This window comes from Streptomyces sp. NPDC058877, assembly GCF_042742855.1.
Lineage (GTDB): Bacteria > Actinomycetota > Actinomycetes > Streptomycetales > Streptomycetaceae > Streptomyces.
Genome location: NZ_JBHYMF010000018.1, coordinates 1 through 56,678, shown reverse-complemented (window position 1 = coordinate 56,678; position 56,678 = coordinate 1). Strand labels below are relative to the sequence as shown.

Sequence of the window (56,678 nt, the reverse complement as noted above, 5' to 3'; positions counted from 1 at the left end):
CGGAGGCGACCTGGGCGAGCTTCTCGGCACCGCGCCGCCCGGACCGTACGGCCTCGGCGGCACGGAAGGCGGAGACGCGGGCGAGACCGGCCTCGGCGCAGGCGGCGAGCCAGGCGACGACGACCAGCGCGACCGCGCCGAAGATCAGCGAAACGTCCATCGGGGTCAGGAGACGGTCGGCGCCGGGGACGGGCCGGTGAGGCCCTTCTCGGCCCGCCAGCCGTCGACGATCGCCGCCTGGAGGCCGAACATCTCGGCCTTCTCGTCCGGCTCCTCGTGGTCGTAACCGAGCAGGTGCAGCACGCCGTGGACGGTGAGCAGCTGGAGCTCCTCGTCCATGGAGTGCTGCGTCGGGGCGTCCTTGCCCTGCTGGGTGGCGACCTCGGGGCAGAGCACGATGTCGCCGAGGAGCCCCTGCGGGGGCTCCTCGTCGTCCTTCGACGGCGGGCGCAGTTCGTCCATCGGGAAGGACATGACGTCCGTCGGCCCGGGCAGGTCCATCCACTGGATGTGGAGCTGCTCCATCGCCTCCGCGTCCACGACGATCACCGAGAGCTCGGAGAGCGGGTGGATGCGCATCCGGGCGAGCGCGTAGCGGGCGATGTCGAGGATCGCCTGCTCGTCGACCTCGGTTCCGGACTCGTTGTTGACGTCGATCGACATGGTGCTCGTTTACTACTTCCCGTTGCGGTTGTCGTACTGCTCGTACGCGTCGACGATACGGCCGACGAGCTTGTGCCGAACGACATCCTGCGACGTGAGCGTCGAGAAGTGCACGTCCGGGACACCGTCCAGGATGTCGCGGACCTGTCGCAGGCCGCTCTTCGTCCCGTTCGGCAGGTCGACCTGGGTGACGTCACCGGTGATGACGATCTTCGAGTCGAAGCCGAGGCGGGTGAGGAACATCTTCATCTGCTCGGGGTTCGTGTTCTGCGCCTCGTCGAGGATGATGAACGCGTCGTTCAGGGTCCGGCCCCGCATGTACGCCAGGGGGGCGACCTCGATCGTCCCGTTCGTCATCAGCTTGGGGATCGAGTCGGGGTCGAGCATGTCGTGCAGGGCGTCGTAGAGCGGCCGCAGATAGGGGTCGATCTTCTCGTAGAGCGTGCCCGGCAGGAAGCCGAGCCGCTCGCCCGCCTCGACGGCGGGCCGGGTCAGGATGATCCGGGTGACCTGCTTGGACTGCAGGGCCTGGACCGCCTTCGCCATGGCGAGATAGGTCTTGCCGGTACCGGCGGGACCGATGCCGAAGACGATCGTGTGCTTGTCGATCGCGTCGACGTACCTCTTCTGGTTGAGCGTCTTGGGACGGATGGTGCGTCCCCGGCTGGAGAGGATGTTCTGCGTGAGCACCTCGGCGGGAGTCTCCTCCCCGCCCTCCGCCGATCCGTTCTCGCTCGCCCTGAGCATGGCGATCGAGCGTTCCACTGCGTCCTCCGTCATCGGCTGACCGGTGCGGAGCACCAGCATCATCTCATCGAACAGGCGCTGGATCAGGGCGACTTCCGCCGCGTCTCCGACCGCGCTGACCTGGTTGCCCCGGACGTGGATGTCCGTCCGGGGGAACGACCGCTCGATCACGCGGAGCAGGGCGTCGCCTGAGCCGAGCAGGGTCACCATCGGGTGCTTCGCGGGAACGGTGAAGTGGGCGCGGGCCTGTCCGGGCGCCCCGTCCTGGGGCGCTCCGTCGTGGGCTGTGGGTGTCTGCGTCATGGGCCGGCACTGTGGCCTGCAGGTACCTCCCGTTGCGCGGTTCTCGCTGCTCGACAACCTCTCGGCTACCAGCCTACGACCAGGCGCCGCCGTGCCCGTAGCGGTTTACCGCGCCCGGTGGTCAGGAGGTGGCCGCGCGGAAGCCGATCGTCGGCACCGCCCTGCGCAGCGGCCAGGAGCGGGCGGGGGCGGGCAGGAGCCGCTCCAGGAAGGCGTACCGGCCGCGGAGCGCCTCCGGGTCCTGCTGGGCGTGCCCCTGGACGTGCTGCCACCAGGCGGCGATCTCGCCCCAGGTGGGGGCCGAGAGCGAGCCGCCGAATTCCTGGACGGACAGGGCCGCGGTCAGTCCCGCGAAGGCCAGCCGGTCGGCGAGTGGCCAGTCGGCGAGGGTGCCGGTGACGAATCCGGCGACGAAGACGTCCCCGGCACCGGTCGGATCGAGGGCGGCGACCCTGATCGCGGGGACCTCGGCGGTCTCGCCGGTGGCGGCGTCGACGGCATAGGCGCCCTCGGGGCCGAGGGTGACCACGGCGTAGCGGACCTTGTCGGCGAGGGCGCGGGCGGCGGCCCGGGGGCAGTCGGTGCGGGTGTAGCGCATCGCCTCGGCGGCATTGGGGAGGAAGGCCTCGCAGTGCTGGAGGTCGCCGAGGCCGGCCAGGTCCCAGCGGCCGGTGTCGTCCCAGCCGACGTCGGCGAAGACCTTGGCCCCGCCGCGGGCGGCCTGGGCGACCCACTCCTCGGGACGGCCGGGCACGAGGGAGGCGACGGCCGCACGCGCGTGCGGCGGATAGGCGGGCAGGGCGTCGTCGAGCGGCGGGGCTTCGTGGCCGTGGGAGACCATCGTGCGCTCGCCCTCGTAGGCCATGGAGACGGTGACCGGCGAGTGCCAGCCGGGGACCGTGCGGGAGAGCGACAGGTCGATCCCCTCCCCCTGTTCCAGGGCGTCCCAGCAGTACTCGCCGTAGTGGTCGTCGCCGAAGGCCGCGGCGAGGGAGGTCCGCAGGCCGAGCCGGGCGAGGGCGGTGGCCATGTTGGCGACCCCGCCGGGACTGGAGCCCATGCCCCTGGCCCAGGACTCGGTGCCGCGGACCGGGGCGCTGTCCAGGCCGGTGAAGATGATGTCGAGGAAGACCGTGCCGGTCAGGAAGACGTCGCAGGCGGGGTCGGTGGGCTCGCGCAGGCACACCAACGGGTCGACCCCGGCGTCGTGTTGCGACTGCTCTCCCTTTGCTGTGGTCACGGCAGGCTCCCCGGTCGTGGTGCGGATCAGATCAGTGTGCCCGATGGGGGGCCGGTGACGGATGGGATGCAGCAGGAAGCGCTTGAGATACCCCTCAATCGCCATCCCAAACAATAAGTGACCCAGATCACACCGTAAACCAGCGGGAACCATCTTCTCCGCCCGCTCGCCCGCTTGATACACATGGCCTCGCGACCCCGTGCTCCCTGCACACCACCGGGCGCTCCACCCCTCCCCCTTCTGTTCCCGGGAACGCCCATGTCCGCGCGGACGCGCGGCGCGGGGGCGCTCGTCGCCCTCGTCGCCCTCTTCACCGCTGGTTACCTCGCCCCGTACCTGCTGCCCACCGTCGTCGGCCGGCTCCCCGCCGGGCTCGGCGTCACCCCCGCCCAAGCGGGCCTGGTCGGCTCCGTCCTCCTCCTCGGCTCCTCGACCGCCGGCTTCGCGCTCGCCGCCCGCGGCGATCGGATCGGGCCCCGCCCGGCCGCCCGTGCGGGCCTCCTCGCGATGGCCGTCGGATACGGCGCCGCCACCACCACCGACTCCGTACCGCTGGTGGTCGCGGGCGTGGTCCTCGGCGGCCTCGGCTCCGGCACCGCAACCGCCGTGGCCGTGGCGGGCATCGCCGGTGAACACGATCCGCACCGGGCCTCCACCCTCGGCCTGCTCTCCGTCTCGGCGACCGCCGGCGCCCTCTACCTGACCCTCCCGCACCTGGGCGGCGGACATGCCGGACCGCTGCTCGCGATCGCCGGTGCAGCGGCCCTGGTGTGGCCGGTCACGCACCGGCTCCCGGGCGCCGCACGCACGGTGCGCGGGGCCGCCGCGACGTCCCGGGGCCCCCTGCCCTACCGGCGGACCGGTGCCGTGCTCGCCGGCAGCATCCTGTGCTGGTCCCTCGCGCAGAACGCGCTCTGGGGGGTGAGCGGGCGCATCGGGCTCACCCAGGCCGGCCTCTCCGAGGTCACCGTCGGCGCGGTCTTCGCGACGGCGCTCGGCGCAGGGCTCCTCGGAGTCACGGCCGCGGGGGCACTCGGCTCGCGGCTGGGCCGCGCGGTTCCGATCGGGGTGGGCACGGTGGTCATCGCGGGGTGCGTGCTGTTGAGCTCGGCCGCCGGGGGCCTCGCCGCCTTCGCGACCGGCGAGGTCCTCTGGAACGCCGTCTACCCGGTCGTCCTCTCCTACCTCCTGGGCATGGCGGCCTCCCTCGACCCGCACGGCCGCTGGGCCGTGACGGTCGGCTCGGTGTCCTCGCTGGGCACGGCCTGCGGCCCGGTCGCCGGCTCCCTGCTCTCCGCACGCTTCGGCTACCCGGGGATGGGGCTGGTCCTCTGCTCCCTGCTCCTGCTCGTCGCCGCCCCCATGGCCGCGGTCGCCCGCCGCGCCGCCGGCCGTCCGCTGGTCCCCGGCTCGATCCGCCGCCGCGGCGGCGCCCCCGCCGCGGTCCTCGCGGGCAAGGGGGCCGCGGCGTCCCTGGTCCCCCAGGTGGGCGCTCCGGAGCAGCCGGTGGCCGCGATCCCGGTGGGAGCGGGCCGCCGCCGGGCGTCGCGGTCGACGTTCGGACTGGCGAGGCCGTCGGACCGGGGGTGAGCCGGTCCTACTCCGTACCGAAGGCGTACGCCTCCACCTCGGCGAGGTACCGCGCCCGGCGGGGCTCGTCGTCCTCCAGGAACGCGGCCCGGAAGGAGTTGCGCGCCAGTCCGCGGAGCTGGTCCTCGGTCAGTCCCAGCGCCTGCTGCACGCCGTCGAAGTTGTCGCCCGCGTACCCCCCGAAGTAGGCCGGGTCGTCGGAGTTGACGGTGACCAGCAGTCCCGCGTCCATCATCAGCGGGAGCGGATGGTCAGCGAGGGCGTCGACGACGCGGAGCCGGACGTTCGACAGGGGACAGAGCGTGAGCGGCACCCGCTCGCGGGCCAGCCGCTCGACGAGCTCCGGGTCCTCCACGCAGCGCAGGCCGTGGTCGATCCGCTCGACGCCGAGGACGTCGAGGGCCTCCCGGACGTACGCGGCGGGGCCCTCCTCGCCGGCGTGGGCGACGCGGCGCAGACCGAGCCGGGCGGCCTCCTCGTACACGGCCCGGAACGCGGCCGGCGGGTGGTCGGCCTCCGCGGAGTCCAGGCCGATGCCCGTGATCCGGTCCAGATACGGCTTGGCCGCCTCCAGGGTGGCCATCGCCGACTCGACGGGCTCGTCGCGCAGGAAGCACATGATGAGCCGGGTGGAGACGCCGTACCGTTCCTCGGCCCGGTCCAGGGAGGCGGACAGGCCCTCGACCACGGTGCCGAGGGGGACGCCCCGCGCGGTGTGCGCCTGCGGGTCGAAGAAGACCTCGGCGTGCCGAACGCCCTGGGCGGCGGCCCGCTCCAGGTAGGCGTCGGCGAGCTCGGTGAAGTCCTCGGCGGTGCGCAGGACGGCCATCAGACGGTAGTACAGGTCCAGGAAGGACTGGAGGTCGCTGAAGCGGTAGGCCTCGCGGAGGGCGGCGGTGTCCGCGTGGGGCAGGGTCACGCCGTTGCGGGCGGCGAGCGCGAAGGCCAGCTCGGGTTCGAGGGTGCCCTCGATGTGGAGGTGCAGCTCGGCCTTGGGTACGGGCATGGTCACGTTCGTTTCGGTACGGGGACCCGCATGAGGTCCTGGGCGATGCTCAACTCGCCGTCGAAGCCGGCCTCCCGGGCCTGCCGCTCGAACACGGCGGGGTCGGAGTAACGCTGCGAGAAGTGGGTGAGGACGAGGTGCCGGACCCCTGCGTCCCGTGCGACGGAGGCGGCCTGTCCGGCCGTCAGATGGCCGTGGTCGGTGGCGAGCCGGACGTCCTCGTCCAGGAAGGTCGACTCGATGACGAGCATGTCGGCGCCCTCGGCGAGGGCGTGCACCCCGTCACAGAGTCGGGTGTCCATGACGAAGGCGAAGCGCTGCCCGCGCCGGATCTCGCTGACCTCGTCGAGGGTGACGCCGTTCAGGCTGCCCTCGCGCTGGATCCGACCGACGTCGGGGCCCTTGATGCCGTGCTCGGCGAGCTTCGCGGGCAGGATCCGACGCCCGTCGGGCTCGACGATCCGATAGCCGTAGGACTCGACGGGGTGGGAGAGCCGCCGGGCCTCCAGGGTGAAGTCCTCGGTGGTGGCGAGCGGCCCGTCGGCGGTGACGGGTGACTCGACCAGGCGCACGGTCTCCCGGTAGGCGGTGGCGTACCGCAGCCGTTCGAAGAAGTGGCGTCCGCTCGCGGGGTAGTGGGCGGTGACCGGGTGCGGGACCTGGTCGAGGTTGATCCGCTGGATCACCCCGGCCAGGCCGAGCGAATGGTCGCCGTGGAAGTGCGTGACGCAGATCCGGTCCAGGTCGTGGGCGGCGACCCCGGCCCGCAACATCTGCCGCTGGGTCCCCTCGCCCGGATCGAAGAGGACGCCCCGGCCGTCCCAGCGCAACAGGTAGCCGTTGTGGTTGCGGTGTCGGGTCGGGACCTGGCTGGCGGTTCCGAGGACGACCAGTTCGCGTACGGACACGGGCTATCCGGGCGGCCAGTTGAGCCCACGACCGCCCAGGACGTGCGCATGGGCGTGGAAGACGGTCTGTCCGGCACCGGCCCCGGTGTTGAAGACGACCCGGAAGCCGCTGCCGTCGACCTTCTCCTGCTCGGCGACCCGCCCCGCCTCCTGCAGCACGTCCGCGGCGACGGTCGGCGCGGCAGCGGCCAGCGAGGCGGCGTCGGGGTAGTGGGCGCGCGGGATCACGAGGACGTGCGTGGGCGCCTGCGGGTTGATGTCGCGGAACGCGACGGTGGTCTCCGTCTCGCGCACGATCGTCGCCGGCACCTCCCCTTGCGCGATCTTGCAGAACAGGCAGTCGCTCTGCGGCTCTCCGGCCATGGCCCGGGCCTCCTCGCCTCTGTCGATCAGTACAACACCGGTACGACGGGCATGCTATCCGCCGCCCCCACGGGACGGGTCCCGCTGAGGTTCCCGGCCGGTTCTCCGGTGCGCGCGGGTCCGGGGCCGGGCGGCTCCCCCGGTGTGCGGTGCCGGGGCCCCGCGGAGGCGCGTCCGAGGCCGCGGGCGGACCGCCCGCGGGCCGTGCTTCCCGCCCTCCCCGGACGGACCGCCTAGCTCCAGCGGCCGGTGCGTCCCAGAACCAGGGCGGTCGCCGCCGTACCGGCCGTCGAGGTGCGCAGCACGCTGCGGCCCAAGCGGTACGGCTTCGCCCCGGCGGCCTCGAAGGCGGCGAGCTCCTCCGGCGAGACCCCACCCTCGGGACCGACGACGAGCACGATCGACCCCTTCACCGGAAGTTCCGCGGTGGCGAGCGTCCCGCTGGGGTGCTCACGGTCCTCGTGCAGGACGGCCGCGAAGTCGGCGCCCGCGAGGAAGGCGGTGACCTGCTTGGTCGTCATGAGGTCGACGACCTCGGGGAAGCGGGTGCGGCGCGACTGCTTGCCGGCCTCCCGTGCGGTGGACCGCCACTTGGCGAGCGCCTTGAGACCCCGGTCGCCCTTCCACTGGGTGATGCAGCGGGACGCGGCCCAGGGGACGATCGCGTCCACCCCGGTCTCCGTCATGGTCTCGACGGCGAGTTCACCGCGGTCGCCCTTGGGGAGCGCCTGGACGACGGTGATCCGGGGCTCCTCCTCGGAGTCCTCGTGGACCTCGTCGATGCGGACGGTGAGCCGGTCCTTGCCCTCGGCGGCCAGCACCACGCCCTCGGCCCAACGGCCCCGGCCGTCGGCGAGGACCAGCCCCTCCCCGGCGCGTAGCCGCTTCACGGAAACGGCGTGCCGCCCCTCGGGCCCGTCCAGGAGGAAGCTCCCGGCACCGGGGACGGCGTCGACGACGAAGACGGGTGCGGTCATGGGGTGCTCCTGTGGGGCGGTCCGGAGAGGGCGGTGTCGAGTTCGGCGGCCAGCACCCCGACCAGTTCCCCGGCGGGGAGCTCGCGGGCGAGGCGGTACCCCTGGCCCGCCCACAGGGCCATGCCCTGGGCGTCGCCGGCATGGGCCGCGGCCTTGCGGAGCGGGGCCGTGAGGTGGTGGACCTCGGGGTAGGCGGCGGGGGCGTACGGTCCGTGCTCGCGCATGAAGCGGTTGACGAGACCGCGTGCCGAGCGTCCGGAGAAGGCCCGGGTGAGGGCGGTCCGGGTGAACAGCGGGTCGGTCAGTGCCTGTTTGTGCAACGGGTGGGCGCCCGACTCCGGACAGCGGAGGAAGGCGGTGCCGAGCTGCGCGGCGGCGGCCCCGGCGGTGAGGACGGCGGCGATCTGCGCACCGCACATGATCCCGCCGGCGGCGACGACGGGGAGCGCGACGGCCCGGCGGACCTCGGTGACGAGGGTGAGGAGCCCGGTGCCGGGTGCGTCGTCCTCGGCCGGTTCGTCGCGGTGCGTGCCCTGGTGTCCACCGGCCTCGACGCCCTGGACGCAGACGGCTCCGGCCCCGGCGCGTTCCGCGGCGAGGGCCTCCTCGACGGAGGTGACGGTGACGAGGGTGTACGTGCCGACCCGGTCGAAGGCCCGGAAGGTCTCGGGCGCGGGACAGCCGAAGGTGAAGGAGACGACGGGGACCGGGTCCTCCAGGAGGATCGCGAGCTTGGCGTCGTAGGCGTCGTCGCGGGAGTCGTCGGCCTCGCCGAGCGGGGTGCCGTACCAGGTGGCCTCGCCGGCGAGCTGGTGGCGGTAGACCTCGACGGCGGCGGGGTCGGCGTGCGGCCCCTCCTGGGGCAGGAAGAGGTTGACGCCGAAGGGGCGTGCGGTGAGCCCACGCACCTGCTTGATCTCCTGGTAGAGCCCCCCGGCCGTCTTGTACCCGCCGGCCAGGAAGCCGAGCGCCCCGGCCTCGCAGACGGCCCCGACGAGATCGGGACCAGCGGCGCCACCCGCCATGGGGGCCTGCACGATCGGGAAACGAGAGAGACCGTTCAGTGCGGTGGTGGACATGGGGGCATGGTGCCATGCCCCTGCTTCCGGGCCGAATCCGTCCGTCAGGTCACGGAAGGGCCTGCTCCGGACACGGGTGGGGGGACGGGTCCGCGCCTTCCGGCGCCCCGTCCCCCCGCCCGCACGAGCGCCTACCGCCCGTTGAACGCGTCCTTGAGCCGCGAGAACAACCCCTGCTGTCCCGGCTGGAACTGGCCGGTGGGCCGCTCCTCGCCGCGCAGCTTGGCCAGCTCGCGCAGGAGTCGCTCCTGCTCCGCGTCGAGCTTGTTCGGGGTGGTCACCTCGACGTGCACGATCAGGTCGCCCCGACCGTTGCCCCGCAGGTGCGTGATGCCCCGGCCGTGCAGCGGAATCGACTGGCCCGACTGCGTTCCCGGGCGGATGTCGATCTCCTCGACGCCGTCGAGGGTCTGCAGCGGCACCTTCGTGCCGAGCGCACCCGCCGTCATCGGGATGGTGACCGTGCAGTGCAGGTCGTCGCCGCGCCGCTGGAAGACCTCGTGCGGGGTCTCGTGGATCTCGACGTACAGGTCGCCGGCGGGACCGCCGCCGGGACCGACCTCGCCCTCGCCCGCGAGCTGGATGCGGGTGCCGTTGTCGACACCGGCCGGGATCTTGACCGTGAGGGTGCGGCGGGACCGGACCCTTCCGTCCCCCGCGCACTCGGGGCACGGCGTCGGGACGACGGTGCCGAAGCCCTGACACTGCGGGCAGGGCCGGGAGGTCATGACCTGACCGAGGAAGGACCGGGTGACCTGGGACACCTCACCGCGACCGCGGCACATGTCGCAGGTCTGCGGGGAGGTGCCGGGCGCGGCGCCCTCCCCCGAACAGGTGGTGCAGACGACCGCCGTGTCGACCTGGATGTCCTTGGTGGTGCCGAAGGCGGCCTCGTTGAGGTCGATCTCCAGACGGATCATGGCGTCCTGCCCGCGGCGGGTGCGCGAACGCGGACCGCGCTGCGAGGCCGTGCCGAAGAAGGCGTCCATGATGTCGGAGAAGTTGCCGAAGCCACCCGCCCCGAAGCCACCGCCCGCGCCGCCCCCGCCGGAGGCCGAGAGCGGGTCGCCGCCGAGGTCGTAGACCTGCTTCTTCTGCGGGTCCGAGAGGACCTCGTAGGCGGCGTTGATCTCCTTGAAGCGCTCCTGCGTCTTCGGATCGGGATTGACGTCCGGGTGCAGCTCGCGCGCGAGCCTCCGGAACGCCTTCTTGATCTCGTCCTGGGACGCGTCGCGGCGTACGCCGAGTACGGCGTAGTAGTCCGTGGCCACTTACGACTCCGCCAGGATCTGTCCGACGTAACGTGCCACTGCGCGTACCGCTCCCATCGTTCCGGGGTAGTCCATGCGGGTCGGTCCGACCACGCCGAGTTTGGCGACTGCCTCGCCGCCCGAACCGTAGCCGACCGAGACGACGGACGTGGAGCTCAGCCCCTCGTGGGCGTTCTCGTGCCCGATGCGTACGGTCATGCCGGATTCCTTGGCCTCGCCGAGCAGCTTGAGGAGCACGACCTGCTCCTCCAGTGCCTCCAGGACGGGCCTGATCATCAGGGGGAAGTCGTGTCCGAAGCGGGTGAGATTGGCGGTGCCGCCGATCATCAGCCGCTCCTCGTGCTCCTCGACGAGCGTTTCGAGGAGGGTCGCGAGCACGGTGGAGACCGTGGCGCGGTCCTCGGCCTCCTCGAAGGACTCGGGAAGGTCCTGCACCAGCTGCGGCACGTCGGCGAACCGACGGCCGACGACCCGGCTGTTGAGCCGGGCCCGCAGATCGGCGAGCGAGGTCTCGCCGAAGGGCACCGGGCAGTCGATGACGCGCTGCTCCACCCGACCGGTGTCCGTGATGAGGACGAGCATCAGGCGGGCCGGGGCCAGCGAGAGCAGCTCCACGTGCCGGACGGTCGAACGGGTCAGCGAGGGGTACTGGACGACGGCGACCTGCCGGGTCAGCTGCGCGAGCAGACGGACCGTACGGCCGACGACGTCGTCGAGGTCGACGGCACCGTCCAGGAAGTTGTGGATCGCCCGCCGCTCGGGCGTCGACAGCGGCTTGACGCCGGCGAGCCGGTCGACGAAGAGCCGGTAGCCCTTGTCGGTCGGGATGCGGCCGGCACTGGTGTGGGGTTGGGCGATGAAGCCCTCCTCCTCCAGGACGGCCATGTCGTTGCGCACGGTGGCGGGTGACACCCCGAGCTTGTGGCGCTCCGTGAGCGCCTTGGAGCCCACCGGCTCCTCCGTCCCGACGTAGTCCTGGACGATGGCGCGCAGGACCTCGAGCCTGCGTTCGCTGAGCATCGTGCGCACCTCCGCCTGTCGTCGTCGTTCCGGTTGCTCCGCTTTTGGCACTCCCCCTGTCCGAGTGCCAGCGATTCCCCGGCCAGTGTACGGCGGCGGGCATCGCTCCTGGCAAGGAGGCGGCGCCCGCACCGGCTAGCGTCGCCCCATGGACGTGGATTGGGAAGCGTACGGATGGGAGCGGCTCGCGGACGGGGTGGGCCGGCGACGACTGCCCGGCTGGGACGCCACGGTGGGCCTGGTGCTGGGCTCACGAGGGGTGCTGCTGTACGACACGGGCTCCTCGCTCGCGGAGGGCGCGGAGCTGCGGACGCAGATCAAGGGGCTCACCGGCGGCCGGAGAGTGACGCACATCGCACTGGGACACCCCCATTTCGACCACGTCTTCGGCACGGCCGCGTTCGCGGGCGCGGAGGTGTTCGGCGCGGTGGGCAGCGACCAGCTGCTGAGCCGGGCCCGGGACCGGGAAGCCCTGCGCACGGACGCGGTGCGACACGGCCTGGACCCGGTGGCGGCTGCGGAGGCGGCGGACGTCCTGGTGGCCCCGCGGCACGTGGTCTCGGGCGAGTGGACGCTCGACCTGGGGGACCGGCAGGTCCTCCTGGCGAACGTGGGCCCCGGGCACACGGGGCACGACCTGGCGCTCTGCGCACCGGGCTCGCGCGAGGTCGTCTTCTGCGGCGACCTGGTGGAGGAGTCGGGCGAGCCCCAGGCGGGCCCGGACGCCGTCCCGTCCCGTTGGCCGGACGCCCTGGACCGCCTCCTCTCCCTGGGCGGCGAACAGGCGGCGTACGTACCGGGCCACGGGGCGGTGGTGGACGCCGCGTTCGTGCGGGGCCAGCGCGATGAACTGGCACGCCGCTTCGGCGTGGCCTAACGTCACCCGAAGTGCGCGGCCCGCGCGTGGACCTGACGCCCTTTCGGCCGTCCCCGGAGGGCGGCAGCCGCCCCGGCCGCCCCCGTGCCCCGTGCCCCGTGCCCCGTGCCCCGTGCCCCGGACAGAATCGAGCCCATGCGCAGCTACGACCCGGACCTGACGCCCCCCTGGAAGAGGACGAAGCCCGTCCCGGAGGTCCCGGCGGACCGCGACCTCGTCGTCGAAGAGGTCACGACGGGCTTCTGCGGGGCGGTGATCCGCTGCGAGGCGGGCACGGTGACCCTGGAGGACCGCTTCGGCAAGCACCGGGTGTTCCCGCTGGAACCGCGCGGCTTCCTGTGGGAGGGCGAGGTCGTGACCCTGGTGCGCCCTTCCGCGGCCGGCCCGGCACGGCCCGCTCGCACGGCCTCCGGCTCGATCGCGGTCCCGGGGGCGCGGGCACGGGTGGCCCGGGCGGGCCGGATCTACGTGGAGGGCCGTCACGACGCGGAGCTGGTCGAGCGGGTCTGGGGCGATGACCTGCGGATCGAAGGCGTGGTCGTGGAGTACCTGGAGGGCGTCGACGACCTGCCGTCGATCGTCGCGGAGTTCGGTCCGGCGCCGGACGCCCGTCTGGGCGTGCTGGTGGACCACCTGGTCCCGGGCTCCAAGGAGTCCCGGATCGCGGCCCGGGTGAGTTCTCCGGACGTCCTGGTCGTCGGCCACCCGTACGTCGACGTCTGGGAGGCCGTGAAGCCGTCCTCCCTGGGCATCCCCGCCTGGCCGACGGTCCCCCGCGGCCAGGACTGGAAGACGGGCGTCTGCCGGGCCCTCGGGTGGCCGGCCCACACGGGTGCGGCCTGGCAGCACATCCTGTCGAGGGTCGCCTCGTACCGGGACCTGGAGCCGGAGCTGCTGGGTGCGGTGGAACGCCTGATCGACCACGTGACGGTGCCCTGACCCCGGCGCGGGGCCGCCGTCGGCCGGGCGCCCCCTCAGTCCACCAGGTCGCGCACCACCGCGTCGGCGAGCAGCCGCCCGCGCAGGGTCAGGACCGCGCGCCCCGCCCCGTACGGCCCCGGCTCCAGGAGCCCCTCGGCCAGCGAGCGCTCGGCCGCGATGCGGCCCTGCGGTCGCAGGAGGTCCAAGGGGCACCCGTCACGGAGCCTCAGCTCCAGCAGCACCCGCTCCACCCGCCGGTCCTCGTCCGAGAGGACCTCGCGCCCGGCGCCCGGCGACCTCCCGCCGGCCAGCGCCGCAGCGTACGCACCGGGATGCTTCACGTTCCACCACCGCACGCCGCCCACGTGCGAGTGGGCACCGGGGCCCGCGCCCCACCAGTCGGCGCCCCGCCAGTACAGCTCGTTGTGGAGGCAGCGCCCGGACTCGGAAGCGGCCCAGTTGGACACCTCGTACCACTTGAGTCCGGCCCCGGCCAGGACCGAGTCCGCGATCAGGTACCGGTCGGCGTGCACGTCGTCGTCGGTCATGGGCACCTCGCCGCGCCGGATGCGCCGCGCCAGCTGGGTGCCCTCCTCGACGATCAGGGCATAGGCGCTCACGTGGTCCGGCCCGGCCCCGATCGCCGCCTCCAGCGAGGCCCGCCAGTCGTCGTCGGACTCCCCCGGGGTGCCGTAGATCAGGTCCAGGTTGACGTGCTCGAAGCCCGCGGCCCGCGCCTCGGCGACGCACGCCTCGGGGCGCCCGGGGGTGTGGGTGCGGTCGAGGACCTGCAGGACGTGCTGGCGGGCGCTCTGCATCCCGAAGGAGATCCGGTTGAAGCCGCCGGCGCGCAGCTCCGCGAGGTAGGCCGGGTCGACGGACTCCGGATTGGCCTCCGTCGTCACCTCGGCGTCGTCCGCGAGCCCGAACTCGTCGCGGACGGCCGCCAGCATGCGGACCAGGTCCCCGGCGGCGAGCAGGGTCGGCGTGCCGCCGCCGACGAAGACGGTCCGGACCGGCCTCGGATCGTCTCCCAGGACCTTCCGGGCGAGCCGGATCTCCTCGACGACCTGCTCGGCGTAGTTGTCGCGGGAGGCGAGCACACCGCCCGTACCGCGCAGTTCGCTCGCCGTGTACGTGTTGAAGTCGCAGTAGCCGCAGCGCGTCGCGCAGTACGGCACGTGCAGGTAGAACCCGAGCGGCCGGTCCGCGGCACCCGCGAGGGCCTGTGGGGGCAGCGCCCCGTCTTCGGGAACGGGCTCACCATCGGGCAGTACGGAAGGCATGGGACCCATTGTCCCGTACTGCCCGGGGTGCCGGTCCCGCTCGCCGGTCAGGCCTCGCGCGAGCCCTCGTACATCTCCTCGATGAGGTCCTTGTACGCCCGCTCGACGACCGGCCGCTTCAGCTTGAGGGACGGCGTGAGCTCACCGTGCTCGATGTCGAGGTCGCGCGGCAGCAGACGGAACTTCTTGATCGTCTGCCAGCGCTGGAGCCCCTCGTTGAGACGGTCGACGTATCCCTGGACCAGCTTCTGGGTCCGCGCGTCGGCGACGACCTCGGCGTACGACGCGCCGCCGAGCCCGTGCTCGGCGGCCCAGCCGAGGATGGCCGGCTCGTCGAGGGCGATCAGGGCGGTGCAGAAGTTCCGGTCGGCACCGTGGACGAGGATGTTCGAGACGAACGGGCAGACGGCCTTGAAGTGGCCCTCGACCTCCGCCGGGGCGATGTACTTTCCGCCGGACGTCTTGATCAGGTCCTTCTTGCGGTCGGTGATCCGGAGGTAGCCGTCCGCGGACAGCTCGCCGATGTCACCGGTGTGGAACCAGCCGTCGGACTCCAGTACCTCGGCCGTCTTCTCCGGCAGGCCGTGGTAGCCCTCCATGATGCCGGGGCCGCGCAGCAGGATCTCGCCGTCGTCGGCGATCCGGACCTCGGTGCCGGGGAGCGGCTTGCCGACGGTGCCGGTGCGGTAGGCCTCGCCGGGATTGACGAAGGAGGCCGCGGAGGACTCGGTGAGGCCGTAGCCCTCCAGGATGTGGATGCCGGCGCCGGCGAAGAAGTACCCGATCTCGGGGGCGAGGGCGGCGGAACCGGAGATGCAGGCGCGCAGGTTGCCGCCGAAGGCCTCGCGGATCTTGCCGTAGACGAGCGCGTCGGCGACCTTGTGCTTGGCCGAGAGGCCGAAGGGCGCGGAGGCCGTGCCGGTGCGGCGGAAGTTGTCCTGGGTGGTCTTGGCGTACTCGCGGGCGACGCCGGCCGCCCACTGGAAGATCTTGTACTTGGCGCCGCCGCCGGCACGGGCCTTGCTGGCGACCCCGTTGTAGACCTTCTCGAAGATGCGGGGCACGGCGGCCATGTAGGTCGGCCGGACCACCGGAAGGTTCTCGATGATCTTGTCGACGCGGCCGTCGACGGCGGTGACGTGCCCGACCTCGATGTGGCCCGAGGTGAGGACCTTGCCGAAGACGTGGGCGAGCGGCAGCCACAGGTACTGCACGTCCTCCTGGGTGACGAGACCGGTGGCGGCGATGGCCTTGGCCATGTACGACCAGTTGTCGTGCGGGAGGCGCACGCCCTTGGGGCGGCCGGTGGTGCCCGAGGTGTAGATCAGGGTGGCCAGCTGCGTGGGGGTGATCGCGGCGACGCGCTCCTTGATCGCGTCGGGGTGCTCCTCCAGGTAGGCCCTGCCGCGCGCCTCCAGGTCCGCGAGGGTCACGACCCATTCGTCCCCGGTGTCGACGCCGGCCGGGTCGATGACCACGACGTGGTGGAGGTCGGGCAGGTCGGCGCGGCACTCGACGGCCTTGGCCACCTGGGCCGCGTCCTCGGCGATGAGGACCTTCGACTCGGAGTCGGAGAGGATGAACGCCGACTCCTCCGCATTGGTCTGCGGGTAGACGGTGGTGGTCGCGGCACCGGCGCACATCACGCCGAGGTCGGCGAGGATCCACTCGACCCGGGTGGAGGAGGCGAGGGCGACCCGCTCCTCGGGCTGGACGCCGAGGTCGATGAGGCCGGCGGCGATCGCGTAGACCCGCTCGGCGGCCTGCCCCCAGCTGAGCGACTTCCAGTCGTCCGGTCCGGTGCCGGAGGCCGCGGGAACCGGGTGGCGGTAGGCCTCCGCATCCGGGGTCCGCTCGACGCGCTCAAGGAAGAGGGTCGCCACGGAGGGCGGCCGGTTCTCGATCTGGGTCTGTGTGTCGCTCACGACGTCCTCCGGGCGGCGGCGGTGCCTTCTGGTGGTTCGTAACTAACTGGCGAGTAACCTTCGAGCCGGGTTCAGACTAAAGGGCGGGGGACCGGCGCGTAAGGGGCTGCAGGGCGTCGCTTCATAACGAACGGGCCCACGCGCACACGGCACGTGGACCCGCTGGTTGCACGGAACGGCGCTTCCCGACGGTCCGGCTACTTCTTCTTGCCGGAGGACTCGTCGCTGGAGAGGACGGCGATGAAGGCCTCCTGGGGCACCTCCACCGAGCCGACCATCTTCATGCGCTTCTTTCCTTCCTTCTGCTTCTCCAGCAGCTTCCGCTTCCGGGAGATGTCACCGCCGTAGCACTTGGCGAGGACGTCCTTCCGGATGGCGCGAATGGTCTCGCGGGCGATGACCCGGGAGCCGATGGCGGCCTGGATCGGCACCTCGAACGCCTGCCGCGGGATGAGCTCGCGCAGCTTGGCGACGAGCCGGACGCCGTAGGCGTACGCGGCGTCCTTGTGGGTGACGGCGGAGAAGGCGTCGACCTTGTCGCCGTGCAGCAGGATGTCCACCTTGACCAGGCTGGACGCCTGCTCACCGGTGGGCTCGTAGTCGAGCGAGGCGTACCCGCGCGTCTTGGACTTCAGCTGGTCGAAGAAGTCGAAGACGATCTCGGCGAGGGGCAGGGTGTAGCGGATCTCGACCCGGTCCTCGGAGAGGTAGTCCATGCCGATCAGGGTGCCGCGCCGGGTCTGGCAGAGCTCCATGATCGCGCCGATGAACTCGCTCGGGGCGAGGATGGTGGCGCGCACGACGGGCTCGAAGACGTCGCTGATCTTCCCCTCGGGGAACTCGCTGGGGTTCGTCACCGTGTGCTCGCTGCCGTCCTCCATGACCACGCGGTAGACCACGTTGGGAGCGGTGGCGATGAGGTCGAGCCCGAACTCCCGCTCCAGCCGCTCACGGATGACGTCGAGGTGGAGCAGGCCCAGGAAGCCGACGCGGAAGCCGAAGCCGAGCGCGGCGGAGGTCTCCGGCTCGTAGACCAGCGCGGCATCGTTGAGCTGCAGCTTGTCGAGCGCCTCGCGCAGGTCCGGGTACTCGGAGCCGTCCAACGGGTAGAGCCCCGAGAAGACCATCGGCTTCGGGTCCTTGTACCCGCCGAGCGGCTCGCTGGCGCCCTGGTTCTGGGAGGTGATCGTGTCACCGACCTTGGACTGGCGGACGTCCTTCACACCGGTGATGATGTAGCCCACCTCGCCGACGCCGAGGCCGTCGGAGGAGGTCATCTCCGGGGACGAGACGCCGATCTCCAGCAGCTCGTGGGTGGCACCGGTCGACATCATCCGGATGCGCTCGCGCTTGTTGAGCTGCCCGTCGACGACACGCACGTAGGTGACGACACCGCGGTACGAGTCGTAGACCGAGTCGAAGATCATTGCGCGGGCGGGGGCGTCCGCGACGCCCACCGGAGCCGGGATGTCCTGGACGACCCGGTCCAGCAGCGCCTCGACGCCCATGCCGGTCTTGGCGGAGACCTTGAGGACGTCCTCGGGCTGGCAGCCGATGAGGTTCGCGAGCTCGTCGGCGAACTTCTCGGGCTGCGCGGCCGGCAGGTCGATCTTGTTGAGGACCGGAACGATCGTGAGGTCGTTCTCCATCGCCAGGTAGAGGTTGGCGAGGGTCTGGGCCTCGATCCCCTGTGCCGCGTCGACCAGCAGGATCGTGCCCTCACAGGCCGCGAGGGAGCGCGAGACCTCGTACGTGAAGTCGACGTGACCGGGGGTGTCGATCATGTTCAGGATGTGCGTACTGCCCTGGGCCGGCCCCTCGGTCGGCGCCCAGGGCAACCGCACCGCCTGGGACTTGATCGTGATGCCGCGCTCCCGCTCGATGTCCATCCGGTCGAGGTACTGGGCGCGCATCTGCCGCTGGTCGACCACACCGGTCAGCTGGAGCATCCGGTCGGCGAGCGTGGACTTGCCGTGGTCGATGTGCGCGATGATGCAGAAGTTGCGGATCAGAGCCGGGTCGGTACGGCTCGGCTCGGGCACGTTGGTAGGAGTCGCGGGCACGCAGGGATCTCGTCTCGGGCGATGTTCAGAACGGACACGTAGACACCATGGTCCCATGCCCGCCGTCCGGCGCCCGGTTTGGGCCGCCCTGAGGGTGGCTGATACCGTGGACAGCTGTGCCTCGCACGCCCTCTCAGCTGCGTGGCGCATCCAGAAGGAACACCGAACCTGTAAAGGCTCTTTTCGTGGCGAACATCAAGTCCCAGATCAAGCGGAACAAGACGAACGAGAAGGCGCGCCTGCGCAACAAGGCCGTCAAGTCCTCGCTCAAGACCGCGATCCGCAAGGCCCGTGAGGCTGTCGCCGCCGGCGACCTCGAGAAGGCCACCGTTGCCACTCGCGCCGCCTCGCGTCAGCTCGACAAGGCTGTCTCGAAGGGTGTCATCCACAAGAACGCCGCCGCCAACAAGAAGTCGGCGCTGGCGGTCAAGGTCGCCTCCCTCCAGGGCTGAGCTCTGATCTCACGCTCCACCGGCCGTACGGGACCCAGCGGGCCCTCTCTCCCGCTCCCGCCCGGCCAACCAGGACTCGCGCGCGGACGCGTTCGCCACGCGGGTGCGAGCCCATCTGCTTGAACGGCGAAGGCCCCGGCATCTCCTTCCCCAGGAGACCGGGGCCTTCGCCGTACCCGCTCCGCGAGGCGGGCGGGGAAGGCCCGGCACCGAGCCGCAGGACCGGCGCCGGAGCAGCCGCGCCCGGCAACCCCGCGCGGCCCACCGTCCCGACCCGGCTCCCCGCAGCGGGCCTCAGCCCCGCCGCATCCTTGCCGCCCGTGCGACCGCGACCACCGCCTTCTCCAGGGCGTACTCGGGATCGTCCCCCCCGCCCTTCACCCCCGCGTCCGCCTCCGCGACCGCACGTAGCGCCAGCGACACCCCGTCCGGGGTCCAGCCCCTCATCTGCTGCCGGACACGGTCGATCTTCCAGGGCGGCATGCCCAGCTCCCGCGCCAGGTCGGCGGGGCGCCCGCCCCGCGCCGAGGAGAGCTTGCCGATCGCCCGCACGCCCTGCGCCAGTGCGCTGGTGATGAGGACGGGCGCGACTCCGGTCGAGAGCGACCAGCGCAGCGCTTCCAGGGCCTCGGCCGCCCGGCCTTCGACGGCACGGTCGGCGACGTTGAAGGAGGACGCCTCGGCACGGCCCGTGTAGTAGCGCCCGACGACGGCCTCGTCGATCGTGCCGTCCACGTCGGACACGAGCTGCGCGACCGCGGACGCGAGCTCCCGCAGGTCACTGCCGATCGCGTCGACGAGCACCTGACAGGCCTCCGCCGTCGCCGAGCGCCCGAGCGCCCGGAACTCCTGCCGCACGAACGTCAGCCGCTCCGCCGGCTTCGTCGTCTTCGGGCAGGCGACCTCCCGGGCCCCCGCCTTCCGCGCCGCATCGAGCAGGCCCTTGCCCTTGGCCCCGCCCGCGTGGAGCAGCACGAGCGAGATGTCCTCGACCGGGTCGGCCAGGTACGCCTTGACGTCCTTGACCGTGTCGGCGGAGAGGTCCTGCGCGCTCCGCACGATCAGCACCTTGCGCTCGGCGAAGAGCGAGGGGCTGGTGAGCTCCGCCAGCGCCCCGGGCTGGAGCTGGTCCGGGGTGAGGTCGCGCACGTCCGTGTCGGCGTCGGCGGCCCGGGCGGCCGACACCACCTCCTGGACCGCACGGTCGAGGAGCAGGTCCTCCTGCCCCACGGCGAGCGTCACGGGGCCGAGGAGGTCGTCGGGGGAAGTCTTTCTGGTGGCCATCGCGATCCAGCATCCCACGGGCCGCTGACACCGGAGTTCGCGATGGCCGACACGAGGACGACAATGGCGGGGTGAGCGAACGACACGTACTGGTGCTTCCCGACCGCGACGCGGCCGAGGAGGTCGCCGAGGAACTCCCCGACCGCTTCGGCGTGGCCGAGGAGCCGCAACTGGTGCGGGACGCCCTGGCCGGCGAGGACGACGCCGAGGACGCCCAGTGGCTGGTGGTCGTCGAGGACCCGGAAGCCCGCCTGGACCCGACCGCACTGGACGCGCTGGCCGCCGAGTACGAGGGCTGGCTCGAAGCACCCTAGGAGCCTGAGGCCCCCGCCTTCGGAACGACCTGGACGTCCAGGTCGATGCTGATGCTGGACCCGACGGCCGCGATGCCCCGCGCGAGCATCGTCTGCCAGGTGAGGGTGAAGTCCTCCCGGTGGAGCTCGGTGGTGGCGCGACAGGCGCCCCGGGGCTCGCCCTGCAGACCGTTCCCGAGGCCCAGGTACTGCGTGTCGAGGGTCACCGTGCGGCTCACTCCGCGCAGGGTGAGCGCCCCGGTGACGGCCCAGCGGCTGCCGCCGCGATGGACGAAGCGCTCACTGGAGAACTCCGGCACGGGATGGGCGCCGACGTCGAGGAAGTCACCGGAGCACAGGTGGTCGTCGCGCATCCGCACGCCGGTGTCGATGGAGGCCGCATCGATGACGACGTGCATCGAGGAACGCTCCATGCGGTCGGCGATCCGGACCGTGCCCGCGAAGCCGTTGAACCGCCCGTGGACCCGGGCCAGGCCGATGTGACGCGCCGTGAAGCCGATCCGGGAGTGCAGGGGGTCGATCTCCCAGTCGCCCGGCGCCGGGAGCGGGGGCTGGGGAGCGAACTGGAGCAAGACGTCACCGAGGCCCTGGTGTTCACCTGCGGTGACGACCGCACCACCGCGATAGGGCGTGTACCCCTCGGAGGTGACGGCGAGTCGGTACTCCCCCGCCGGCACGGCCGCGAGGACCGTGCCGTAGGGGTCGGTCTCGCCGCCCATGACCTTGCGCCCCTCGGCGTCGCTGACGACGAACGCAGCCCTTCGGACCGGCTCGTGAACGGGATCGAGCACCCGACAGCTGAGCAGGCCCGCCGTCGCCGGTACGGCGAGATCGCCGAGTGGTCCGCCGCGCACGGCACCCGCCGCACGCTTCCCGAAGAGACGACCGAGCATTCTTCACGCACCCCCGTGCAATTGATTCACAGTGCAACGAAATTACGTTTGATCACCCTTGAGGCGTTCGAGGCAAACGGGGCGAGTGCCACCAAGTATCACCGGGCGTCCGAATTGGGGATCCCTCCGCGGACGACCGGCAACACGTCGAGCTCGATGTCGAACAGCTCCCGGTACGCGCTCCGCACCGCCTCCTCTCCGTCGAGGATCCGCTCCTCGCGACCGCTGCCGGTGCGGACGATCAGCTTCGGCGCGCTGAGCGTGACGCGGCCCTCCTCGGTGAGCCGGGAGCAGATGAGGGAGCGGGGGAAGTGCGAGTCCGGCGAGGTCTGGTGGTACCAGGCACCGGCCGCGAAGTCGGCGAGCGCCCGGGGGCGCGGCTCCAGCCGGTACTGCGGCTTCCCGTCCCGCAGCACGTCCAGGTCGCCGTCGGTCGTCTCCACGATCCGGAAGACCCCTCCCGGGTCCTCCTGGTCGTCGCGTGCTCCGTACTCCAGCGGAAAGTGACTGTGGTCGCCGAAACCCACGTCGGCCAACCACCGTTTCCCGTCCGCCGACTCCACGCGCAGGGCCATGTGGTCATACGGGATGCCCAGTTTCCCTTCCGGCCCGATGACCCGCGCCTGAAGCAGTTCGACCTCGTACCCCAGCCCGCGCAGCAGCACCGCGAACGCCGTGTTGAGTTCGTAGCAGAATCCGCCCCTGCGGGCAGCGACCACCTTGTCGACCAGCGCTTCCTCGTCCAGGACGACGGGATCGCCGAGATGGATCGACAGGTTCTCGAAGGGCACGGTCCGCAGGTGCCGCAGGTGCAGTTCACGCAGCGCGGCGATGTCCGCGCGCAACGGCCGCTCGGCACCGATGCGACGCAGATAGGCCTCGATGGGGGCATGCTCACATGTCGTCATGCAGGCAGTCTCCCGCCCGCTCCCCTTCCCCGTCCGGCCGGTACCGGGGCGACGCCTCCCCGAGGGTGCGTCCTTGGTCCCCAGCAGGCGTGCGGGCTTTGCGGGGAAGCTTCTTCCACCGTGCTTTCCCCTTTACCCGGGCATCGGCTCACCCTCCTCTCGGTACGGCGACGAGCCCACCTTCCGCTCCCAGGACGGCGATCGCCCCGTCCCGGTCGGTCCGCAGCACCCGTGCGCCGCCTGCCCGCAGCGTCGCCAACGTCCCGGGCGAAGGATGGCCGTAGGGGTTGCCCCTCCCCGCCGACACGAGTGCCAACCGAGGCCGCACCCTCCTCATCAGGCCCGGGTCCTGGTGCGCGGAACCGTGATGGGCGACCTTGAGCACGTCGACCGGCCCGAGGTCCGGATGGACCCGCCACAAGGCCCGCTGAGCTGGTGGTTCGAGGTCGCCGAGGAGCAACAGGCGCAGCCCTCCGGCGGCACGCACGAGGAGCGTGACGCTGGCGTCGTTGGGCCCGCCGCGGGACACCGCGGCCCCCTCGGCGCTGTTCCACGGCCAGAGCACCCGCCACTCCAACTCCCCCGCCCGCCGCCGCTCACCCGGTCTCGCAGGGATCATCGGCACCCCGGCGACGGCCGCGGTCCTTCGCACGAAAGCGGCCTGGTCCGGAGGCTCTTCGAGCCCCGTGGTCTGGATCGCGCCCACTGACCTCCCCCGCAGCACCCCGGGAAGTCCGGCCACGTGATCCGCGTGGAAGTGGGTGAGCACCAGCAACGGCACCCGTCGCACACCGAGTTCGCGCAGACAGCGGTCCACCGGCTCGGGATCCGGTCCGGCATCCACCACGACGGCGGAGTCCCCGCCCGCCGCGAGCACCGTCGCGTCCCCCTGCCCCACCTGGCACATCGCGAGCACCCAGCCCGGTGGCGGCCACCCTGTGACCCATCGCACCAACGGCACCGGCCGCACCACCGCAAGGAGAAGCAGAGCCGCCGCGCAGGCACCGACCACTCCCCGGTACCGCAGCCTGCGCGCTCCGAGGACCACCAGCACCGTGAACAGGGCCAGGGCGAGACCGCCCCACCAGCCGCCGGGCCAGGCCAACGTGGCCCCCGGCAGTGCGGCCCCCGCGCGGGCGACCCGGGCGATCCAGCCGACCGGCCATCCCGCCAGCCAGGCCGCGCACTCGGCAGCCGGCATCCAGACCGCTGCCAGACCGAGCGCGGCGAATCCGCACAACGTCGCCGGAGCCACCGCCAGTTCGGCGACGAGGTTCGCCGGTACGGCAACCAGGCTCAGCCGGGCGGCGAACACCGCCACGACCGGAGCGCACACCGCCTGCGCCGCCAGTGCCGCACCCAACGGCTCCGCCAACCGGCCGGGCACCCCGTGCCGTTGCAGTCCCTCGCTCCAGCGCGGGGCAATCGTCAGCAGCGCCCCGGTGGCCAGGACCGAAAGGAGGAATCCGTAACTGCGGGCAAGCCAGGGGTCATAGAGCACGAGGGCCAGGACGGCGGCGGCCAGCGCGGGGACCAACGATCTGCGACGCCCTGTTCCGATCGCCAGCAGCACGACGAGCCCGCAGGCCGCGGCGCGCAGCACGCTCGGGTCGGGGCGGCAGACGATCACGAAGGCGAGCGTCAGCCCTCCCCCGGCCAGTGCCGTGGCCCGCAGCGACAATCCGATCCTCGGCGCGAGCCCGCCCCGCTCTGCCCGGTGTGCCCGTCCGGGACTCCCGACGAGCAGCAACAACACGATCGAGAGGTTGCTTCCGGAAACCGCCAAGAGGTGGGTGAGATCGGTGGCCTCGAAGGCGTCCCGCAGTTCGGGGCCGACCCGCGAGGTGTCTCCGACGACCAGCCCCGGCAACAGGGCCGCTGCGTCCTGGTCGAGTCCCGCGGTCGCCGTCCGGAGCCCGGCGCGCAATCTTCCCGCGGTCCTCTGCAGCGTGCTCGGCGGACCGATGGTGTGCGGTGGCCCGGCCCCACCGGCCCTGAGGACCGCGGCGAAAGGCGCTCCGGAACGCAGCGGCAGGGCGAGTCGACCGTCGATCCGCAGCCGGGTGGTGGGAAGGAGCCCCAGCCAGTCCTCCCGCCCCTCCCCCGGGGGCACGACCAGCAGGACCGGTGCCCTGGTCCGGTGGACCGTGCCGTCCGACTGCTCGACCCGGGTCACCTCGCCGTCCAGGAGGACCGAGACCGGCGCCACCGCGTCGCCGCGCACCGTGGGTCGGGTGAGCCGCGGATCGGAGGTGACCACCACCTCCAGCCGCACCCGCGCGTACTCCCGTGCCAGCTCCGGGACGGGCCCCCGCCGGAGGTCCGCCGCGTGCAGCCCCGCCGAAGCCGCTCCGGCCGCCGCGCAGAGCAGGGCCCCGGACCACGCGGTCCACCGCAACCGCCTCCCGGACGTGGTCACGGGGGCCGAAATTCCAGGGCCGTCGACCGTGGCACGGCGCCGGCCCGCACCCCGCACGAGGAGGAACAGGCCCGTCAGCAGGCAGGCCGTGACGCAGGCGAACGTCCGCCACCCGGTGGCGCCCACGGCCCAGGCCGCTGCCGCCCAGGCCGCCGCCGCGAGGGGAACGAGCCGGAGGTCAGTCGGCCCCTCACGCCGCGTCGGCCCTCCCCCGGCCCGCTCCGTGTCGGCCGGCCGGTCGCGCTTCACGGCCGTACCAGTGGTTCGAGGTCGGCGAACCGGCGCTCTCCGATGCCGCTGACCTCCCGCAGTTCCTCAACCGACCGGAAGCCGCCGTGCTCCGTCCGGTGGTCGACGATGTGCTGGGCGAGTACGGGACCCACACCGGGCAGGGAATCGAGCTGCTGCACGGTGGCCGCGTTGAGGCTCAGGGGCACCCCGAGCCCGCCTCCCCCGATGGCGCCGCCCGCCCCCGGGGCACCGGTCGGGGCCCCGGGCAGACCGACCAGGATCTGCTCGCCGTCCAACAGCACCCGGGCCCGATTGACCCCGGTGAGATCGACACCGGGCTGCGTGCCGCCGGCCGCGCGCAGGGCGTCCGCCACCCGGGAACCCGCGGGCAGGCTCAGCACCCCGGGCCTTCGCACCTTGCCACCGATGTCGACCACGACCCGTGCCCCGGGAGCAGACCCCGGCGCTGCGTCGGCCTCCACGTCCGGTGCGCCCGGATCCGGCACCGGGACCGCCCCGCGACCCGGTGCCGGGCTTGCCCCGGCGCGCCATCCGGACGCGGCAACCGCGGGAGCGGCCCGGACGGTTTCGGGGACCCGCACCTGCTGTGGTCGGCCGCTCCAGAAGTAACCGCCTGCGAGGAGCACCGCCAGGAGCAGGACGATGGTCAACGCCGCCAGCGTCCTGGGCTCGAGCCCGCACCGGGTCTGCACCCAGGTCGGAGTCCGGTCGCGGAGCGCCGCAGCAAACCGTTCCCGCGCCCCTGGCGGGGAGCCCCGCTCCGGTGCCTCGGGGATCTGCGCCGGGCCGATCGGCGGCGGAGCCTCCACCGCTGCCTGCGGGGTCTGCGGGGCCTCGGGCGGGAACAGCGCCTCTCCACGCCGTCGTACGGCGTCCACGGGCGGGGGCGAGGTCCGCCCTCCCCCGGTGTGACGATGCCGGCCGGGAGGCGAGCCGGGGCCTCCGGGGCGGTTGCGCCCGCCCGGCCCGGGCACCCGGCCCGGCCCGCTCGTCGGAGCTCCCGCCGGGTGCGCGGCTCCCGGCGCGATCGATGCGATGCGTGTACGAAGCGTCATGGCCGTGACGGTAGGGATCACAGCCGCCCTCTGCGGGCCTCAACCGTCTTCCGTGGACGGGGGCTCCCCTGTGGAAAACTCCGCCACCCGTGCGGGGGACGGAGGAACCCCTCCCGCGCAGGGCGCGGGAAAACCCGGCCCCGGGCGCGGCCGGTCTCAGCGCGAGGAGACGACGACCGCGAGCAAACCGGGGCCCGTGTGCGCGCCGATGACCGCACCGACCTCGCTGACCTGGAGCTCCTCCAGTCCCGGCACGCGGTCCCGGAGGCGGTCCGCAAGGGCGGCGGCCCGCTCCGGTGCGGAGAGGTGGTGCACGGCGATGTCGACGGAACCGACCCCGGCCCGCTCCACGGCGATCTCCTCCAGGCGGGCGATGGCCTTCGAGGCCGTCCGCACCTTCTCCCTCAGTTCGATCCGGCCGCCGTCGAGTTCGAGGAGCGGCTTCACCGCGAACGCGGAGCCGAGCAGCGCCTGCGCGGTCCCGATGCGCCCGCCCCTGCGCAGATAGTCCAGGGTGTCGACGTAGAAGTAGGCAGAGGTTCCGGCAGCACGCTTCTCGGCCGCCGCAACCACCTCGTCGAGGGAGCCACCGGCCTCGGCGACCCGGGCCGCCGCAAGCGCGCAGAAGCCCAGCGCCATGCCGACCATGCGGGTGTCCACCACCCGTACCGGCAAGGGCGCGTCCTTCGCCGCGAGAACCGCGGCGTCGTGGGTTCCGGAGACCTCCGCGGACAGGTGGAGCGAGACGACGCCCTGCGCACCCGCTGCCGCGGCCTCTCGGTAGGCCTCGGCGAAGACTTCGGGGCTGGGCCGCGAGGTCGTGACGGGCCGACGCTTCTGCAGGGCCTCGGCAAGGGCCGCTGCCGAGATCTCCGTGCCTTCCTCAAGGGCACGGTCGCCGATGACGACGGTCAGCGGAACCGTGACGATCGCGTGCCGCTCCCTCGTCTGGCGCGGCAGGTAGGCCGTGGAATCGGTGAGGATCGCGACATGCCGGGACATGAGCGGGAGGTTACCCTTCCGGACGGCGACACGGCAGACCGGCCCCCGCCTGATGCACACGGGCGCCGGACCGGGCCCGTGGACGTCCACCGTGACGGGACGCGTCGGGAGCGGTGTGGTCAGGAGGGGGCCGTCGGTTCCGGTGCACGCCCCCGCCCGAGCCCTCCCGTCAGGCGGTGGTCTCCGGACGGGTCGACTTCTCCCAGGGGTAGGCGGTGCGACGCGGATCGGGTGCCGTGATCGCAGGCGGCTCCTGCTCGCCCACGGGGCCGGTCCGAGCGGCGGCCCCCGCGGGCCGTCCCCACGCGTCCGCCGTCGTCGCGCCGGGTGCTCCGGGCGCCGGTGTCGTTCCCGGCGCGCTCTCCGGCTCGGTCCAGTGGCGCAGGGCACCCGCCTCGACGTCGATCTGTGCACTGAGCATCGACAGGTCGTCCTCGGCGAACTTCAGGGCCCTCTCACGGGCCGCTCGGCGCAGCGCGTCGGCCGAGCCCGTGATGCGCTCGGTCCGCGCGGTGAGTTCGGGGAGCTGCTCGGCCACCCACGCCCGGTCGGGTTCCCGCTCGAGCCGCTTGAGGTCCGCGTCCAGTTCGAGCCCGTGACCGCTGAGCCTCCGGAAGAGGTCGAGCGATTCCTTGAGCGAGGCGTCCTCTGCGACACCTTCCCGCAGTGCCTCCTGCGTGGCGCGCATCGAGGTGCGCAGCGAGAGCCGCAGCCGGGCCAGTTCCCCGGCCGCACCGACCTGACCGAAGCTCTTGGCCCGCAGCGCGGTGTCCTCCACCGTGCGCCGGGCCTGGTCGATGGTGCGGTCGACGCCCCGCCTCGCGGCCTTCGCGACCTTCACGGTGGCGTACATCCCGAGCACCACGAAGGAAAAGAAGAGCAGCGCCATGATCGTGATCATCGTGGCTCCCATGTGCGCCCCTCCGGCGTCCGTCGGTTTTCCACGGCTGTGGTTCTTCCACGGTAAACGGAACAGGCAGCTTGGGGGTTCCAACGGAACCCCCAAGCTGCCCGTAGGGGAAACCCCCCATGTGTCGTCAGCCGGCGACGATGTTGACCAGCTTCGGCGCACGCACGATGACCTTGCGGATCTCGGCACCGCCCAGTGCCTTGGCCACCTGCGGGTCGGCCAGTGCCAGCGTCTCCAGTTCGGCGTCCGTGATCGAGGGGGAGACCTCCAGGCGGGCCTTGACCTTGCCCTTGATCTGCACGACACAGGTCACGGTCTCATCGACGAGGTACGCCGGGTCGGCGACCGGGAAGTCCTGGTGGACGACGGAGTCGGCGTGGCCCAGCTTGTTCCACAGCTCCTCGGCGATGTGCGGGGCCAGCGGGGCGATCAGCAGGACCAGCTGCTCGGCGACCGTACGGGGGACCGCACCGCCCGACTTGGTCAGGTGGTTGTTCAGCTCCGTGATCTTGGCAATGGCGGTGTTGAAGCGCATCGCGGTCATGTCCTGGGCGGCACCGTCGATCGCCTTGTGCAGGGCGCGCAGGGTGTCCTCGTCGGGCGCGTCGTCGACGACGGTGACCTCGCCGGTCGTCTCGTCCACGATGTTGCGCCACAGCCGCTGCAGCAGCCGGTACTGGCCGACGACCGCACGGGTGTCCCAGGGGCGCGACACGTCCAGCGGGCCCATTGCCATCTCGTACAGGCGCAGGGTGTCGGCGCCGTACTCGGAGCAGATCTCGTCGGGCGTCACCGCGTTCTTCAGGGACTTGCCCATCTTGCCCAGGACGCGGCTGACCTTCTCGCCCTGGTACCAGAAGGCGCCGTCCCGCTCCTCGACCTCGGCCGCCGGCACGGCGATCCCCCGGGCGTCCCGGTAGACGAAGGCCTGGATCATGCCCTGGTTGTACAGCTTGTGGAAGGGCTCCGCCGAGGAGACGTGCCCCAGGTCGAACAGCATCTTGGACCAGAAGCGCGCGTACAGCAGGTGCAGCACCGCGTGCTCGGCGCCGCCGACGTACAGGTCGACCCCGCCGGTGGGCATCCCTTCGCGGGGGCCCATCCAGTACTGCTCGACGGCGGGGTCGACCAGCTTCTCGGAGTTGTGCGGGTCCAGGTAGCGCAGCTCGTACCAGCAGGAGCCGGCCCAGTTGGGCATGGTGTTGGTCTCGCGCCGGTAGCGACGCGGACCGGCGCCGTCGCCCAGGTCCAGGGTGACGTTGACCCAGTCCTCGTTGCGGGACAGCGGGGTCTCGGGCTGGGTGTCCGCGTCGTCCGGGTCGAAGGTGCGCGGCGAGTAGTCCTCGACCTCGGGGAGCTCCAGCGGCAGCATCGACTCGGGCAGCGAGTGGGCGACGCCGTCCTCGTCGTAGACGATCGGGAAGGGCTCGCCCCAGTACCGCTGGCGGCTGAACAGCCAGTCGCGCAGGCGGAAGTTGACGGTGCCTTCGCCGATGCCCCGGTCGGCCAGCCAGGCGGTGATCTTCGCCTTGGCCTCGACGACCCCCAGGCCGTCCAGGGAGATCGCGTCGTTGGCCGAGTTGACCAGCTTGGCCTCGTACGAGGAGAAGGCGTCGTCCCAGGTCGACGGATCGGTGCCGCGGTCGTCGCCCGGCTCCACCACGCAGCGCATCGGGAGCTCGAAGGCGCGGGCGAAGGCGAAGTCACGGCTGTCGTGGGCCGGGACGGCCATGATGGCGCCGGTGCCGTAGCCCATCAGGACGTAGTCGGCGATGAAGACCGGCACCTGCTGTCCGCTGACCGGGTTGGTCGCGTACGCGCCGGTGAAGACGCCGGTCTTGTCCTTGGCCTCGGCCTGGCGCTCGACGTCGGACTTCGAGGCGGCCTGCTTGCGGTAGGCGTCGACGGCCTCGGACGGGGTGGCGTGGCCGCCGGTCCACACGTCGTGGGTGCCCTCGGGCCAGGCGGCCGGGACGATCTTCTCGACCAGGTCGTGCTCGGGCGCCAGGACCATGTAGGTGGCACCGAACAGGGTGTCCTGGCGGGTGGTGAAGACGGTGATGGCTCCGGCGTCGCCGACCTGGAAGTCGACGCGGGCGCCCTCGGAACGGCCGATCCAGTTCCGCTGCTGCAGCTTGATGGCCTCGGGCCAGTCCAGCGCGTCCAGGTCGTCCAGCAGGCGGTCTGCGTAGGCGGTGATCCGCATGTTCCACTGGCGCAGCTTCGCCTTGAAGACGGGGAAGTTGCCGCGCTCGGAGCGGCCGTCGGCGGTGACCTCCTCGTTGGCCAGGACGGTGCCCAGGCCGGGGCACCAGTTCACGGGGGCGTCGGAGGCGTACGCCAGGCGGTACTCGCCCAAAACGTCGGAGCGCTCGACGGCGCTCAGCTCGCTCCAGGCACGCGCGCCGGGCACCTCACGCGTGCCGCTCTCGAACTGCTCGATCAGCTCGGCGATCGGACGGGCCTTCTTGGCCTCGTCGTCGTACCAGGCGTTGAAGATCTGCAGGAAGATCCACTGGGTCCACTTGTAGTAGTCCGGGTCGATCGTGGCGAACGACCGGCGCTTGTCGTGCCCCAGGCCCAGCCGGCGCAGCTGGAGCTTCATGTTCTCCATGTTGGCCTCGGTGGACACCCGGGGGTGCGTGCCCGTCTGCACGGCGTACTGCTCGGCCGGCAGGCCGAAGGCGTCGAAGCCCAGGGTGTGCAGCACGTTGTGGCCGGTCATGCGCGCGTGACGGGCGAAGACGTCCGTGGCGATGTAGCCCAGCGGGTGGCCGACGTGCAGACCCGCACCCGAGGGGTACGGGAACATGTCCATGATGAACTTCTTGGGCAGGGCGGCAACCGCCGGGTCGCCCGCCAGGTCACCGGTGGGGTTCGGCGCCTCATAGGTTCCTTCGGCGTCCCAGAAGTCCTGCCAGCGTGCCTCGATGTCGGCGGCCATGGCCGCCGTGTAGCGATGCGGGGCCGCCGTCTCGGCGGCCGTAGTGATCTCGGTCATGGTCCTTGATGCTCCATCGATCGTCTCTGCCCACTGCCACGAACTGCCCGAAATGAAAAATCCCCTCGCACAGGAGGGGATGCCGCGCCGACTTCGACGGGATGTCGGTGACCCGTCGACACTGATCAGCGCGGCTCGGTAAGCAGGAGGCGTACGGCACGCATGGCGTCAGGGTACCGCAGGGCTCGGCGGGGGCGCATCGGTGTCCACGGAACGGCGGTGGAGGCGTGGCGGGGAAGACGTACACGAAGAAGCGGGCCATCCTTTTCGGATGACCCGCTTCCTTCTTGTGGAGCTAAGGAGAATTGAACTCCTGACCTCCTGCATGCCATGCAGGCGCTCTACCAACTGAGCTATAGCCCCTTGCTTTTCTCCGTCTCCGTCTTGGTTTCCCTCGCGGCGACAGACAGAACATTAACCGGCTTCCCCGCAGATCTCCAAATCGGTTCTCGGGACCCCCCTGAACTGCCGGGTAGGGTCGCCGACTGTGTCCGTCTCCGTGCTCTCCCGAACCCGCGCCCGACCGTGGCCCCTGGCCACCGCCGCGGCGGTCTGCCTGCTCTCTTTCACGGCCTTCTGGGTGGCTCAACGCCTCGCCCACGTGAACATGCTCGACGTGATGGTCTACCGGGCCGAGGGCGAGACCGTCCTGGCGGGCGGGGACCTGTACGCGATGCGCGCGACCTCGGCGAACCTCGGCATGACCTACCCGCCCTTCGCGGCCCTGCTGTTCGTCCCCTTGACCCTGGTGGGCGTCCCGCTGATGCGGACGCTCACCACCGCGGGGAACCTGCTGCTGGTGGTCGCCCTGGTGCAGCTGTCCCTCCAACTGGTCCGCCCCTCCCTGTCCCGCGCCGACCTGTGGCGCACGACCCTGTGGGTCGCCGCGGTCGTGGTCTGGTGCGAGCCGGTGTGGACGACCTTGCGGTACGGCCAGATCAACCTGCTCATAGCCGTGGCGGTGCTCTGGGACCTGACCCGTCGCGAGGGCAGCCGCTGGGCGGGGCTGGGAACGGGCCTGGCAACCGCCGTGAAGCTCACCCCCGGGCTCTTCGTGGTACTGCTGTTCGCCGCCGGCCTGCTCCTGTGGCACCGGGACCGGAGGGGAAACCAGTGGCTGCGCACGGCCCTGACCGCGACCGGAGTGTTCCTCGGGACGACGCTCGCCGTGGCGGTCGCCCTGCCGGCGGACTCACGGCGGTTCTGGACCGAGACGCTGTTCGAGACGGGCCGCGTCGGCTTCGCCGAGGAGACCGCGAACCAGTCGATCCGCGGAGTGTTGGCCCGGCTCATGCACACCGATGACCCGGGCGCGTGGTGGGCAGTGACCGCGGCCGTCCTGGGCGGTGCGGCGATGGTGCTCGCGGTACGGGCCGCGATGCGCGGCGACAAGGCGGTCGCCGTGGTCGTCTGCGCGCTCACCGCACTGATGGTCAGCCCGATCTCCTGGTCCCACCACTGGGTCTGGTGCGTGCCCCTGCTGATCCTGCTCGCGGACCGGGCCACGCGGACGTGGCCGGTGACGGGGGCGACGGCCCTGGCCTTCGCCTCGTTCGCACTGTGGTGGGTCCCGCACGACCCGGGCCGCCCCGAACTGGACCAGAACGCGGGGCAGATGGTGCTGTCGGCGGTCTATCCGCTGACGGCGACGGCCTTGCTCGTGGGGTGCGCGCTGACCCTGCGGCGTCAGGCCGTGGCGAAGGAGTAGAAGCGCTTGAGGGTGCAGTGCTCGTCGAGGAGCCGACCGTAGATCGGCTCCCCCTCGAGCTCGCGGTAGGTCTCGATGGGGTCGCCTTTTATGATCAGCGCCCGCGCGCACTCCTCGCACCAGTACTGGAACCCCGGGTTGACGGGGTCCATGTCACGCACGATGGGCGTACCGCTGTCGCACCAATCGCATTTCCGCCGATGTGCACCCATGAATCAGCTCCAGCTGTGGCCGCAGGCCGTGCACCCATAGGACGCCCTGCCGTTGTCGCCGAGCACTTGGGCCACCCTCCCGTCCGGATCCTCGTCCCCCTCCGGCCGTCCGATTCTGCCATGCCCCCGCAAGGGGGTCAGCGTGACCGACGAGGCGGTCACGCCTCGTCAGCCGTGACGCGCACGGCCGTCGGGGCCGGGCCGATCGCCCGGAACGCTCTCACGGAGCCCTGGACTCCGGAACCAGCGACGCCCCCGCGGCTCCTCCCCGAGGCGGTGCCGGGTACGAGCGGCTTTGAGGCGGTGGAGACGTCGTGCCGCCGGACAGTCCGGCGAAGGCGTTCCGGTGGGAGCGGGGGTGAGGGCCGGCCGGCCCTCACCCTGGGGACGCCCCGGTACCGGATCGTGGCCCAAGCGCCGAAGGGGAAGGAGGGCCACCGCGGGATCGATGCCCCGCACCGGGCGAGAAAGTGACGAAACGACGAATCCCGTCCCCCATGGGGGACGGGATTCGGTGACTGTGGAGCTAAGGAGAATTGAACTCCTGACCTCCTGCATGCCATGCAGGCGCTCTACCAACTGAGCTATAGCCCCTCGTGTTCTTCGCGCTCCGCGCTGCGAACAAGAAGAACTTTAGCCTGTGACCTGCCAGAAAGTGAAATCCGGGTCCGGCAGGCCCCTCGTGGGACTCAGTCGTCGTCGCCGAGGACCGGCTCGGGCAGCGTTCCTGCGTTGTGTTCCAGCAGGCGCCAGCCACGGGCGCCCTCGCCGAGAACCGACCAACAGCAGTTGGAGAGCCCGCCCAGGCTCTCCCAGTGGCGGGGCTCCAGCCCCAGGAGCCGACCGATGGTGGTGCGGATGGTGCCGCCGTGGCTGACCACGACGAGCGTGCCGTCCTCGGGGAGCTTGTCGGCGTGTTCGAGGACCACCGGGGCGGCCCGGTCGGCCACCTCGGTCTCGAGTTCGCCGCCGCCCCGACGCACGGGCTCCCCGCGCTTCCACGCGGCGTACTGCTCCCCGTGGCGCGCCACGATCTCGTCGTGGGTCAGGCCCTGCCACTCCCCCGCGTACGTCTCGCGCAGCGCGGCGTCATGGGCGATGGTGTGCCCGGTGAGGACGGAGAGCTCGGCGGCGGTGGCAGCCGCCCGCTTGAGGTCGGAGGCCACGATGGCGTCCGGCTTCAGCGCGGCGAGCAGCCGTGCGGCGCGACGCGCCTGGACGATGCCGGCCTCCGTCAGCTCGATGTCGGTCGAGCCCTGGAAACGTCGCTCCAGGTTCCAGGAGGTCTGGCCGTGGCGCCAGAGGACGATGCGGCGGCCTCTGCCGCCCTTGGTGGCGCTCAGCTCAGCTCACCGTCCGCTCCCTCGGGAAGACCGGAGCCGGCCTCGATGTCCGCACCGGTCAGGGCGGCGTGCTCGGCGGCCTTGCCGCGGGTCTTCAGGGCGTCCTCGGGCAGGTCGAGCTCGGGGCAGTCCTTCCACAGCCGCTCCAGGGCATAGAAGACCCGCTCCTCGCTGTGCTGGACGTGGATGACGATGTCGACGTAGTCCAGCAGGATCCAGCGCGCGTCGCGGTCGCCCTCGCGGCGGACCGGCTTGGCGCCGAGCTCCTTGAGCAGCCGCTCCTCGATCTCGTCGACGATCGACTTGACCTGGCGGTCGTTGGGTGCGGAGGCGAGCAGGAAGGCGTCGGTGATCGACAGCACGTCGCTGACGTCGTACGCGATGATGTCGTGCGCGAGCCGGTCGGCAGCCGCCTGGGCGGCGGTCTTGACGAGCTCGATGGAACGGTCCGTGGCGGTCACAAGCAGGCTTTCGTCGGCGGTCCAGTACCCCTCCAGGGTCTCACGGACCGCCGACGACCCCGTCGGAGTTTCCCGAGCGCCCCTTACCCGGCCCCCTGGACCTCGTAGTCCTGGCCCAGGACCACGGTGACCGCGATCGTTCCGGACGGCTTGCCCTTCTCGACCGACTCGTCGGGCAGCCCCAGCGCCTTGGCCACCTCGACGGCCGTCGCCTTCTGTGCGTCATCGCCGTAGAAGACCTGCGAGGTCTTCTGGGTCGGTGCGTCTGCGCCGCCCACGAAGGCGTAGCCCCCGTTGACCAGGACGATCCTGGCGCTCTCGGACGCCTTCTTGCCCGACCCGTCCCGTACGGAGACCCGCGGCACCTCGCCCGCCTCGGGGGCGCTGACCTTGCCGCCCAGGATGTCCTTCACCACGCTGTCGCTCGCGCCTTCGGTCAGCGCGCCGTCCTGGTCGACCGGGAGCAGCGCGGTCTTGTGGTCGCCGCCCTTGGCGTGGTCGGCGAGCTTGGCCAGGGAGGCGGCGAGGTCCCGCTCGGGGAGCGAGGGGTCGAGGATCTGCTGGAGGGTCTCGATGGTCAGCGTGGCCACCTCGGGGTCGCTGGAGAACTTGCGCAGCACCCCGTACATGACCTGGCCGAAGCGCTGGAGCTGCTTGGCCTCGGCTTCGCCCGGCGCCCGGTAGGTGGCGTAGGCGACGGCGGCGCGGCCGTTCAGCGTCTGCTTCTCGCCCTTCTTGACGAGCGGCTCGGCCCCCTTCTTGGGGTTGGGCACGTCCGTGTCGGTGTCGACCTCGATGCGACTGAGGGACTCGACGAGGTTCTCCAGGTACGGGGTGTCGAGGCGCCAGGTGCCGGCGATCTTCGTTCCGAGCAGGTTGCCGATCGCTTCCCGGGTGCCGCTGGAACCGTCCTCCTCGACCGACTTCGCGAGGGTGGTCCCCACTCCGTCCGCGTCGGCGACGACGACGGAGTTGGGGATGAGGACCGTGGTTCCCTGGCCCGTGGTCGCGTTGTCCACGAGCAGGGCGGTGGAGGTGTTGCCGTTCTTGAGGTCGTGGAGGTGGACGACGATCGTGTCGCGCTGCTGCGGGCCGGTCGCCGTGCTCCCACCCTTGCGCTCCTGGTCGGAGGAGCCGGGGAAGAGACCCGCGGACCAGAGGTAGCCGACGCCTCCGACGACGGTGAGGACGAGGACGACGACGAGCGCGACGGTCCGGTTGCGCCCGCGGCGCCTGGCCTCCTCGCGCCGCTCCGAGCGGCTCTCGGTGAACTTGAGCCAGTCGATGACGTCCTCGGAGTCCTCGTCGGGCTCCTCGACGAAGGAGAACTGTTCGGTGCGGTACGCACCCTCGCCCTCGGCCTTCCGGGGCTGGACGGACCGCTCGGAGGCGGGGCGCTGGCCGGGGACTCCGGCCGGCGCGGCGGGCGGTGCGGGCGGTGCGGCCTGGACGGGGACCGGGGCGGGATCGACCGGGGCGGCCTGGACGGGAGCCGGGGTGGGATCGACCGGGGCGGCCCACTGCTGTCCGGTGTCGTACGACGGGTAGGCGTAGCCCTGCTGCCCGTAGGGGTCGTACTGCGGGGACGGGGCCGGCTCCTGGGCATAGGCCCCCTGGGCGTACGGGTCGTGGCCGTACGCCTGCTGCTGGCCGCCGTACGGGTCGTAGTGCTGCGCGGGTGCCTGCGGCGGCACCTGCTGCTGGTACACCGGCTGTCCGTACGCGTCGTAGCCGATGATCTGCGGCTGTGGATAGTACGGGTCGTACGGATGCTGCTGATCGTTCACCGGTGCCCCTCCCCGAAGCTCACTCGCCGCGGTACAACTGGCGCTTGTCGATGTAGCGCACCACGCCGTCCGGGACCAGGTACCAGACGGGATCGCCCTGCGCGACCCTCGCCCTGCAGTCGGTGGAGGAGATGGCGAGCGCGGGCACCTCGACGAGCGAGACGCCGCCCTTGGGCAGTCCGTCGTCGGTGAGGTCGTGACCCGGCCGGGTGACGCCGATGAAGTGGGCGAGCGCGAAGAGCTCCTCGGCGTCGCGCCAGGTGAGGATCTGCGACAGCGCGTCGGCCCCGGTGATGAAGAAGAGGTCCGAGTCGCTGTTGAGAGACCGCAGGTCCCGCAGGGTGTCGATGGTGTAGGTCGCGCCACCGCGGTCGATGTCGATGCGGCTGACCGAGAACTGCGGGTTGGACGCCGTGGCGATGACCGTCATGAGGTAGCGGTCCTCGGCGGCCGAGACGACCTTGTGGCTCTTCTGCCAGGGCTCCCCGGTCGGCACGAACACCACCTCGTCCAGGTGGAACAGGGCGGCGACCTCACTGGCCGCCACCAGGTGTCCGTGGTGGATCGGGTCGAAGGTTCCGCCCATCACGCCGAGTCGACGCTTGCCGCGCCCGCCAGTAGGCACTTCCTGCTCTCCCATGCGTGCAGAGCCTACTGGCACGGCGGCGGACGCCGGATCAGCGGCCGTCGGTTCAGCGGTCGCGGTTGAAACGGGTGGTGATCCACAGCAGCAGCAGGAGGGCACCGAGGGCACCGAAGCCGGTGAGGTAGGGGTTGAGGCTGTCGTGGTTGCCGCCGTGCTCGGCCCCCTCGGCGAGGGTGACCAGGTGGACGGCGGTGCTGTGGAGGCTCATCTTCGGCAGACCTATCGATCGGGAATGGGAGCGGAGACTTCGCGCACATCGTATGCGGGCCGTCCCGGAGCGATCACGCCGACTCAGGCGTTGGCATCACGGTCGGCGTCCTCTTCGCGGGAGGCGTCTTCCGTGCGGTACCCGCGGAGCAGGAACCAGGCGAGCAGTGCACCGCCCACGATGGAGACGAGCAGCACGATCCGGAGCGTGTCCCCCGGGCCCTGCTGGGCGGTGGTCGCCAGCAGGGCGGCTGCGGCGTCGACGGTGTCCGGCATGTCGGTCGTGCCCTTCGGTCGTCCTCGGGGCCCGGAGTTATCCACAGGGCCCCGGCACACGGTAGCGCCAGCGCCTACGCTGGGGTCAGTCAGGGGGACGAGCATCGATCTCGTACGAACAGGGGGCATCCATGACCGAGAAGGACCAGGGGAGCACGCCGAGCAGGCAGCGGAAGCGGTTCCCCGGCATCTCCTCGCGGGCCTACGAGCACCCGGCCGACCGCTCGGCGCTCGTCGCCCTGCGGAAGCTCAGCGGGTTCGACACCGCCTTCAAGGCCCTCAGCGGGCTGCTGCCGGAGCGCAGCCTGCGACTCCTCTACCTGTCGGACTCCGTCCGGGTGAGCGACGCACAATTCAGCCACCTCAACGACATGTTGAGGGACGCCTGTTACATCCTGGACCTGGAGAAGGTCCCGCCGATGTACGTCACGCAGGACCCGAAGCCCAATGCGATGTGCATCGGCCTGGACGAGCCGATCATCGTGCTCACCACCGGGCTGGTCGAGCTGCTCGACGAGGAGGAGATGCGGGCGGTCGTCGGCCACGAGGTCGGCCACGCGCTCTCCGGACACTCCGTCTACCGCACGGTCCTGTTGTTCCTCACCAGCCTGGCCCTCAAGGTCGCTTGGATCCCGCTCGGGACGGTGGCGGTCACGGCCATCGTGACGGCGCTGCGCGAATGGTTCCGCAAGTCGGAGCTGTCCGCCGACCGTGCCGGGCTGCTCGTCGGGCAGGACGTCCAGGCCTCGATGCGCGGTCTGATGAAGATCGCCGGCGGTAACCACCTCCACGAGATGAACGTGGACGCCTTCCTCGCCCAGGCCGATGAATACGAAAAGGCCGGGGACCTGCGGGACTCGGTCCTGAAGATCCTCAACGTGCTGCCGCGCTCGCACCCCTTCACGGCCGTCCGTGCGGCGGAGCTCAAGAAGTGGTCGAAGAACCGCGACTTCCAGCGGATCATGGACGGGCACTACCCGAAGCGCTCGGAGGACAAGGACACCTCCGTCACGGACTCCTTCCGCGAGTCGGCGGGGCACTATGCCGACACGGTGCGGACCAGCAAGGATCCGTTGATGAAGCTGGTGGGGGACATAGCCGGTGGGGCCGGCGACCTGGCAGGCGATCTGGGCGGCCGGCTGCGCAACAGGTTCAGTGGCGGCCAGCCCGGAGGGAAGGCCGGCGGCGGCTCGGCAACCGGGGACGGCGGCACGACCGGCGAGGGGAAGAGCGGCGGCACGACCGGGGACGGTCAGAGCGAGGGCTGAGCGCTCGGCGCCAGCACCCCGCACAGCGCGGGGGCGGCGGGCCGGGCGGTGGCGTACGGGTCGGTGACGGCCGGGACGCCCCCCGTGTCCGAGGCTCGCGCCCCCGCCAGGAGCGGTTTCAAGGAGCCCGTGGTGTCGGCACCGCACGCCTGGGGGCCGGCCTCCACGGTGCTGGTCAACAGCTCGGCGCGGTGCATCCGCAGGTCCTCGCGGTCGAAGCGGAAGTGCACCACACGGTGGACGGTGAAGAGGGAGGCCGCCCCCACCGGTCCGGCGCCCTGGACAGCCGGACGCAGGGCGTAGGTGTACGTGTGGTCCGCGGTGACGTCCAGGGTGTCGGGACCGACCTCCTCGAAACGGAGGGTGCCCTGCACCCGGGCGGCGGGCTCGGCGAGCGTCACCCGACCGGGGTCGAAGCGGATGAGCCAGCCAGCGAGGGCGTGCTGGCCGTCGTCGACGGGAGACTCGACGCTCCGATCGAACTGCTCCAGTTGGTCCGGGTCGAGCAACAGGCGCACCGGGCGGACGGTCGCCCCGGACAGCACGTCGGGCTCCAGGCCGGAGGTCACCAGGTAGTCCTTGGCGATGCTGAGTGCGGTGACGACCTGGCTCTCGGCGAAGTGGGAGGTGCGCCTGGTGACGGGAAGGTTGATGCCGGCGGCCCCGGTGCGGTACTCGGCGGCCGGGCTGTGGGAGAAGAGCTGGTCGGGTGCTCCGCCGAGGACGGGTCCCTGGGGGGCGAGCGGGACCACGGTGGTCCGCAGCGGCTCGGCCCGCTGGTCGACCGGGGGCTGGTACGGGGTGCGGGCGCCCAGATAGATGGCGGTTCCGAAGGCCAGGAGGATCAGCAGAACGAGCAGGACCGCCGGACGGGAGCCGCTCCGGCCCTCCCGGGTGGAGCGGCTGCGGACGGCCAGGGCGTGCTCGCCCATCCGCTCCCGGGCCGAGAACTCCTGGAGGCGGGCAGCACGGATGAACGCCTCGTCGAAGACGAGGGACCGGTACTCGTCCTCACCGCCGGGGACCCCCTCGGGTGTCCCCTCAGGCGGGTCGCCACGCCCTGCCATACCTTCAGGGTAGGTCTGCGGGCGCCTCTATAAACTCCCAGGTACACGACAAGTTCGGAAGAATTCGGCCGTCGGAGTGGCCCCGGGCCGAAGAAAGGCCGACGGGGCGGGAGCACCTACCGGGGTCGGTGGCTCGTTCCGGGCGCCCCCAACCGGTCCACGAATCCGCCGCTCCTGCGGAACCGCGCCTAGTGGGACGATGCCGAACCTGCGACGGGCGCTTCGACGGCGGGTGGGGCCGGGTTCGGGTTCGGAGTGTCGACGCCGCTGGTGGCCGGCGGCGGAACCTGGTCGTCGCGGTTGGCCGCAGCGCCCCGGTAGACGGCGCTGAAGGCGAGGGCGACCATGCCGACGCCCATGACGAGGGCGAGGACCCAGGCGACGGGGCGGTGCCAGCGGGCTTGACCCCGGTAGGGGCGCAGGGCCCCGCCGTGACGACCGTAGGGGCTGGCGTCGTCGCCGACGTCATCGGGTTCGTAGGTGGGGCCCACGAGGTCGTGGGCGTCTTCGTAGGGGTCGTCCTCGGCGGATCCGACTCCGGCACGGGTACGGGCGGCCTCGGCCTCGGCACGGGCCTGGGCGGCGGCGAGGAGCCGCTCCACCGCAGTGGGCTCGTGGATGGTGGCGGCCCTGACGAATTCCTCGTCGAAGACCACGGCGGCCTGTACCTCGTCAGCGCCTCCGCGGTCGACAGCGTCCTCGGGGTCTCCGCCGTCCTGGAACGGCTGGCCCCCCACGTCGTCCGGCACGGAATCAGAGTAGACCCGAAAGGTGGTTTTGGGCAGGGAGAGTGCGAACCCTCCCCGCCCGTACCGAAAGGAGGCATTACCTCACGTGACCGTCGCCCGTGACGATGTACTTGGTCGAGGTGAGCTCCGGGAGGCCCATGGGGCCCCGGGCGTGGAGCTTCTGGGTGGAGATGCCGATCTCGGCGCCGAAACCGAACTGGCCACCGTCCGTGAACCGGGTGGAGGCGTTCACGGCAACCGTGGTCGAGTCGACCAGTTGGGTGAAGCGGCGTGCCGCGGCCTGCGAGGTGGTGACGATCGCCTCGGTGTGACCGGAGGACCACATCCGGATGTGTTCGACGGCCTTGTCGAGGGAGTCCACGACGGCGGCTGCGATGTCGTGGGAGAGGTACTCGGTCTCCCAGTCCTCGGGCGTGGCCGGCACGACCGTGGCCTTGGAGCCCTCGGCGAGGGCGAGGATCCGCTCGTCGGCGTGGACGGTGACACCTGCCTCGGCGAGCGCGGCGAGGGCCTTGGGCACGAAGGCCCCGGCGACGTCCTGGTGGACGAGGAGGGTCTCGGCGGCATTGCAGACGCTGACCCGCTGGGCCTTGGAGTTGATCAGGATGTCGACGGCCATGTCCAGATCGGTCTGGGCGTCGACGTAGACGTGGCAGTTGCCGGTACCGGTCTCGATGACCGGGACGGTGGACTCCTCGACGACGGTCTTGATCAGCGATGCCCCGCCCCGCGGAATGAGGACGTCGACGAGACCGCGGGCGCGCATCAGCTCGCGGACGGATTCGCGGGACTCTCCGGGAACGAGCTGGATCGCGTCGGCAGGCAGTCCGGCGCCGCCGACGGCGTCGCGCAGGACGGTCACCAGGGCGGTGTTGGAGGCGTACGCCGAGGAGGAACCGCGGAGCAGGACGGCATTGCCGGACTTGAGGCAGAGGGCTGCGGCGTCGACGGTGACGTTGGGCCGGGCCTCGTAGATGATGCCGACCACGCCGAGCGGGACGCGGACCTGGCGCAGGTCGATCCCGTTGGGGAGGGTGGAGCCGCGGACGACTTCGCCGACGGGGTCGGGCAGCGCGGCAACGTCACGGACATCGGCGGCGATGGCCCGGACACGCTCCGGGGTGAGGGTCAGACGGTCGATGATGGCCTCGCTGGTCCCGGCTTCACGGGCCTTGGCGATGTCCACGGCGTTGGCCTCGACGATCTCGTTGGTGCGGACTTCGAGGGCGTCCGCGATCGCGAGGAGCGCAGCGTCCTTGGCCGCGCGCGGGAGTGGCGCGATTTCGGCGGCGGCGCCACGGGCTCGGTAGGCGGCCCGGGCGACCGGGGAGAGGTTGTCGAGGGGCGTGAGCGAGGTCATGTCCGCAGGGTACTGGCAGCCCTGCGGACATCCCTCACTCATCCCGCGCTCCGAGACGGGCCTGGACACGGGGGTGCGCTCCCGCCCGTCAGTACGGGTGGACGCCGACCGGGGCGGCGGGGGGCGGGCCGTAGCCCTCCGCCACCCGCTGGTGGTAGGTCTCCCGGTCGATGACCTCGAGGCCGACGATCTCCCACGGCGGCAGCTTGGCGGTCTGTCGGTGCTCGCCCCACAGGCGCAGGGCGACGGCAGCCGCGTCGTGCAGGTCGCGGGCCTCCTCCCAGTACCGGATCTCGGCGTGATCGTTGGCGTAGCGGCTGGTCAGCAGGAAGGGATGGTCGTGGGCCAGCTGTTCGAGCCCCCGTCGCACCTCCTGCAGCGATGACTCGACGCCCGACACGCTGAGGGTGATGTGCCAGAGCTTGGACACGGGCCGTTCCTCGACGCGTGCCCCTGGTGCTTCGCGTGCCCCGTCCGTGTGGGTGGTGGTCTCGGTCTTCCTGTCCGTGGACCTGTCCCGTGCCTCGTCGAAGTCGGCTCCGGCCTCGACACTGGTCAGGGCGCGTTCGGCAGTCCCGCGGGGCGGTGCCCCTGGGCGCGCTCGTCTCACCGGCGGCCTCCTGTGTGATGCGTGTAGTGCTGTACCCCGCCTTGCTCTTAATCCCCGAGACAAAGTTGACCAGTCCGAGGCGGTACTTGGGGCGGTTTTGGTGAACGTCCCTTCCAGATGGCCGCAGTTTCAGCCGTTTCGGCGGGTCGTGTTCGATGGCGTACGGTCCGCGGCGTTCAGCCGATGACGACGAGGTCGTCGCGGTGGACGACCTCCCGTTCGTACTCGGGCCCCAGTTCCTTGGCGAGTTCGCGGGTGGAGCGGCCGAGCATCCGGGGGAGTTCCTTGGCGTCGAAGTTGACGAGGCCGCGAGCGACGGCCCGGCCGGAGGCGTTGCGGAGTTCCACCGGGTCGCCGGCCACGAAGTCGCCCTCGACGGCCGCGATGCCGGCCGCGAGCAGGGACTTCTTGCCCTCGACCACGGCCCGTACGGCTCCGTCGTCGAGGCTGAGGGAGCCCTGGGGCGTGGAGGCGTGGGCGAGCCAGAGCAGCCGGTCGGCGGAGCGGCGGCCGGTGCGGTGGAAGTAGGTGCCGGTGTCCCGACCGGTGAGGGCGTCGGCGGCACGGCTCGCGGAGGTGAGGACGACGGGGATGCCCGCGGCTGCGGCGATCCGGGCCGCCTCGACCTTGGTGACCATGCCCCCGGTGCCGACGCCCGCCTTGCCGGCCGAACCGATTTCAACGTGCGCGGTGTCCGCGGGACCCGTCACCTGCGCGATGCGCGAGGTGCCGGGCCTGGACGGATCTCCGTCGTACAGCCCGTCCACATCAGAGAGGAGCACGAGCAGGTCGGCACGGACGAGGTGGGCGACGAGGGCTGCGAGCCGGTCGTTGTCGCCGAAGCGGATCTCGTCCGTGGCAACGGTGTCGTTCTCGTTGACGACGGGCATCGCACCCATCGCGAGGAGCTGGTCCAGGGTGCGGTACGCATTGCGGTAGTGGGCGCGCCGGCTGGTGTCGTCGGTGGTGAGGAGGACCTGGCCGACGCGGACGCCGTAGCGGGCGAAGGAGGCGGTGTAGCGGGCGACGAGGAGGCCCTGGCCGACACTGGCGGCAGCCTGCTGGCGGGCGAGGTCCTTGGGGCGGCGGGTGAGGCCGAGGGGGGCGAGGCCGGCGGCGATGGCACCGGAGGAGACGAGGACGATCTCCTTCTCACCGCCGCTGCGGACCTTGGCCAGCACGTCGACGAGGGCGTCGACGCGGTCGGCGTCGAGCCCACCGGAGGCGGTGGTGAGTGAGGAGGAGCCGATCTTGACGACGATCCTGCGGGCTTCTGCCACGTGCTGCCTCGCCATGTCCCTCTCTCCGGTCACCTGTGTCGCCCTCGCTCGATCGTCCCGTGCACCGCGTGCTCCCCGCCGCGGCTGCCCAGGCAATCTACGCGAGTCGGGAGGGCTGCCGCTCGTCCGTTTCGCTCCCTGGACCGGACCCGTCGGGAGCACGGCGACGGCCGCGCGGGACCAGGATGCGCTGGGAGATCGCATAAGTGAAGGGGATCGCGACGACGGCCGCGATGAGCGGAGCGACCCGGTCGTCCGTTCCGGCCCAACCGACGAGCGCGTACAGGCCGACGCTCTGCACCAGGTAGTTGGTGACGTTGGTGAGCGGGAAGAGGGCGAACTTCTTCCAGGTCGGTCGGGTGCGGTAGGTGAAGTAGGTGTTGAGGAAGAAGGAGCCGGTCATGCTGAGGAGGAAGGCCAGGGTGTACGCGGCGAAGTAGGGCATCCACGGGTGCAGGAGCAGGTAACACCCGAAGAACGTCAGGGTGTTGACTCCTCCGACCAGGGCGAAGCGGATGATCTCCGCGAGCCGTGCCCGCCGACCGCCGGAACTGGGGACGGGGTCAGCACCGGGGCCGGGGCCAGCACCGGGGGCAGCGCCGGGGCCGGGATCGGCAGGGGAGCCGGCACCGCCTGCCCGCCCCTGCCCCATCAGCGCTCCCGCTCGCCGGTCACGACGCGGATCCGCTCGGCCGCGGCGCGCTCGGCGGCCGCCCGGCCGAAGGAACGGTGGGTCTCCTTCACCAGGAAGTGCGGCCGGCGCTTGGTCTCGTAGTAGATGCGGCCGATGTACTCGCCGATCAGTCCCAGCATCACCATCTGCACTCCCCCGAGCCCGACGATGATCGCGACCAGGGTGACGTAGCCCGGGGCCGTGACGCCCTGGGTGAGGGCGGCGGCGGTCACCCAGACCGCGTAGAGGACGGCGAGGCCGGTGAGCATCATGCCGAGCCAGAGGGCGATGCGCAGCGGGCGGTTGTTGAAGGAGATCAGCCCGTCCATGCCGTAGTTGAGCAGGGAGCTGAACTTCCACTTCGTCTCCCCGCCCTCGCGGGCGGCGTTCTGGTAGTCGAAGGCGACGGTGTCGAAGCCGATCCAGGAGAAGAGGCCCTTGGAGAAGCGGTTGTACTCGGGGAGCGAGAGGAGGGCGTCGACGGCGGGACGGGAGAGCAGTCGGAAGTCGCCCACTCCGTCGGCGAGTTCCACGTCGACCCAGCGGTTGACGGCCCGGTAGTACACGCGGCTGAGTGCGGTGCGGAGCTTCTTGTCCCCTTCCCGGGTGCGTCGCGCCATCACCTGGTCGTGACCCTGGTGGTAGAGGTCCAGCATCCGTGCGAGGAGTTCCGGCGGGTGCTGGAGGTCTGCGTCCATGATGACCACGGCGTCCCCGCTGGACTTCCGCAGGCCGGCGAGCATGGCTGCCTCCTTGCCGAAGTTGCGGCTGAAGGAGGCGTACTGGGTGCGCCGTGGGTGCCGGACGGCGATCTCGCGCAGTTTGCCCAGGGTGCCGTCGGAGCTCCCGTCGTCCACGTAGCAGATCTCGTAACCGACCGGGAGCGCGTCGAGCGCCTGTCGCATCCGCGCGTCGAACCGTTCGACGACGTCCTCTTCGTTGAAGCAGGGGACGACGACGGAAAGCCTGGTCATGAACGGTCACTCCAGAGGGGTGGGTGGGAGTACGTCGCGAGGGGCCGTCGCCGGGTTCTCCTCCGAGCGAGGCCGCGGCGGCGTCTCGCGGTGGCCGCCCGACATCGTCCGGGCGGCCACGCCCGGTCGGCATGTCGTCCATGGGGCAAAGCATGTGGGGAAGATATTGATATACCGGGCATTTTCACCCATTTGTCACCCATAGGGGCGACGCGCCACGGACCTCGGCCAGCTGGAGCGGTGACCGGTGAGCAGGACGACTATCTCGAAGCACGGTGCTGCACGGACGCACCACGACGGGCGGGGGGAACGGGACATCGACGGCGCCACGACGAAGGGCGGGACCGGGATCCGAAACCGTCCCGGGCGGGCACTGCGCCGGATGGCGCTCGCCATCGGCGCGGGCTCCGGGGCGCTGCTCTCGGTCGGCGCCTTCCTCGGCGCCTACACCCGCCCCACCTCGGACGACTGGTGTGCGCTCTGGAAGACCCGGGACCTGGGGGTCCTGGGCATCTCCTCGGACTTCTACCGCACCCAGAACGGGCGCGTCACCAACGCCCTCCTCACCGGCCTCCTGTACACCGACGGCATGCGGGGCCCGAAACTGCTGCCCACCTTCCTCGTCGTCGCGCTGGGCCTGGGACTGTTCCTCCTGGCCCGAGAAGCGCTGCGCGCGCTGCGGCTGCCGTTCCCGGCAGTGGCGGCCGCCGCGGCGGTCCTGGTGGTCGAGGCGCTGCTGTTCTTCGCGGGGACCCGCGCCTACCAAGTGCTGCTCTGGGCGCCGGCCACCCTGTCCCACACCCTTCCGGGCACCATCGGGGTCTGGGCTGCCCTGTCCGCGGTGCGGGCGGCCCGCAGCCGCCGCCCCTGGGCCCGATCCGCAGCCGTCGGCTCGGCCGTGCTGGCGGGCATGGCGATCGGCACCCTCAGCGAACCCTTCGTCGCCGTGTCCGGGTTGGCGGCCGCCGCAGCCGGCGTGCTCTGCCTCCCCCGGCTGCGCCTTACCCACGACCGCTTCGCGTCGACCTGGTGCACCGCCTGGTGCCTCGGCCTACTGGTCGGCACGGTGGTGCTCGTCACGTCCCCCGGCGCCCGCTGGCGGCGCGCACAGCAGCCGGAGCGCCCCCTGTCACTGGCGGAACTCGGAGAGACGCTTCAAGACTGGTCGCGCATCTGGGAGACGATCGGCGGGCAATGGGCATACGCGGGCGCACTCGCCGTCGGGGTGCTGCTCGGCCTGGCGCTGGCGCCACGGACCGGTCGCCCGGTCGAACGGTCGAACGGCCCTGCGCGCGGCACGCTCCTCATCGCCGCCGCACTGCCCGTGCCCCTGATCGCACTCGGGAGCCTCGTCTCCGCCTACGGCCTGCGCACCGGATACGGGGCGGACGGCTGGACGTACGCCCGCACCTGGACGAGCTTCCTCCTGGCGTTCCTCCTGGCGCTGTGCGGTTACGGTGCGTGGCTTGGTTACCGACTCCGTCTCCGCACCGCACCGCATGCGGTCCCCGCGGGAGCTCCGGAGCCGGAGACGCCGGTCGCCGGAGGCGCCTCCGGCGGCGCTCCGTCCCCTACGGCTCGCGCCGTCCGCCTCCTGACCCTGTTCGCCGCCGGGGCGGTCGCCGCGGCGAGCACGGCGGCCCTGGTGCCGCCCGTGCGGACGCTGACCACCCTGACGGTGGCGCGCGCCCTCGCCTGGGACTCGCAGGACGCCCGCATCCGTGCCGAGGCGGCTGCGGGCGCCGGGGAGGTGGCGTACCACCCCCTCCGCATCGGCAGCCTCGCGGAACCCTTCTTCACCAACACCCCCGCACGGGACTGGGTCGCGCAGTGCGCCGCCCGGTACTACCAGGTGGACCGACTGCGCCAGCCCTGAGCCCGACACGCCGGACCACTGTGAAGCCTGTCACTTCCGGGGGTCGAGAAAGGGCGGATCCGAGGTACCTTCTCGCCGTCCGTGCAGACGCCTGCGCCCCCGCTCCGTGAAACGACCACCCGTAGGGGGGACTTCTCCGCGTGCGCGGACCGTCGGCCCCTCGCCCCGCTCCCCCTCCCGCGAGGATCGGGACACGACGCCCGGTGCCGCGCCCGCGGGGGGCGGCGAACCGGGTGGCCAACACCAGGTAGCTTGGGTGTGTCTGGAGGAAAGACAAGTGGATCGAGGTGCAAGTGCCTGACGTCTCCGTGGTCGTCATCGCCTACAACGACGCAGAGCGTCTCCCGACGGCCGTTCAGTCGGTACTGGATCAGACCCTGCGCGGCGTCGAAGTGGTGATCGTCGACGACTGCAGCAAGGACCGCACCTTCGAGGTCGCCCAAGCACTCGCCGCCGCGCACCCGGACCGGGTGCGGGCCTTCCAGCTGCCGCAGAACAGCGGCGGGTGCGGCGCGCCCCGCAACTACGGCGTCCAGCAGTGCGCCGGGGACTACGTCATGTTCCTCGACAGCGACGACGTGCTGGAGCGCAACGCCTGTCGCAACATGCTGGAAGCCGCCGAGAGCACCGGCTCCGACATCGTCTCCGGCCTCTGCGTCCGGGTGCACCTGGACAGCCGCAGCCAGAAGAAGACCTCCTGGTACCCCTGGCTCTACTCCAGCACCCGGACCATCGATTCGATCACCGAACTGCCGGACCTGCTGACCTACGACACCCTGTCGACAAACAAGTGCTACCGCCGCGGGTTCCTCCAGGAGTCGGGGCTCGAGTTCCCGGTCGGCATCCACTACGAGGACCTGCTCTTCTCGGCCCAGGCCTACGTCGCCGCCCGGCGGATCACGCTCATCCCGAACACGGTCTACTACTGGAACGTCCAGGAGAGCGCCGCCGCCAAGTCGATCAGCAACCGGCGCCACGAGATCGCCAACTTCATGCACCGCATGGAGATCCACCGCCGGGTGGACGCCCTGCTCGAGAGCAAGGGCTACGACGAACTCAAGTACCGCAAGGACATCAAGTTCCTCAAGCACGACTTGGTCCTCCACTTCCGTGACCTGGCCCTGCTCGACGAGGACTACCGCCGGGAGTTCGCCGAGCTGAGCAACAGCTACCTCGCCGAGATCGCCCCCCGGGCGTACGAGGAAGTGCAACCGCTGCACGCCATCTGCGCCTACCTCCTGAGCAAGGAGGACTGGGAGCAGCTCCTCCGGGCCACCGAGGCGCTCACCAATCCGGGTCGCCTCACCTCCCCTCTCGCCGAAGTGGACGATCGGATCTACTGGTGCGACCAGCACCTGGAGACCGAGCAGGGGCGCCAGGTCCTGGACGTCACAGCCCTCGGCTTCCATACCCGGCCGCTCACCGCGCTCGCCCTCGGCAACAAACTGACGTCGTACGAGAGCACCGACGGCGTGGTCCGGCTCGCCGGCCGTGTGGTCAACCCGCTGGGGCGGATCGCCCCGGACGCGAAGCTCAAGGCCGTCCTGGAGTTCTCGGCCCGCCGGAGCGTCGGCGGCAAGACCGCCCGCATCCCGGTGGAGTCGGTCCGGCACGCCGGCGACTGGATCGAGTGGGAGGGAACGGCGGATGTCGCCCGCACCGTCCGTCCGCTCGGCATCATCGACGCGGTCTGGGACGTCCGTCTGATCATCACAGCCGACGGTCAGGAACTGCGCACCCGGGTCTCGGTCGGCGGCACCTCCCTCGACGACGCCCGCTCCCTGAAGGTCCGCCCGCGGCTGACGACGCTGGTCTCCGACCGCTTCGTCCCGGAGATCACCAAGAAGGGCAACCTCTCCTACGTGCTCTCCGCCGAGGGCAAGGCCGCCGTGCACACGACCTCGATGATCGAGGGCGCCATGCACGGGCGCACCGCCCGTCTGGCGAAGACGAGCCTGCGCCGCCTCCTCAAGGCGAAGAGGGACCTGGGCTCGGGCGAGACCAAGCTGCGCGTCTACCACGAGTTCTACAGCAAGCTCCCGATCCGCAAGGGGCTCGTCGTCTTCGAGAGCCACCTCGGCAAGCAGTACAGCGACAGCCCCAAGGCGATCTACGAGGAGATGCGCCGCCAGGGCGTCGCCTTCGACGCGGTCTGGTCCTACGCGGGTGCGAAGCCGACCGGTTTCCCCGAGGACGCCACGCTCGTGAAGCGCTGGAGCTGGCAGTACTTGCGGGCGCTCGCCCAGGCCGAGTTCTGGATCGACAACCAGGGCTTCCCGCTGCGCCTCGCCAAGCGTCCGGGGACCACGTACATCCAGACCTGGCACGGCACGGCCCTCAAGCGGATGGGCTTCGACGAGCCCCGGACCAAGGCCGGCGGGCTCGCCGCCCAGGCGTCCTTCCAGAAGTCGCTGGACCGCTTCGACCACTTCCTGATCCGCGGCGAGCACGACCGGCACACCCTCGCGAAGGCCTTCCGGCTGCGCGACGAGGTGCTGCTGCCCGTCGGTTACCCGCGCAACGACGAGCTCGCCGTGACGCGTCGCGAGGAGGCGGAGAGCGGTACCCGCAAGCGCGGCCCGCTCGCCGCCGAGCTGGGAATCGACCCGGAGAAGAAGGTGCTGCTGTACGCGCCGACCTTCCGGGCCGCTCCGGGCGGCAAGGTGCGCGCCTTCCAGGCCCCGTTCGACGTGGAGGAGTTCGCCGAGCGCTTCGGCGACACCCACACCCTGCTGATCAGGACGCACTACCTGAACAGCGTGACGCTGCCGCCGTCAGTACGGGGACGAGTCGTCGACGTCTCCGGTCACCACGACATCACGCCGCTCCTCGCACTCGCCGACGGGCTGATCACCGACTACTCGTCCGTGATGTTCGACTACGGGCTCCTCGACCGTCCGATGATCTTCTTCACCTACGACTACGAGGAGTACGCGAAGGAGAACCGGGGCACCTACTTCGATCTGAAGGAGCACGCGCCGGGGCCGGTGGTGGCGACGGAGGAGGAGCTCTTCGGAGTGATCTCGAACTTCAAGGACGAGGCCGACACCAAGTACGCGGCCGCCCGTCAACGGTTCAACGCAGCATTCAGCGAGTACGACCGGGGCGACGCGGCCCGCCAGATCGTCACCAAGTTCTTCACCGGGAGCGGCAAGTGACCAACCAGACCACCGTGTCCGGTGGCCGCGACATCTTCATCGTCTCCAACAGCGTCGACGAGATGGGCGGTGTGACCACCTGGTCGCACCAGATGGCACGGGAGTTCACCGGCCGCGGCCACCAGGTCCACGTCATCGGCATCACCCCCGCCCCCGCGGGCCGGCAGCACGAGTTCCTGGACCCCCTGCCCTACCCCACCACCACGCTGTACGACGCGCACCCGCCGCAGGTGAAGCCGCTGCGCGGCATCAAGGGCAAGCTGAACGCGGCGGAGCGGCGGAACCACGCCGCCCGCGCCGCAGGCATGCGGGAGCGGGCGGACCGGATGACGGCGCTGTTCGCCGCCGCCCGGCCCGGCGCGATCGTGATCGTCACCCAGGTGTGGGCGATGGAGTGGGTCTCCCTCGCCGACACCAAGGGCCACGTGGTCATCGGCATGAGCCACGAGTCGTACGCGGCCAGCGCCGCGTCCTCCCGCCTCGCCCGAGTGAAGCGCTACTACCAGGACGTCGACCGGCTCCTCGTCCTCACCCCCGGCGACGCCGACCAGTGGATCCGCGCCGGCATGGACAACGTGGGCCACATGCCGAACGCCCTGCCGTTCATGCCCGAGGCCCCGGCACCGCGCAGCGAAAAGATCGTCGTCTCCATCGGTCGCCTCTCGCACGAGAAGGGCGTCGACATGCTGGTCGACAGCTGGGCCGAGATCGCCCCACGTCACCCCGAGTGGAAGCTGCGGATCTACGGGACCGGCGACGAGGAGCAGTCGCTGCGGCAGCGGAGCACCGATCTGGGCCTCGACGGCTCCGTGGAGTGGATGGGCCGTACCAATGACGTGCTGGGCGCCCTCTCCGGGGCTTCGGTCTTCGCACAGGCCTCTCGTGCCGAGGGCTTTCCGATCACCCTCCTGGAGGCGATGGCGGCGGGCGTGCCCTGCGCTGCGTTCGACTGCGCGCCCGGTGTCCGGGAGATCATCCGGGACGGCGAGGACGGGCTACTCGCCCGGCTCGGCAACACGATGGAGCTCGGTGGCCACATCAGCACGCTGATCTCCGACGGAGAGCTCCGCGACCGGATGGGCGACGCGGCTTTCGAGAACGTGAAGCGGTACGCGGCCGACGAGATCACCGACCGCTGGGAGGCGCTGTTCGCCTTCCTGGAGCGCTGACGGCGCAGCGGAGCGGGACGCCTGGAAGACGAGGAGAAGGGGACGGAGAGCAGAGAAGCTCTCCGTCCCCTTCTCCCTTCGGCTCCGCGCCTTCCTCCGGTCAGACGCTCGCACCACGGCGCGCGACCCACCCGGCCCAGGCGGACTCGATCATGTCGCGCACGTCGTGACGGGCCTTCCACCCCAGCTCCGACGCGATGCGATCGGCGGCGGCAACGACCCGGGCGGGGTCGCCGGGGCGTCGCGGGGTGACCAGCGGCTCGGTGGTGTGGCCGGTGATCTCATTGATCAAACGGACCATCTCGGTGACCGAGACGCCCTCGCCGCGCCCGATGTTGACCGTCAGGTCGCCCGGTTCGCCCGCCTCGGCCCACTCCGTGAGCTTCCGCGCGGCGACGAGATGCGCATCGGCCAGGTCCTCGACATGGATGTAGTCGCGGATGCAGGTGCCGTCGAGCGTGTCGTAGTCGTCGCCGAAGATCTGCGGGGACTCACCGGCGTCGAGGCGCTCGAAGACCATCGGGACCAGGTTGAAGACGCCGGTGTCAGCCAGCTCGGGAGTCGCCGCCCCCGCCACGTTGAAGTAGCGCAGGCAGGCCGTGGAGATGCCGTGGGCGGCACCCGCGGCACGCACCAGCCACTCTCCCACCAGCTTGGTCTCGCCGTAGGGGCTGAGGGGGAAACAGGCGGTCTCTTCGGTGACGAGGTCGACGTCCGGCATCCCGTAGACGGCAGCGGAGGAGGAGAAGAGGAAGTTGCGCACCCCTGCGGCGGCAACGGCCTCCAGGAGGACGGTGAGGCCGATGACGTTCTCGCGGTAGTAGTGCAGCGGCAGTTCGACCGACTCGCCGACCTGCTTCTTCGCGGCGAGGTGGACGACGCCCGTCACGCCGTGCTCGGCGATCGTCCGGTCGAGGACCTCGCGGTCGAGCGTGGAGCCGATCACCAGGGGCACGCCCTCAGGCACCCGCTCTTCGTATCCCGTGGACAGGTCGTCGAGGACGACGACCCGCTCCCCCGCCTGCGTCATGGCACGGACCACGTGAGAGCCGATGTATCCGGCGCCGCCGGTGATCAGATAAGTCATGGTGCTCCAAACCCTTTCACTGAGAACTGCGGGCGAGCCGACGAAGCCGGGCTCTGACCGCCTGGAACCCGTCCCGGGCACCGGGTGCGATCCGTATCGCCAGCGAACCGTTCGCCGTGGCGTACTGCTGCACCAGGAGTACACCGTACCGGCTGCTCGGGAGCACCGAGCGCCGCTGGGATCCGTCCGGCGGCCGGAGCGAAGTGGTGTACGACTCTCCGTTCGCACAGGTCACCGTGGCTGTGACATCCCACAGTTGGACGCCCTGACGGCCGCGTCTGCGTCCTTCGCCGGCCAGCGCGGTGAAGCCGACCGGTACCCGGGCCGCCCAGCGGTCCCCGGTGCCGTCGGGCATCGCCCCGGCGCGCAGTTCGACCCGCTCGGTACGGGCGGGCTCGGTGTCCCCGCGCGGCAGGAACGCGAGTTCGGCTGTACGGGGGCCGGCTTCGGCAAGCCGTCCGTACAGGTCCCGCACCGTGAAGTGCAGATCGCCGCCGCCGCTGGTACGCAGGACCGCGTCCACGACGAACGGCAGTTCCTCCAGCGGCAGCCGGTCCATGCCGTCGAGACGGGCCTCGGGCAGGCCCTCGGCCCAGACGGCATCGGCACGGGTACCGGCGTATGGCGGCAGCAGCCGTGCCGGGGCGGCGGACAGCCGGGACAGACGCAGCAGGTCACGCGGTTCCCTCGCGGCCGACAGGAAGCGGGCGGTCCAGCGCGCGGGAGCGACAGCGGCGGCGATCTCCTCCTCGCGGAAGCCGGCGAGGTAGGCACGCGTGGCGGCCCACCACTCGGCACGGTGCCCTGCGTCACGCAGCCTCAGGTCCCTGGCGTACATCCGCAGGTCGTGCTCGAGGAACTTGGTTCGGCAGGCAGCGGCGAGATCCGCGCGTCCCGCCTCGGCGAAGGCCTCGACGGCCGCGCGGTGGGCGGCGATCCGCGCCTGCCAGTTGGAGATGCCCTGCCGGTCGAGGGAGATGGACAGCTGGGCTGCGGCCCGGCGGACGTGCCAGACGTAGACGGTGTCGGGAACCACGGCGACGCGGGGGACCGCGGCGTACACCCGGGCGGTGAAGAGGAAGTCCTCGTAGACGAACCGGCCGTCGGGGAAGCGGATGCCGTGCTCGTCGAGGAAAGCGCGGTCGTACACCTTGTTGACGCAGAGGGTGTCGTGGACGAGGGGGAGGAGTTCCTCGGACGCTTCCAGGACGGTCGGCTCCCGGTAGAGCCCGGGCTGCCAGCGGACGTCCCTGCCCTCGGGGAGTTCACGCCGTACGCAGGCGCCGACGGCCACCGGGGCGCGGTGCCGTTCCGCGGCGGCGACCAGGGCCTCGGCGGCGCCGGCCGGAAGGATGTCGTCGCTGTCCAGAAACATGACGTACGGGGCGGTGGCGGCCCGGATCCCGTCGTTGCGCGGGCTGCCGCACCCTCCGCTGTTCTCCGTGCGGCGCACCACCCGCAGCCGGGGGTGCCGTGCGGCGAGTTCATCGAGCACCCGGGCCGTGCCGTCGGCGGAGCAGTCGTCGACTGCTACGACCTCGGCCACCACGGGGCCCTGGTCGAGCGCGGATCTGATGGCCTCGGCGACCAGGGCCTCGTCGTTGTAGGCGATGACGACGACACTGAGCCTGCCGGCGGTTCCGGGCGGGGGAACGGTACTCACGACCGAAATCCTACGGGAGCCCCCGGCCCGCCTTCCGGCCAGCCAAGGGCTCCCGCTCCTGCTAGAACGGGTCGAACTCGTCGTACTCGCGCTGTGCGTCGTCATGCTCCGCCTGCCGGTCGCGGCGACGCTGCGCCGCCGGCCGCGGGGCCTCCAGGCGGTGGTCCTCGCCGCGGCGGCCGAGCATCTCGGCGCCGGCCATCATGGTGGGCTCCCAGTCGAAGACGACCGCGTTGTCCTCGGCACCGATCGCAACACCGTCGCCCGCACGGGCACCGGCCTTCATCAGCTCGTCCTCGACGCCGAGGCGGTTGAGCCGGTCGGCCAGGTAGCCCACGGCCTCGTCGTTGTTGAAGTCGGTCTGACGGACCCAGCGCTCCGGCTTCTCGCCGCGCACCCGGTAGACCTCTTCGTGCTCGTCGTAGGTGACGGTGAAGCCCGCGTCGTCGACGGCCTTCGGACGGATGACGATGCGGGTCGCCTCCTCCTTCGGCTTCGCCGCACGTGCCTCGGCGACGATGCCGGCGAGGGCGAAGGAGAGCTCCTTGAGGCCGGTGCGGGCCACGGCGGAGACTTCGAAGACCTGGTAGCCGCGCTCCTCCAGGTCCGGGCGGATCATGTCCGCGAGGTCCTGGCCGTCCGGGATGTCGATCTTGTTGAGGACGACGATCCGGGGTCGGTCATCCAGGCCGCCGTACTGCTTGAGCTCCTCCTCGATGACGTCGAGGTCGGTGACCGGGTCGCGGTCGGACTCCAGCGTCGCCGTGTCCAGGACGTGGACGAGCACCGAGCAGCGCTCCACGTGCCGGAGGAACTCCAGGCCGAGGCCGCGGCCCTGGCTCGCGCCCGGGATCAGGCCCGGCACGTCGGCGATGGTGTAGACGGTCGAGCCGGCCGTGACCACCCCGAGGTTCGGGACGAGCGTGGTGAACGGGTAGTCCGCGATCTTGGGCTTGGCGGCCGACAGCACCGAGATGAGCGAGGACTTGCCCGCGCTCGGATAGCCCACGAGCGCGACGTCGGCGACGGTCTTGAGCTCCAGGACGATGTCCCGCGCCTCGCCGGGCTCGCCGAGCAGCGCGAAGCCGGGGGCCTTGCGGCGGGCCGAGGACAGTGCCGCGTTGCCGAGGCCACCGCGACCTCCCTGGCCGGCGACGAAGGTGGTGCCCTGGCCGACCAGGTCGGCGAGGACGTTGCCCCGCTTGTCGAGGACGACGGTGCCGTCGGGCACGGGCAGGACGAGGTCCTGGCCGTCCTTGCCGGAACGGTTGTCGCCGGCACCGGGCTGGCCGTTGGTCGCCTTACGGTGCGGCGAGTGGTGGTATTCGAGGAGGGTGGTGACCGACTGGTCGACGACCAGGGTCACATCGCCACCACGGCCGCCGTTGCCGCCGTCGGGGCCGCCGAGCGGCTTGAACTTCTCCCGGTGGACGGAGGCGCAGCCGTGGCCTCCGTTACCCGCGGCGACGTGCAGCTCGACGCGGTCCACGAAGGTGGTCATGGTTCTGTGCCTCCAGAGGAATACGGGTGGAATGTCTATCTAGTAACACGCGAAAGGCGGACCCGCTTCCCTTCCGGGAAGTGAGGTCCGCCTCCGCAAAGATCCGATCAGGCGACCGGAACGATGTTCACGACCTTGCGGCCACGGTGGGTGCCGAACTGCACCGAACCGGCCTGCAGGGCGAACAGCGTGTCGTCGCCGCCACGGCCGACGCCCGCGCCCGGGTGGAAGTGGGTGCCGCGCTGGCGGACCAGGATCTCACCCGCGTTGACGACCTGACCGCCGAAGCGCTTCACGCCGAGCCGCTGGGCGTTGGAATCGCGACCGTTCCGGGTGGACGATGCGCCCTTCTTGTGTGCCATTGCTCAGTCCCTCTTTACTTCGCGGCCGTCGGGATCGCGGTGACCTTGATCGCCGTGTACTGCTGACGGTGACCCTGGCGACGGCGGTAGCCGGTCTTGTTCTTGTAGCGCAGGATGTCGATCTTGGCGCCCTTGTGGTGATCCACGACCTCGGCCTCGACCTTGATGCCGGCCAGGACCCACGGGTCGCTGGTCACGGCGTCGCCGTCGACAACGAGCAGGGTCGAGAGCTCGACCGTGTCGCCAACCTTGGCAGTGGAAATCTTGTCAACCTCAACGATGTCGCCGACAGCAACCTTGTGCTGGCGACCACCGCTGCGCACGATGGCGTACACGCGGATCTCTCTCTCACTCGGGATGAAACCTCTGACGCCAGCCACTCACACGGACCCGGAGGTCCGTGGCGTTCCGGAATCGGACGAGCGGCCTCTCCCGGCGGACGGGAGGGAGGTGCTCAGAGGTGCGGCGCATCGACAGACGCGCCGACGGTCTAGGTTACGGGCGGCTGACAC

51 protein-coding genes and 2 tRNA genes (1 of these 53 running past the window's edge) are annotated in these 56,678 nt (G+C 71.3%); 10 read left to right on the top strand and 43 right to left on the bottom strand.

Annotated features, from left to right (window positions below; translation table 11 throughout):
* From ACFW2Y_RS06935 to ACFW2Y_RS06920, 4 genes are all read right to left on the bottom strand, one after another.
* Nucleotides 1-160 carry the beginning of a hemolysin family protein gene (locus tag ACFW2Y_RS06935; RefSeq protein WP_384874631.1) on the bottom strand. 1,136 nt of this gene lie to the left of the window's left edge, so 160 of the gene's 1,296 nt are visible here — the first part of the coding sequence; the start codon lies at nt 158-160; its stop codon lies beyond the left edge, outside the window.
* A 5-nt stretch (nt 161-165) separates the two neighbouring features.
* Nucleotides 166-663, bottom strand: coding sequence for an rRNA maturation RNase YbeY (ybeY, locus tag ACFW2Y_RS06930; protein ID WP_041129173.1), 498 nt, complete (start codon nt 661-663; stop codon nt 166-168).
* A 12-nt stretch (nt 664-675) separates the two neighbouring features.
* Complete coding sequence (locus ACFW2Y_RS06925) at nt 676-1,713, bottom strand: PhoH family protein (RefSeq protein ID WP_384874627.1); 1,038 nt, start codon at nt 1,711-1,713, stop codon at nt 676-678.
* Nucleotides 1,714-1,834: 121 nt separating this feature from the next.
* Nucleotides 1,835-2,953, bottom strand: a complete 1,119-nt coding sequence (locus ACFW2Y_RS06920; protein ID WP_384874624.1) for a carbohydrate kinase family protein — start codon at nt 2,951-2,953, stop codon at nt 1,835-1,837.
* Nucleotides 2,954-3,211: 258 nt separating this feature from the next.
* Here ACFW2Y_RS06920 and ACFW2Y_RS06915 point away from each other — a divergent pair, with 258 nt between their 5' ends.
* Complete coding sequence (locus tag ACFW2Y_RS06915) at nt 3,212-4,543, top strand: MFS transporter (RefSeq protein ID WP_384874621.1); 1,332 nt, start codon at nt 3,212-3,214, stop codon at nt 4,541-4,543.
* Nucleotides 4,544-4,550: 7 nt separating this feature from the next.
* On the opposite strand, the gene ACFW2Y_RS06910 is transcribed toward ACFW2Y_RS06915, so the two are convergent.
* The 7 genes from ACFW2Y_RS06910 to hrcA form a co-directional block, all read right to left on the bottom strand.
* Nucleotides 4,551-5,549: an adenosine deaminase gene (locus tag ACFW2Y_RS06910; RefSeq protein WP_384874645.1), complete on the bottom strand. Its 999-nt coding sequence runs from the start codon at nt 5,547-5,549 to the stop codon at nt 4,551-4,553.
* A gap of 2 nt (nt 5,550-5,551) precedes the next feature.
* Entirely contained in the window at nt 5,552-6,457 is a 906-nt protein-coding gene (locus ACFW2Y_RS06905; protein WP_384874618.1) for a ribonuclease Z, read from the bottom strand.
* Nucleotides 6,458-6,460: 3 nt separating this feature from the next.
* Entirely contained in the window at nt 6,461-6,820 is a 360-nt protein-coding gene (locus ACFW2Y_RS06900; RefSeq protein WP_384874615.1) for a histidine triad nucleotide-binding protein, read from the bottom strand.
* Nucleotides 6,821-7,053: 233 nt separating this feature from the next.
* Nucleotides 7,054-7,797 carry a 16S rRNA (uracil(1498)-N(3))-methyltransferase gene (locus tag ACFW2Y_RS06895; RefSeq protein ID WP_384874613.1) on the bottom strand — a complete coding sequence of 248 codons (744 nt, stop codon included), beginning with the start codon at nt 7,795-7,797 and terminating at the stop codon, nt 7,054-7,056.
* Nucleotides 7,794-8,876, bottom strand: a complete 1,083-nt coding sequence (locus tag ACFW2Y_RS06890; protein WP_384874610.1) for a nitronate monooxygenase — start codon at nt 8,874-8,876, stop codon at nt 7,794-7,796. The genes ACFW2Y_RS06895 and ACFW2Y_RS06890 overlap by 4 nt, the downstream gene beginning before the upstream one ends.
* Nucleotides 8,877-9,007: 131 nt before the next feature.
* Entirely contained in the window at nt 9,008-10,147 is a 1,140-nt protein-coding gene (dnaJ, locus tag ACFW2Y_RS06885) for a molecular chaperone DnaJ (protein ID WP_384874607.1), read from the bottom strand.
* On the bottom strand, nt 10,148-11,167 hold the full coding sequence (gene hrcA, locus ACFW2Y_RS06880) for a heat-inducible transcriptional repressor HrcA (protein ID WP_384874604.1): 1,020 nt from the start codon (nt 11,165-11,167) through the stop codon (nt 10,148-10,150).
* Nucleotides 11,168-11,315: 148 nt separating this feature from the next.
* On the opposite strand from hrcA, the gene ACFW2Y_RS06875 reads away from it, so the two are divergent.
* Both ACFW2Y_RS06875 and ACFW2Y_RS06870 read left to right on the top strand, forming a co-directional pair.
* The gene (locus ACFW2Y_RS06875; protein ID WP_384874601.1) at nt 11,316-12,044 is read left to right on the top strand and encodes an MBL fold metallo-hydrolase; all 729 of its coding nucleotides are present in this window, start codon (nt 11,316-11,318) and stop codon (nt 12,042-12,044) included.
* 135 nt (nt 12,045-12,179) lie between these two features.
* The gene (locus ACFW2Y_RS06870; RefSeq protein WP_384874598.1) at nt 12,180-12,983 is read left to right on the top strand and encodes a DUF3097 domain-containing protein; all 804 of its coding nucleotides are present in this window, start codon (nt 12,180-12,182) and stop codon (nt 12,981-12,983) included.
* A 35-nt stretch (nt 12,984-13,018) separates the two neighbouring features.
* On the opposite strand, the gene hemW is transcribed toward ACFW2Y_RS06870, so the two are convergent.
* From hemW to lepA, 3 genes are all read right to left on the bottom strand, one after another.
* Nucleotides 13,019-14,251, bottom strand: a complete 1,233-nt coding sequence (hemW, locus tag ACFW2Y_RS06865) for a radical SAM family heme chaperone HemW (protein WP_384874595.1) — start codon at nt 14,249-14,251, stop codon at nt 13,019-13,021.
* A gap of 47 nt (nt 14,252-14,298) precedes the next feature.
* On the bottom strand, nt 14,299-16,176 hold the full coding sequence (locus tag ACFW2Y_RS06860) for an AMP-dependent synthetase/ligase (RefSeq protein WP_384874593.1): 1,878 nt from the start codon (nt 16,174-16,176) through the stop codon (nt 14,299-14,301).
* Nucleotides 16,177-16,373: 197 nt separating this feature from the next.
* The gene (lepA, locus tag ACFW2Y_RS06855) at nt 16,374-18,239 is read right to left on the bottom strand and encodes a translation elongation factor 4 (protein WP_384874590.1); all 1,866 of its coding nucleotides are present in this window, start codon (nt 18,237-18,239) and stop codon (nt 16,374-16,376) included.
* A 185-nt stretch (nt 18,240-18,424) separates the two neighbouring features.
* On the opposite strand from lepA, the gene rpsT reads away from it, so the two are divergent.
* Complete coding sequence (gene rpsT, locus ACFW2Y_RS06850; protein ID WP_362175429.1) at nt 18,425-18,691, top strand: 30S ribosomal protein S20; 267 nt, start codon at nt 18,425-18,427, stop codon at nt 18,689-18,691.
* Between the two features lie 294 nt (nt 18,692-18,985).
* On the opposite strand, the gene holA is transcribed toward rpsT, so the two are convergent.
* Nucleotides 18,986-19,975: a DNA polymerase III subunit delta gene (gene holA, locus ACFW2Y_RS06845; RefSeq protein ID WP_384874586.1), complete on the bottom strand. Its 990-nt coding sequence runs from the start codon at nt 19,973-19,975 to the stop codon at nt 18,986-18,988.
* 71 nt (nt 19,976-20,046) lie between these two features.
* Here holA and ACFW2Y_RS06840 point away from each other — a divergent pair, with 71 nt between their 5' ends.
* Nucleotides 20,047-20,289 (top strand): hypothetical protein, encoded by a 243-nt coding sequence (locus tag ACFW2Y_RS06840; protein WP_384874584.1) that lies wholly within the window; start codon nt 20,047-20,049, stop codon nt 20,287-20,289.
* On the opposite strand, the gene ACFW2Y_RS06835 is transcribed toward ACFW2Y_RS06840, so the two are convergent.
* The 8 genes from ACFW2Y_RS06835 to ACFW2Y_RS06800 all read right to left on the bottom strand — a co-directional run bounded on the left by ACFW2Y_RS06835 (nt 20,286) and on the right by ACFW2Y_RS06800 (nt 31,092).
* Complete coding sequence (locus ACFW2Y_RS06835; RefSeq protein ID WP_384874581.1) at nt 20,286-21,182, bottom strand: YceI family protein; 897 nt, start codon at nt 21,180-21,182, stop codon at nt 20,286-20,288. The genes ACFW2Y_RS06840 and ACFW2Y_RS06835 overlap by 4 nt on opposite strands.
* Nucleotides 21,183-21,280: 98 nt before the next feature.
* Nucleotides 21,281-22,090, bottom strand: coding sequence for an arylamine N-acetyltransferase (locus ACFW2Y_RS06830; RefSeq protein ID WP_384874579.1), 810 nt, complete (start codon nt 22,088-22,090; stop codon nt 21,281-21,283).
* Nucleotides 22,091-22,238: 148 nt separating this feature from the next.
* On the bottom strand, nt 22,239-24,758 hold the full coding sequence (locus tag ACFW2Y_RS06825; protein WP_384874576.1) for a ComEC/Rec2 family competence protein: 2,520 nt from the start codon (nt 24,756-24,758) through the stop codon (nt 22,239-22,241).
* Nucleotides 24,755-25,639 carry a helix-hairpin-helix domain-containing protein gene (locus ACFW2Y_RS06820; protein WP_384874573.1) on the bottom strand — a complete coding sequence of 295 codons (885 nt, stop codon included), beginning with the start codon at nt 25,637-25,639 and terminating at the stop codon, nt 24,755-24,757. Before ACFW2Y_RS06820 ends, ACFW2Y_RS06825 begins: the two co-directional genes overlap by 4 nt.
* Nucleotides 25,640-25,972: 333 nt before the next feature.
* The gene (locus tag ACFW2Y_RS06815) at nt 25,973-26,818 is read right to left on the bottom strand and encodes a DegV family protein (protein ID WP_384874570.1); all 846 of its coding nucleotides are present in this window, start codon (nt 26,816-26,818) and stop codon (nt 25,973-25,975) included.
* 169 nt (nt 26,819-26,987) lie between these two features.
* Nucleotides 26,988-27,731, bottom strand: coding sequence for a hypothetical protein (locus tag ACFW2Y_RS06810; protein WP_384874568.1), 744 nt, complete (start codon nt 27,729-27,731; stop codon nt 26,988-26,990).
* A 124-nt stretch (nt 27,732-27,855) separates the two neighbouring features.
* A complete protein-coding gene (gene leuS, locus ACFW2Y_RS06805) occupies nt 27,856-30,729 on the bottom strand; it encodes a leucine--tRNA ligase (protein ID WP_384874565.1) in 2,874 nt (957 codons plus the stop codon).
* Nucleotides 30,730-31,019: 290 nt separating this feature from the next.
* Nucleotides 31,020-31,092 (bottom strand) — tRNA-Ala (locus ACFW2Y_RS06800).
* Between the two features lie 124 nt (nt 31,093-31,216).
* Between ACFW2Y_RS06800 and ACFW2Y_RS06795 the strand changes: the two genes are divergently transcribed.
* Nucleotides 31,217-32,437 (top strand): glycosyltransferase 87 family protein, encoded by a 1,221-nt coding sequence (locus tag ACFW2Y_RS06795; RefSeq protein ID WP_384874562.1) that lies wholly within the window; start codon nt 31,217-31,219, stop codon nt 32,435-32,437.
* Here the strand turns inward: ACFW2Y_RS06795 and ACFW2Y_RS06790 are convergent.
* The 8 genes from ACFW2Y_RS06790 to ACFW2Y_RS06755 all read right to left on the bottom strand — a co-directional run bounded on the left by ACFW2Y_RS06790 (nt 32,416) and on the right by ACFW2Y_RS06755 (nt 37,369).
* Nucleotides 32,416-32,649 (bottom strand): hypothetical protein, encoded by a 234-nt coding sequence (locus ACFW2Y_RS06790; protein ID WP_384874559.1) that lies wholly within the window; start codon nt 32,647-32,649, stop codon nt 32,416-32,418. The two genes, ACFW2Y_RS06795 and ACFW2Y_RS06790, sit on opposite strands and share 22 nt — an antisense overlap.
* Before the next feature lie 521 nt (nt 32,650-33,170).
* Nucleotides 33,171-33,243 (bottom strand) — tRNA-Ala (locus ACFW2Y_RS06785).
* Nucleotides 33,244-33,338: 95 nt separating this feature from the next.
* Nucleotides 33,339-33,992 carry a histidine phosphatase family protein gene (locus ACFW2Y_RS06780; protein WP_384874643.1) on the bottom strand — a complete coding sequence of 218 codons (654 nt, stop codon included), beginning with the start codon at nt 33,990-33,992 and terminating at the stop codon, nt 33,339-33,341.
* A complete protein-coding gene (gene rsfS, locus ACFW2Y_RS06775) occupies nt 33,989-34,453 on the bottom strand; it encodes a ribosome silencing factor (protein ID WP_384874557.1) in 465 nt (154 codons plus the stop codon). Before rsfS ends, ACFW2Y_RS06780 begins: the two co-directional genes overlap by 4 nt.
* An 83-nt stretch (nt 34,454-34,536) precedes the next feature.
* Complete coding sequence (locus ACFW2Y_RS06770) at nt 34,537-36,240, bottom strand: LytR C-terminal domain-containing protein (protein ID WP_384874554.1); 1,704 nt, start codon at nt 36,238-36,240, stop codon at nt 34,537-34,539.
* Between the two features lie 19 nt (nt 36,241-36,259).
* Complete coding sequence (gene nadD, locus ACFW2Y_RS06765) at nt 36,260-36,880, bottom strand: nicotinate-nucleotide adenylyltransferase (protein ID WP_384874552.1); 621 nt, start codon at nt 36,878-36,880, stop codon at nt 36,260-36,262.
* A gap of 52 nt (nt 36,881-36,932) precedes the next feature.
* Entirely contained in the window at nt 36,933-37,094 is a 162-nt protein-coding gene (locus ACFW2Y_RS06760) for a hypothetical protein (protein ID WP_384874550.1), read from the bottom strand.
* Nucleotides 37,095-37,177: 83 nt separating this feature from the next.
* Nucleotides 37,178-37,369, bottom strand: coding sequence for a hypothetical protein (locus ACFW2Y_RS06755; protein WP_384874547.1), 192 nt, complete (start codon nt 37,367-37,369; stop codon nt 37,178-37,180).
* Nucleotides 37,370-37,500: 131 nt separating this feature from the next.
* Here ACFW2Y_RS06755 and ACFW2Y_RS06750 point away from each other — a divergent pair, with 131 nt between their 5' ends.
* The gene (locus ACFW2Y_RS06750) at nt 37,501-38,637 is read left to right on the top strand and encodes a M48 family metallopeptidase (protein ID WP_384874544.1); all 1,137 of its coding nucleotides are present in this window, start codon (nt 37,501-37,503) and stop codon (nt 38,635-38,637) included.
* Here the strand turns inward: ACFW2Y_RS06750 and ACFW2Y_RS06745 are convergent.
* From ACFW2Y_RS06745 to ACFW2Y_RS06715, 7 genes are all read right to left on the bottom strand, one after another.
* Entirely contained in the window at nt 38,622-39,704 is a 1,083-nt protein-coding gene (locus ACFW2Y_RS06745) for a hypothetical protein (RefSeq protein WP_384874541.1), read from the bottom strand. The two genes, ACFW2Y_RS06750 and ACFW2Y_RS06745, sit on opposite strands and share 16 nt — an antisense overlap.
* Nucleotides 39,705-39,892: 188 nt before the next feature.
* Nucleotides 39,893-40,453, bottom strand: coding sequence for a hypothetical protein (locus ACFW2Y_RS06740; RefSeq protein WP_384874539.1), 561 nt, complete (start codon nt 40,451-40,453; stop codon nt 39,893-39,895).
* Nucleotides 40,454-40,529: 76 nt separating this feature from the next.
* A complete protein-coding gene (locus ACFW2Y_RS06735; protein WP_384874537.1) occupies nt 40,530-41,813 on the bottom strand; it encodes a glutamate-5-semialdehyde dehydrogenase in 1,284 nt (427 codons plus the stop codon).
* An 88-nt stretch (nt 41,814-41,901) separates the two neighbouring features.
* Complete coding sequence (locus ACFW2Y_RS06730; RefSeq protein WP_384874534.1) at nt 41,902-42,423, bottom strand: hypothetical protein; 522 nt, start codon at nt 42,421-42,423, stop codon at nt 41,902-41,904.
* Between the two features lie 176 nt (nt 42,424-42,599).
* A complete protein-coding gene (proB, locus tag ACFW2Y_RS06725) occupies nt 42,600-43,718 on the bottom strand; it encodes a glutamate 5-kinase (protein WP_384874531.1) in 1,119 nt (372 codons plus the stop codon).
* Between the two features lie 82 nt (nt 43,719-43,800).
* Nucleotides 43,801-44,355: a GtrA family protein gene (locus ACFW2Y_RS06720; RefSeq protein WP_384874528.1), complete on the bottom strand. Its 555-nt coding sequence runs from the start codon at nt 44,353-44,355 to the stop codon at nt 43,801-43,803.
* On the bottom strand, nt 44,355-45,350 hold the full coding sequence (locus tag ACFW2Y_RS06715) for a glycosyltransferase family 2 protein (RefSeq protein ID WP_384874525.1): 996 nt from the start codon (nt 45,348-45,350) through the stop codon (nt 44,355-44,357). The genes ACFW2Y_RS06720 and ACFW2Y_RS06715 overlap by 1 nt, the downstream gene beginning before the upstream one ends.
* Nucleotides 45,351-45,597: 247 nt before the next feature.
* Between ACFW2Y_RS06715 and ACFW2Y_RS06710 the strand changes: the two genes are divergently transcribed.
* The 3 genes from ACFW2Y_RS06710 (at nt 45,598) to ACFW2Y_RS06700 (ending at nt 51,553) form a co-directional block, all read left to right on the top strand.
* On the top strand, nt 45,598-47,226 hold the full coding sequence (locus ACFW2Y_RS06710) for a hypothetical protein (protein ID WP_384874522.1): 1,629 nt from the start codon (nt 45,598-45,600) through the stop codon (nt 47,224-47,226).
* A gap of 287 nt (nt 47,227-47,513) precedes the next feature.
* Nucleotides 47,514-50,384: a CDP-glycerol glycerophosphotransferase family protein gene (locus ACFW2Y_RS06705; RefSeq protein ID WP_384874519.1), complete on the top strand. Its 2,871-nt coding sequence runs from the start codon at nt 47,514-47,516 to the stop codon at nt 50,382-50,384.
* Between the two features lie 62 nt (nt 50,385-50,446).
* The gene (locus tag ACFW2Y_RS06700; protein ID WP_384874641.1) at nt 50,447-51,553 is read left to right on the top strand and encodes a glycosyltransferase; all 1,107 of its coding nucleotides are present in this window, start codon (nt 50,447-50,449) and stop codon (nt 51,551-51,553) included.
* Nucleotides 51,554-51,653: 100 nt separating this feature from the next.
* On the opposite strand, the gene galE is transcribed toward ACFW2Y_RS06700, so the two are convergent.
* From galE to rplU, 5 genes are all read right to left on the bottom strand, one after another.
* Nucleotides 51,654-52,640: a UDP-glucose 4-epimerase GalE gene (galE, locus tag ACFW2Y_RS06695; RefSeq protein WP_384874516.1), complete on the bottom strand. Its 987-nt coding sequence runs from the start codon at nt 52,638-52,640 to the stop codon at nt 51,654-51,656.
* Between the two features lie 16 nt (nt 52,641-52,656).
* Entirely contained in the window at nt 52,657-54,303 is a 1,647-nt protein-coding gene (locus ACFW2Y_RS06690; RefSeq protein WP_384874514.1) for a glycosyltransferase family 2 protein, read from the bottom strand.
* Between the two features lie 61 nt (nt 54,304-54,364).
* On the bottom strand, nt 54,365-55,804 hold the full coding sequence (obgE, locus tag ACFW2Y_RS06685) for a GTPase ObgE (RefSeq protein ID WP_384874512.1): 1,440 nt from the start codon (nt 55,802-55,804) through the stop codon (nt 54,365-54,367).
* A gap of 107 nt (nt 55,805-55,911) precedes the next feature.
* Nucleotides 55,912-56,166 (bottom strand): 50S ribosomal protein L27, encoded by a 255-nt coding sequence (gene rpmA / locus ACFW2Y_RS06680; RefSeq protein WP_010041940.1) that lies wholly within the window; start codon nt 56,164-56,166, stop codon nt 55,912-55,914.
* A gap of 14 nt (nt 56,167-56,180) precedes the next feature.
* Nucleotides 56,181-56,501: a 50S ribosomal protein L21 gene (gene rplU, locus ACFW2Y_RS06675; protein WP_030211179.1), complete on the bottom strand. Its 321-nt coding sequence runs from the start codon at nt 56,499-56,501 to the stop codon at nt 56,181-56,183.
* Between the last annotated feature and the right edge of the window lie 177 nt (nt 56,502-56,678).

Bases quoted from the DNA above. Each gene is read 5' to 3' on its own strand.
- ybeY (WP_041129173.1), bottom strand. From the start codon at position 663: ATGTCGATCGACGTCAACAACGAGTCCGGAACCGAGGTCGACGAGCAG.
- ACFW2Y_RS06925 (WP_384874627.1), bottom strand. From the start codon at position 1,713: ATGACGCAGACACCCACAGCCCACGACGGAGCGCCCCAGGACGGGGCG.
- ACFW2Y_RS06915 (WP_384874621.1), top strand. From the start codon at position 3,212: ATGTCCGCGCGGACGCGCGGCGCGGGGGCGCTCGTCGCCCTCGTCGCC.
- ACFW2Y_RS06910 (WP_384874645.1), bottom strand. From the start codon at position 5,549: ATGCCCGTACCCAAGGCCGAGCTGCACCTCCACATCGAGGGCACCCTC.
- ACFW2Y_RS06900 (WP_384874615.1), bottom strand. From the start codon at position 6,820: ATGGCCGGAGAGCCGCAGAGCGACTGCCTGTTCTGCAAGATCGCGCAA.
- ACFW2Y_RS06895 (WP_384874613.1), bottom strand. From the start codon at position 7,797: ATGACCGCACCCGTCTTCGTCGTCGACGCCGTCCCCGGTGCCGGGAGC.
- ACFW2Y_RS06890 (WP_384874610.1), bottom strand. From the start codon at position 8,876: ATGTCCACCACCGCACTGAACGGTCTCTCTCGTTTCCCGATCGTGCAG.
- hrcA (WP_384874604.1), bottom strand. From the start codon at position 11,167: ATGCTCAGCGAACGCAGGCTCGAGGTCCTGCGCGCCATCGTCCAGGAC.
- ACFW2Y_RS06875 (WP_384874601.1), top strand. From the start codon at position 11,316: ATGGACGTGGATTGGGAAGCGTACGGATGGGAGCGGCTCGCGGACGGG.
- ACFW2Y_RS06870 (WP_384874598.1), top strand. From the start codon at position 12,180: ATGCGCAGCTACGACCCGGACCTGACGCCCCCCTGGAAGAGGACGAAG.
- hemW (WP_384874595.1), bottom strand. From the start codon at position 14,251: ATGCCTTCCGTACTGCCCGATGGTGAGCCCGTTCCCGAAGACGGGGCG.
- holA (WP_384874586.1), bottom strand. From the start codon at position 19,975: ATGGCCACCAGAAAGACTTCCCCCGACGACCTCCTCGGCCCCGTGACG.
- ACFW2Y_RS06835 (WP_384874581.1), bottom strand. From the start codon at position 21,182: ATGCTCGGTCGTCTCTTCGGGAAGCGTGCGGCGGGTGCCGTGCGCGGC.
- ACFW2Y_RS06830 (WP_384874579.1), bottom strand. From the start codon at position 22,090: ATGACGACATGTGAGCATGCCCCCATCGAGGCCTATCTGCGTCGCATC.
- ACFW2Y_RS06815 (WP_384874570.1), bottom strand. From the start codon at position 26,818: ATGTCCCGGCATGTCGCGATCCTCACCGATTCCACGGCCTACCTGCCG.
- ACFW2Y_RS06810 (WP_384874568.1), bottom strand. From the start codon at position 27,731: ATGGGAGCCACGATGATCACGATCATGGCGCTGCTCTTCTTTTCCTTC.
- leuS (WP_384874565.1), bottom strand. From the start codon at position 30,729: ATGACCGAGATCACTACGGCCGCCGAGACGGCGGCCCCGCATCGCTAC.
- ACFW2Y_RS06790 (WP_384874559.1), bottom strand. From the start codon at position 32,649: ATGGGTGCACATCGGCGGAAATGCGATTGGTGCGACAGCGGTACGCCC.
- nadD (WP_384874552.1), bottom strand. From the start codon at position 36,880: ATGGGAGAGCAGGAAGTGCCTACTGGCGGGCGCGGCAAGCGTCGACTC.
- ACFW2Y_RS06760 (WP_384874550.1), bottom strand. From the start codon at position 37,094: ATGAGCCTCCACAGCACCGCCGTCCACCTGGTCACCCTCGCCGAGGGG.
- ACFW2Y_RS06755 (WP_384874547.1), bottom strand. From the start codon at position 37,369: ATGCCGGACACCGTCGACGCCGCAGCCGCCCTGCTGGCGACCACCGCC.
- ACFW2Y_RS06750 (WP_384874544.1), top strand. From the start codon at position 37,501: ATGACCGAGAAGGACCAGGGGAGCACGCCGAGCAGGCAGCGGAAGCGG.
- ACFW2Y_RS06745 (WP_384874541.1), bottom strand. From the start codon at position 39,704: ATGGCAGGGCGTGGCGACCCGCCTGAGGGGACACCCGAGGGGGTCCCC.
- ACFW2Y_RS06735 (WP_384874537.1), bottom strand. From the start codon at position 41,813: ATGACCTCGCTCACGCCCCTCGACAACCTCTCCCCGGTCGCCCGGGCC.
- proB (WP_384874531.1), bottom strand. From the start codon at position 43,718: ATGGCGAGGCAGCACGTGGCAGAAGCCCGCAGGATCGTCGTCAAGATC.
- ACFW2Y_RS06720 (WP_384874528.1), bottom strand. From the start codon at position 44,355: ATGGGGCAGGGGCGGGCAGGCGGTGCCGGCTCCCCTGCCGATCCCGGC.
- ACFW2Y_RS06715 (WP_384874525.1), bottom strand. From the start codon at position 45,350: ATGACCAGGCTTTCCGTCGTCGTCCCCTGCTTCAACGAAGAGGACGTC.
- ACFW2Y_RS06700 (WP_384874641.1), top strand. From the start codon at position 50,447: ATGGGCGGTGTGACCACCTGGTCGCACCAGATGGCACGGGAGTTCACC.
- galE (WP_384874516.1), bottom strand. From the start codon at position 52,640: ATGACTTATCTGATCACCGGCGGCGCCGGATACATCGGCTCTCACGTG.
- obgE (WP_384874512.1), bottom strand. From the start codon at position 55,804: ATGACCACCTTCGTGGACCGCGTCGAGCTGCACGTCGCCGCGGGTAAC.
- rpmA (WP_010041940.1), bottom strand. From the start codon at position 56,166: ATGGCACACAAGAAGGGCGCATCGTCCACCCGGAACGGTCGCGATTCC.